Consider the following 56499-nt stretch of genomic DNA (forward strand, 5'->3'; position numbering starts at 1 on the left):
CAGTCGGAGGCCGCGGCCGCCCGCGCGGCTGCCGAGGAGGCCGACGCACAGGCGGCGCGGGCCACCCGGGCCGCCTCCGCCGCCCAGAGCCTCGCCGCCACGGCCGCGACCGCGGCGCGGGCGGCACGGGATGCCGCCGACTCCGCCGCGAACCACGCGGACAAGGCAGCCGACGCCGCGGACGAAGCCGCCAAGTACGCAGGCCAAGCCGTCGACTACGCCAACCGCGCCACCCAGTACGCCGCCGACGCGAAGGAGGCGGCCGACGCGGCGGTGAAGGCCGTCGCGGACGCGCAGGCGGTGGAGCAGCAGGCACGCGAGGCGGAGCAGGCCAAGATAGACCAGCACACCGAGCAGGGTATGGACGAGGCCCGCCGCCTCGCCGCCATCGAGCAGCAAGACGTCGAAGCCGCCCGCAACCAGCTCACGCAGAGTCAGGCACAGGACTCGGCCACCCGCGACCTCATCGCCCAGGCGGAGAACGCCCTCACGGCAGGGGACGAGGCGGCCGCGGTCGTCGCCGGCCGCACCGCCTGCGTCAACCTGCTGGCCTCCCACGGAACCTGGACCCGGGAGGCCGCCGAGTACGCCCTCGCCAACGACGACCAGGCCGTTCTGGCCTGGATCGACACCGACCGGATCCTGGCCCAGAACCAGGACGACCGCGAGACCGTCCTCTACCTCGCCCAGATCTCCACCGTCGACGTCGCGGAAGCGGCGCAGCAGGCCCTCCAGTCCACCGACACCGGCGCCCCCACCGCCTTCCTCACCACCGGCATGGTCGAGGCGGCGAAGGACGACAACCTGGTCGCCCTCTTCCGCATCCTCGGGAAGAACCCCGGGGCGGCGGTCCGGAAGGCCGCCGAGGACGCCCTCGCCGCCGGCTCCGCCAAAGCCGTCCACGACTTCTTCGCCACCGCCTACGGGAAGGCGCAGCAGGAGGACGACAAGGTCGCCGTCCTCTCCGTCCTCTCCTCCGCCGGGCCCTACACGAAGATGGCGGCGGAAGTGGCGGCGGAGGGCCCGGACTGGATGCGCCGGGACTTCCTGACCACCATCCACCCCCGCATGGTGCAACTCGACGCCGACGCCGCCGCCCACATCGGCGCCATCCGCGCCTCCCTCGCCCACGCCGCCAAGGTCGCGCAGGACGCGCAGACGGACGCCGCGGAGGCGTCCAGGGCGGCGGCGGAGGCGAGGGATGCGGCGGACGAGGCGACCTGGTGGGCCGACGCCGCCGAGAAGTCCGCCACCCAGGCCGCCGAGTACGCCGAGGAGGCCGACGCGAACGCGGACGCGGCGGAGCAGTCCGCGAAGGACGCGGACGCATCGGCCGCGACGGCGAAGTCCGCAGCCCTGGCCGCGCGCAGCGCCGCCCGCCGCGCCAACTACTCCGCCAACCGGGCCACCGCGTCGGCGAGTGCGGCGGTGCAGTCCGCCAACGACGCGCAGGCGTCCGCCACCGCCGCCCGCGCATCCGCGACTCAGGCCGGCAAGGACGCGAAGGCCGCGGCGCAGGCCGCCTCCGAGGCACGCCAGGTCGCCGCCGCGAAGCGCAAGGCCGAGCAGGAGGCGGCTGCGAAGGCGGCCGCCGAGGCGGCGCGGAAGGCCAAGGAGGGCGGTGTCGACCCCGCCGACACCTCCGACAACGACAAGGTGGACCATCCCGGCACGTTCCTCGGCGGAACCAAGGACGACTGGCGGGACGTGGCCAACGTCCTCTCCGCCGTCTCCAGCATCAGCGGCGGGGTCGCCGCCGCGTCACTCCTCGTCCCCCCGCCGCTGGGTGAGGCGATCTCGGGAATCGCCGGCTCCATCTCCCTTGTCACCGGCGTCGCCAGCGCCGTCATCACCGGATTCACCGACGGCTGGACGTCGAAGGCCTTCCTCACCTCCGCCGCCGGAGTCGCCGTCGGTGTCCTCACCGGCGGTGTCCCCTTCACCAAGTTCGGCGGGGTGTCCGGCATCATCGATTGGGGCGCAGAAGGCCTGCGGTCCGCCCCCATCATCGCCGCACGCCTGGAGCAGGAAGTGATATCACCGGCCATCGGCGTCTTCACCACGAGTTGGGACAAGGCCACGGACACGGTCGGCAGCGCCGTCAGTGACACCTGGCATGCTCTGACCCCCTGGTAATGAGCGGGTGATACGATCCGGGACGGAATACGGATGATTCGACAGCACCCTTCGTGTTCCGTTCCGGAAGGGCCACTGACCATGTTCCTGTCCTTGCCCACCTTTGCCTGGGTCGCGATAGCAGCCGCCATCACCCCGATACACGTCGCCTTGATGCGCTGGACGATGCCGACACCGAAGGGGAAGAAAAGCGTCTCCTTCATCCCGCCCGTCCTCGGCGTCACCATGGTCATGTACGCAGTGGCGAAAAACTACTCCTTCTCCGTCACGCTGTATCTGTACAGCTCCATTCTGCTCATGTTCGTCATCATGATCGTCCCGGTGAAGAAATGGGTCGCCGCCGACATTCTGAAACAAGAGCAGAACCCGGACATCAAAGTGAAGGTTCACGCGCCGTCTCTGGTGTGGATCACCTTTTCGATGATCATCACCATGGGAGTCGTGGTCGCCGTCTGGCTGTCCAACACCTGACCCGACCGGTGGTTCGGCGGACGCGTCGGGGCACCCACCACCGCCACGGGGACGCGTCGGCCGACTCGGGAGCGGGCGTGACGGCGGCTCCCAGGACCCGGTCGTGGTCCTCGGAGCCGCCTTCGTCGTACGGGGGGTGCCAAGGTCCACGCAACCGAGTCGGCCGGCGGAGGATCCGGCGGAGACGGTGCGGGCGCCCGGGCGGCATCCCCTTCCCGACCGGGGGCGAGGTGCGGCGGGACCGAGGAGACCGGCCGCCGACGACCCTGCCCGCGTCGGCGCGCACCTCGCCGGAACACCCCGCTCCCGCGCCCGCCCTTCGCACGCCTTCGCCCCGCCGAGTCGGCACGGCGGGGCGAAGGGACCGGCGGCGTCTGCGGGCAGGAGTGCCCTCGGTGTGTCGTGGCCGCCGGAGCGGCTCGCGCCGACGGTCAGTCGGTGGTGTAGACGTGCATGCCGGGCACGGTCAGCGTCCCGCCGAACTGGGCGGCCTGGACGACCTTCACGTGGGTGAAGTAGATCAGCGGGATGTTCAGCGGCGGCGGGTTGTCCGGGCTGAACGTGATGGGTATCAGGCCGAAGAGGTTGCCGGAGATGCTCTGGGTGTACATCACCGTGGAGCCCTGCCGGATGGTGGACGTCGAGCCCCCGGAAGCCTGCACGTGGTAGGTCTTGCCGGACTGCTTGTCCTTGACCGTCTGGTGCAGGTCGCCGATGTCGGTGCCGTCGTTGATGACGTACTTCAGGACCTTCTTCGTCGTCCCGCCCGCCGTCCGCACCTCGACGATGCCCTGGTAGTCGGCGCCCTTCAGCAGGAGCGAGCTGGCGTCGAGGTACCACGGGTCGTCGGCGACGAGGATCTCGTTGTCCACGCCGCTGAGGGCGTCGGTCGCCGCCTCGCAGTCGGCCGGGACCGGGGTGGAACTCGCCGACGGGCTCGGGGACGCGGCGACCGCGGGCGCCTCGGTGGCGCTCGGGGCCGGCTCCGCCGCCTTCGGGGCGGTGCCCCGGGCGGCGTCCCGCGCCGCGTCGGTCGCTGTGCCGCCGGCGGTCTTCCCGGTCGCACCGGTGCTGCCGCCTCCGTCCCCGGTACCGGAGGTGGCGGTGTCCGTGGCGCCTCCCGACCCGGTCGTGGCGGAGGCGGTCGGCGTCGGAGTCGCGGTGGGCTCCGGGCTCGACGGCTCGGTGCCGCTGCCACTGCCACTGCCACTGCCACTGCCACCGGTGAAGATCCCGGCTATCGCGTCACCGAGAGCCTCCAGCAGGCCCTTGTCGGTCTCGGACGGCGACGGGGCGGGCGTCGGCGCGACGGTGGCGGTCTCCGCCGTCTTCGCGGTGTCCGTGCCCGCCGTATTCGCGGTGTCCGTGCCCGTCCCGGTGGAGCCGGTGCCGGATCCCTCGGAGGCAGGAGACGCCGAGGACGTCGCGGTCGGCGTGGGCTGGGCGGCCTTGTCGTCGGAACCTGAATCCGGCGAAGAGGACCCGCCCGAACCGGAGTCCGGCGACGGTGTCTGCTCCTGTGCGGAGTCCTGCGTGCCCTGGCCCGCCTCCGCACCGGAAGTGCCCGCCGAGGCGGAGGGCTCCGGAGTGGTGGACGCGTCCTGTCCGCTGCCGTCCACGGCCGCCACACAGTCCTGGTACTCGTCGGCCAGCTTCGAGGACTGCGCCGAGGAGGGGTTGTTGTCGGCCACGGCCAGCGAGGCGGTGAAGCCCAGCCCCATCAGGACGGCGGTCGGCATCGCGACCGAGGCGATGGCCCGCCCGGCCGGCATGTGGAACCTGGTGAACAGCGGCTTCTTGGGTGCCGCATGGCGCGGCCCGGTTCTCACACGGAACGCTTCCGCGTCCGCCTCGTGAGTCACCTCGTCAGCCGGCACTGTGCCTCCCGTTCGCCCCGTTGCCCGGGCTCGTTCCTGACAGATCGTTCGGTGCGTTCCCCTCGTCCGCCGGCTGCGGGACCGCGGCGTCCGGAGCGGCAGACTCCGTGGCCGCGTCACCCCCGTTCGCGGTGGCCTCCTGCGCGGGGACCTCGCCCGCCGGGACCTCGCCCGCGGGGACCTCGCCCGCGGGGGCGGCGGTCTCCTGCGGTGCCGGGGCGGCCTCCGCCGTCGCGGCGGCGGTCGCTGCGGACTCCTCCGCGGGCGGCGCACCCGGTACCCAGGCGACGGCCATCGCGCCGCCGACGAGGGCGAACAGGAAGCCGACCACGAAACCGCCGAAGTTGGACACGGGGATGGACACCAGCGCCAGCAGGATCGCCGCGACGCCCGCGAAGACGCGGATGTGCATCTGGACCCAGAGGCTGATGCCGAGGACGACCAGCAGCACGCCGATGATGAGTGAGCCCGCGCCGGCGGTGGTGGACATCGCCAGCGTCAGGTGACCGAACTGCAGGTGCGCGTAAGGGAAGTACATGATCGGCACGCCACCGAACATGACGAACAGTCCGGCCCAGAACGGCCGCGTGCCCCGCCAGGCGCGGAACTGCAGCCTCCAGCGATTGGGCTGGCTGAGTGCGGCAGGAGTCTCGGCGCTCATGGAAAACAGCTCCCTGGTGCGGCGTTGCTGTGGTGAGGGGTGGTTCTGCGGTGGTGGTGTGGGGGGATGCAGGCACGCGGAGAGAACGCGGGCGGGGGGCGCCTGAGCCTCCCCCCGCCCGTCACCGAGTGCCTAGTAGCACTCGTGGGTGCCCGCCTGGAGCTTCATCCTCAGACCCGGCAGCTTGAAGGTTCCGGCGGTGGTCGCCCACGCCGTCTGCTCCACGCCGTTCAGGTCCGCCGAGGTCGCCTGCTGGGCGAAGCCGTACGGGTTGGCCTGCTTCTGGCTCACCTCGCCCGCCTTCATCTTGGGACCCTTGTTCAGGTCCTGGCCGGCCACACCGATGTCGATGCCGTGGAACGTGGCATCGGCGGCGAGGTCCTCGACGTCGATGTACAGGTTCTCGGCGTGGACCTGCTTGGTCTCGTCGTCGCTGTTGCCCGCCGTCAGCTGCAGGCTCACCGAGCCCAGCAGCGGGATGTTGGGCGTGACGACCGACTGGCACATGTTCTTGATACGGGCGGTGTTGAACGCCGACACCGCGACGGGGTGGAGCGCCTTCTCACCGGTGAGGGTGTACCCCTGGTCGATGGCCCCGTACTGGGAGAAGCCCTCGCCGTGCAGCGTGTCGGCGCTCACCTTGAACGACTGGCCCGACACGCTGAACGACGCGGCCAGCGCGCCCTGAGCCAGGGCGACGCCTATCGCTGCCGTCGCGGCGACGCTGGGCACCATGACCACAGCGAACCGCTTCCATCTGGTCCCGCCACGCACCTGGGACTCCATATTTCCTCCTTCTCGGACGTACATCTCCTGCCTTCGGCTCGCCCCTCGACGGCGGCTCGGCCGGGCAGGGATGGGAGAAGTGCTACGTCCTCGGGAAGGAGAGCGCCCGTAGTCGAAGGCGCACAACGCACCCGAATCACCGGCGATCACCCCCGAGCGACAACCACTGGTCGCGCCTGACACGCATCACGCACAACCTTGCGGACAGGCTTCGCCTGGGTCGGCGAAGACCCCCCTGCCCTAGAGCCGGCACCACTGTCGCAGGCTCTGCTCGGTGGGGACCCAGGAACTCCCGTGGCCCGACCGGCTGTCGGGTGGTGGGAACGGACCGAGCGTGGCCGATCGTGGTGCATTCCGGCCGCCCGCACAAGGGGGTTCGTTACTCGCTAGTAACGGCTGGATCACCGGCGGACGGCCGGCCGATCCCGGGTGGCGACGCACGGTGCCACTTCAGCGGAGGACAAAACTATTGATCGCTGGACATAACCAGACAGAAAAACGACTGCGGCTTACTCGCAGTAACAGCGGTCGCGATTACCAAGATTTGGCAAAGCGCGACCGCGTTGAAGGCATCTCGCCGATTTCCTCCACTCGGGCACCACGTGCCCGAGTGGTCAACGGCCGGTCGAAAACAGGTCTCTCGCCCCGCTCAGAACAGGTCTTCCGCCCCGCTCAGAACAGCGCTCGCGCCAGTGCCCGCCGAGCCGCCGTCACGCGCGGGTCCTCGGATCCCACGACCTCGAACAGCTCCAGGAGCCGCAGGCGCACGGCGTCCCGGTCGTCGCCCGCCGTGCGCTGCACGGCCTCGATCAGCCGCCCGAAGGCGTCCTCGACGTGCCCGCCGACCAGGTCCAGGTCGGCGGCGGTGATCTGCGCCTGCACGTCGGCCGGCTTCTCGGCGGCCTCCTGGCGCACCTGCTGCGGGTCGACACCCTGGACCCGCTGGAGCAACTCGGCCTGGGCGAGACCGAGTCGGGCCTCGGGGTGGGTCGGGTCCTCTGCGAGCACGTTCTTGTAGGCCTGGACGGCACCGCCCAGGTCACCGGCGTCCAGGGCCTCGGCGGCGGCGTTCAGCACCGCCTCGTGCGGGCCGGCCGGGGCGGCCTGCGGGGTGGGAGCGCCCGGCTCGGCGTCCGGGTCGACGGTCAGACCCGTCAGCCCGAAGCGCTGCTCGCCCACCTGGATCAGCTGGTCGAGGGTCTGCCGGATCTCCGCCTCGCCCGCGACCCCCTGGAAGAGCGGCAGCGCCTGGCCGGCGACCACCGCGAAGACGGCCGGGATGCCCTGGATCCCGAACTGCTGCATCAGCATCTGGTTGGCGTCGACGTCGACCTTGGCAAGCAGGAACCGCCCGTTGTACTCGACGGCGAGCCGCTCCAGGACGGGGCTCAGCTGCTTGCAGGGCTGGCACCATTCGGCCCAGAAGTCGATGACGACGGGCACTTCGGTGGAGCGCTGGAGAACCTCGCGCTCGAAGCCGGCCTCGTCGACGTCGATGACGAGATCGGCGGGCGACACCGCGCCGACCCCGCCCTGCCGGGCCGCTTCGGCGCGCGCCTGCTCCGCCTTGGCCTTGGCTTCCTGGGCCGCCTTCACCGCGGCGAGGTCGACGGCGCCGCTCATGGACATGTTCCGTGGCTGCATGTGTCTATCCTCCCCCGTCCGCGCGTGTGCGAGAAAACGATGCGGGCGAGCCGTCCCCGACCCGCGTGCGCCGTCGGCGCCGGGTCCCCACCCGCGCCCCTGTGGTCGCCGCTCGTACGGGGTCCACCGCACGCTTTCGCTACGACTCGTAGCGTAATACACCGCGGGGGTGCGCGACACCTTGCCGCGGTGATCTCCCTCACCCACGGACACCCGCGAAGCGCCGGTTATGGTCATGGCATGCAGAGCCGCACGTCCGCCGCACGGCGTACCGGGCGTCCCCGCAGCGCCACCGCGGACGCCGCCATCCTGGCCGCGACGCGGGCGGCGCTGGTGGAGCTGGGCTGGTCCAAACTCACCCTGGGAGACGTGGCGGCGCGCGCCGGGGTGGCGAAGACCACCCTCTACCGGCGCTGGTCGGGCAAGAACGAACTCGTGGTCGACGCGGTCGCGGAGCTCTTCGACGAACTCCAACTACCCGACCGCGGCAGCCTGGCAGCCGACATCGAAGGCGTCGTCCTGCAGTTCGCGGGGATCCTGGCCCGCCCGGAGGCCAAGAGTGGCCTGATGGCCGTGGTGGCCGAGTCCACCCGGGACGACGCCCTGCGCACGCGCATCCGCGAGTCGATCGTCGACCGCCAGAAGCGACTGGTCCTGGCCGGCCGCGCCCGCGCCCAGCGGCGTGGGGAACTGCCGCCCGAGTCCGACCCGGTGGAGGCGGCGCGCACCGCCGACCTGATCTTCGACGTGGTCGCCGGCGCAGTGGTCCACCGCGCCCTGGTGAGCGACGCCGTCGTCGACGTGCCGTGGGCCCGCGACCTCACCCTGCTCCTCCTGAACGGTCTTGCCGCCTCCGCGACACACTGACATCCGCTCCTCACGGACGTACGGCACCGCGGCGCACGCACACCGCCGGCTCGTTGCGGACACCCGGGTGAGGTCGCGTGCCGGACGACTGCGCGGAGAGGCGCACGGACCCGCCTTGACCGTGAAACGCCCAGCAGGTCATGTCCGATCTGCGCACGTCACTGAAGAAGTGCCCGAAGGGATCCAGGACCCTCGGCCTCACCTACGAGGACGTGAAGCGCCTCAAGGACCCCTCGCTCGGCGACGAGGCTGTCGGCTGTCGGATCACGACCGTCGTCGGCAAGGCGCCGCCCCTGACGGCAGAAGGGAGCTGCCGTCAGGTCACGGGCCGCGAAACTCGACGTCGAAGCTCGCGGAGCACTCCTCCGCAAGCCCCGGCATCGCCGCCCTCCCCTGAGGGGCGGGCGGCACATACCTCACGACCCCGCCCTGCGGCGGGGACCGTGAGGTGCACCGGGCGGGGCGGCCGAGGTCAGAAGCCCGCCGGCTCCGTGTACACGCCCCACTCGTCGCGCAGCACTCCGCAGATCTCGCCGAGCGTGGCCTCCGCGCGGACGGCGTCGACCATGGGCTCGATCATGTTGCCGCCCTCCCGGGCGGCAACCAGCATCGCGTCCAGGGCGGCCCGCACCCGGGCGTCGTCCCGCCGCGCCTTGCGCTCGGCGAGCACCCGCACCTGCTCCCGCTCCACCTCGTGGCTGACCCGGAGGATCTCCAGGTCCCCGGTGACCGAACCGGTGTGGACGTTGACGCCGACGACCCTCTTGTCGCCCTTCTCCAGGGACTGCTGGTAGCGGAAGGCGGATTCGGCGATCTCGCCGGTGAACCAGCCGTCCTCGATGCCGCGCAGGATCCCGGAGGTGATCGGCCCGATGGGGTGCTGCCCGTCGGGATGGGCCCGCAGCCCCCTCTCCTTGATCCGGTCGAAGATCTTCTCGGCGTCGGCCTCGATGCGGTCCGTCAGCTGCTCGATGTACCAGGAACCGCCGAGCGGGTCGGCGACGTTGCCGACACCGGTCTCCTCCATCAGTACCTGCTGGGTGCGCAGGGCGATCTCGGCGGCCTGCTCGCTGGGCAGCGCCAGGGTCTCGTCGAGGGCGTTGGTGTGCAGGGAGTTGGTGCCGCCGAGCACCGCGGCGAGCGCCTCGACGGCCGTGCGCACCACGTTGTTGTACGGCTGCTGGGCGGTCAGCGAGACGCCGGCGGTCTGGGTGTGGAAACGCAGCCACTGCGCCTTGTCGCTCTTCGCACCGTAGACGTCCCGCATCCAGCGCGCCCAGATCCTGCGGGCCGCGCGGAACTTGGCGATCTCCTCGAAGAAGTCCACGTGCGCGTCGAAGAAGAAGGACAGGCCGGGCGCGAAGACGTCCACGTCCAGGCCGCGGCTGAGGCCCAGCTCCACGTACCCGAAACCGTCGGCCAGGGTGTACGCCAGTTCCTGCGCGGCCGTCGCACCGGCCTCGCGGATGTGGTAGCCGGAGACGGACAGCGGCTTGTAGGCGGGGATGCCGGCGCTGGTGTACTCCATCAGGTCGCCGATGAGCCGCAGGTGCGGCTCCGGCTGGAAGAGCCACTCCTTCTGCGCGATGTACTCCTTGAAGATGTCGGTCTGGAGGGTCCCGTTGAGCACCCCCGGATCGACGCCCTGCCGCTCGGCGGCGACGAGGTACATGCAGAAGACGGGCACGGCGGGCCCGCTGATGGTCATGGAGGTGGTGACGTCCCCGAGCGGGATGTCCCGGAACAGCACCTCCATGTCGGCGGCGGAGTCGATGGCGACGCCGCAGTGCCCGACCTCGCCGAGCGAGCGGGGGTCGTCGGAGTCACGGCCCATGAGCGTCGGCATGTCGAAGGCGACGGAGAGGCCGCCACCGCCGTTGCCGAGGATCATCTTGTAGCGCTCGTTGGTCTGCTCGGCGTTGCCGAACCCGGCGAACTGGCGGATGGTCCACGTACGCCCCCGGTAGCCGGTCGGATACAGACCGCGGGTGAAGGGGTACTCCCCGGGCCAGCCGATCCGGTCGAAGCCCTCGTACGTGTCCCCGGGCCGGGGCCCGTACACCGGCTCCACGGGGTCGCCGGAGAGCGTGGTGAAGTCAGCGTCGCGCTTGCGTGCGGCGTCGTACCGGGCCTGCCAGCGGCGGCGGCCCTCCTCGATGGCGTCAGCGTCCATACCGACAAATTTACTTGGACGTCCTAGTAAATGTCGACGGTTAACGGCGGTTAATCGGGAGACCTGCTCCGAACGGGCGAGGGGACCGCCGTGCGCACTTCACGCACGGCGGTGCGGCGGCTACGCCTCGGCGCCCACAGGGCCACCCTGCGTGACCGTCGCCTCCAGCTCGTGGCTGACCCGGCGCTCCACGAAGAAGGCGGCGGTCGGGATCGTCCCGGCCAGCAGCACCCACAGCTGCTTCTTCACCGGCCACTTCGCCTTGGATCCGAGATCGAAGGCGAAGATCAGGTAGACGACGTAGAGCCAGCCGTGCGCGATGCCGACGACGCTCGTGAACCCGTCGGCGCCGTCCACGTCCAGGAGGTACTTGGCGATGACGCCCAGCGTGAGCAGGACGAGTAGCACACCGGTCACGTAGGCCATGACGCGGTAGCGCGTCAGCACGCTCTTCTTCATGCGTACGAGCGTAACCGGGCGTTCCGGGAGATCTTGCCGGGGGTCGGTCCGGGACCGACCCCCGGGGAGCGGCCCGCCGCCGGGGAAGGAACGGGATCCCGGTCCGGGCAGGCCCCGGGACGGCGGTTCCGGGGTCAGTCCTCGTCGAAGTCGTTCGCCGCGACCCGGAGGGGGCGCAGCAGGGCGAAGATCTCCGAACACTCCTCGGCGTCGTAGGCGCCCAGGCCGAAGTCCATCGCCATCAGGTCCCGGGTGGCGGCCTCGACCACCTCGCGCCCCTGGTCGGTGATGGAGGCGAGGGTGCCGCGGCCGTCATTGGGGTTGGGGCGCTTGCCCACCAGGCCCGACCTCACCAGGCGGTCGACGGTGTTCGTCACGGAGGTGGGGTGCACCATGAGACGCTCGCCGATCTTGGACATCGGCAGCTCCCCCTCCTTGGAGAAGGTGAGCAGCACCAGGGCCTCGTAGCGCGCGAACGTCAGCCCGTAGGGCTTCACCACCGCGTCGACCTCGGCGAGCAGGATCTGGTGCGCCCGCATGATCGAGGTGATCGCGGCCATGGACGGCACATTTCCCCAGCGCTGCTTCCAGAGCTCGTCTGCGCGGGCGATGGGGTCGAAGGGGAGACTGAGCGGCTTCGGCACGCCCTCGACCTTACCGGCCGGTCACATGCTGGTCAGCCCCGTCTCGCCTTTCGGTCGCCGGGGTCCAGGATCCGCCGGGTACCTGCTCGCCCGGGCCGGTACCCGGTGGGGCAGGACCTCCGGGACCACCGGGCGCACCCCGGGCCACCGGCTCCCTTCGCGGTGCACCGGGCCGCGCAAGGATGTCACCGGCGGCCGGCCCTGCGCAGATGGTGCCGCACCGCCCGCTGGGCGACGGGCCCCAGCTCCTCCAACGCCGCGACGAGTGCCCCCAGCTGCTCCAGGGCGTCGAGGGCCGCGCCCGCGCCGGCGACGTCCACCTGCTCGTACAGCTCGATCCCGACGAACGACGCGGACACCGCGCGGGCCAGCCCCGCCGGATCGGCGAACTCCGCGAACGGCGTGCCCTCCAGCACGCGCCGCAGCACCTTCTCGATCTCGGCGATCCACAGATCGAGCCCCGCCGCGGTGGCCGGGCCCAGCGCCGCGTGCGTCGGCGCGCCGGCCAGCAGCTGGCCGAGGAGGGAGACGTGCCCGCCTGCGCGTTCCCGCTCGTGGATCTCCCGTCCGAGGGAGAGGAGTTCGGACAGCGAGGAGACCGCCGCGAGCCGCGGCCGGTACGCCGCCACCGCCTTCTCCGCTCCGTACCGGCAGGCAGCGGCGAGGAGTTCGTCCACCGAGCCGAAGTGATAGAAGACAAGTGCCTGATTGACCCCGGCGGCCGCCGCCACCGTGCGCGCCGACGTCTTCGCGATCCCCTGCTCGGTGAGCGTGCGCAGCGCGCCCTCCAGCAACTTGGCCTTGGTCTCCCGGGACTTCGCCGTCTCGGGCCTCACGCGCGCGACTCCTCCCGCACGGGGCGCAGCCCCGCGCGCACGCCGCGGCGCCGTACGTCGGCGTAGGACGCGGTGAAGGAGCCCTCGTATCCGAACAGCGGCCCGAAACGGCGGTTGACGACCCGCACCCGGACCCGGAAGCGGCCGGTGATGTCGTCGTACGACTCCCGCACCTCGGCCGTCGCGCCGATCAGCTCGGGCACCCGCACGTCCACCCTGCCCTCCCGGAAGCGGTGTTCGCCCGAGCGGATCAGCAGCGAGCCGTCGGGGTCGGCCCGGAGGTACAGGTCGCTGGCGAGGTGCTGATGGGTGCCGAGATAGTCGACGATGCGGTCGCCCCGGGGGCCGAGCACCATCTGGGCGTCGAACCGGCGGGCACGGCCGGGCAGTTGGAAGGTACGCACGAAGGTCACCGTCTCACGCCCGAAGGAGTCGGCGTACGGCACGTTCTCGATGGTGAAGGGAACGTGACGCCCGGTCCGCGGGACGAGGATGTTGCGGGTGGCGCCCAGGGCGAGGAACGGCTTCACGAAGGCGGGCCCGTGCCAGATCCGGTCCATCACGCCCCGGCCCGTGCACGCCTCGCCGCTTGCCAGGCCGACGGAGAAGCGGCGCTGCAACTGCGGGTGGAGGCGGTCGAAGCCGTCTCCCAGCACGGTCCGGAAGATCGAGTTCATCGCGGCGCCTCCAAGGTGCGCAGCAGCCGCGGCGCCTGCACGCGGGTCGGCGGACGGCGCAGGCAGCGGCGTGCGGCCGGGGTGCAGGGCAGGGGGGAGGCGAGGAGCGCGGCGCACAGGGCGGCCGCCAGCAGCAGCGGGCACAGGTAGGCCGTGGACGCCGCGAACGGGCCGAGCAGGTGCAGCGCGGAGCCCATGGCCAGACCGGCGCAGCAGCCGGCGACGACGAGGGCGCGCACCAGCAGTTCCAGAAGCCAGTTCAGCCGGGCCCGCTCGGGGGTGATCCCGCGCTCCAGCCACAGCCGCAGCCGGTCGAACGACCAGGCGGTGGCCCAGCCCATCAGGGGGCGGAACAGCCACCGGTCGGTGTGGGCGCCGAAGCGGCCCCAGCGGGGGCGGTAGTCGTAGCCGCTGAGGAAGCGGATGCCGTCGCCGTCGGGGACGTAGCGCCAGTAGCCGCTGCCCTCGGCGAGCAGCGAGAGCGGGTGTGCGCAGGCGAACCGCAGGGCGGAGGTGCGGGTGCCGTCCGGGCGCTCCTTCTCACCGGCCGACACCCCGGTGCCGGTGATGGTCAGCAGGGGCAGCACGCGGGTGGCGTAGCGGAAGCGCTGCGGTTCGCCCGCCGCGCGCGGAAGGTGGTCGATCTCGGTGAAGCGCAGGTCCCAGCGTTGGTGCCGGTCCGGTTCCTGCGTGTGCGACCACAGGTCGTCGAGGTCGGCACGGATCCGTGCCTCGATGTAGAGCCCCATGTGTTCCCCCGGGTGAGCCCAGTGTTTGAGCGAACGCTCAAATCATCGGCACGACGGTACAGGGATTTGAGCGATCGCTCAAACAAGGGCGACGGAAGAACCCCGGCCCGTGTGGGACCGGGGTTCTCGGGAGTCGGTCGGCTGCCGGATCCGCCGGGGGACCCGGCGCGCGGATCCGGCGGAGGGCGGCGGCGCTGCCCGGAACAGGGGCGGTGTGGCGCCTATCCGTCGAGGTGGCGCTCGACCGTCTCCACCTTGGACGTCAGGCCGTCCGTCACTCCGGGGCGGATGTCGGCCTTGAGGACGAGCGACACCCGCGGGGCTCGCTCCTCCACGGCGGCGACGGCCCGCCGGACGACGTCCATGACCTCGCCCCACTCCCCCTCGATCGAGGTGAACATGGCGTCCGTGCGGTTCGGCAGACCCGACTCGCGCACGACGCGCACCGCGTCGGCGACGTACTCGCCCACGTCCTCGCCGACCCCCAGCGGCGTGACGGAGAATGCGACGATCATGCGCTGACGGCCCCTTCCTCCCGGCGGGCGCGGGAGGCGATCACCGCGTCCTCGGCCTCACGCCTGAGCCTGCGCTCGGCGAAGAACCCGCCGGTGGGCAGGACCGAGAGGACGAAGTAGAGGGCGGCGGTCCGCAGACCCCACCGGGCGCGGTTCCAGGCGTCGGCCCAGAAGATCACGTAGAGGACGAACAGGACGCCGTGGACCGCCCCCATGACCGGCACCGCGTTGAAGTCGGTGGTCCGCTTCAGCACCGAGCAGACGAGCAGGATGAGGAAGGAGACCGCCTCGGGGGCCGAGACCAGGCGGAGGCGGCGGAGGGCGGAGGCTGTCTTGATGTCCACGGATCACCTTCGGTGGGAGGTTCGTCGTCAGCGGTCCGCCGGTTTGTGAACGGACGCACAAGCGTGCGTCCATTGTGACAAACGGTGCGCCCCGGGGTGTGCTCAGGGTCCGCTCGGGGTGCATTCAGGGTCCGCTCGGGGTCGGCCTCCGCCTCCCGGCCCTGTCCCCCGCCGCCGACCGGCGGCTACCTTCACACCGTGGCGATGTTCCGACTACAGGGCAGCAAGGTGCTCGCCGTCGACATGACCGGGGATGCCGTCAAGGCGAAGAACGGCTCGATGGTCGCGTACGACGGGCAGATGGCCTTCAAGAAACTGACGGGTGGCGGTGAGGGCCTGAGGGGGATGGTGACCCGGCGGCTCACCGGCGAGCAGATGACGCTGATGGAGGTGAGAGGGCAGGGGACCTGCTGGTTCGCGGACCGTGCGTCGGAGATCAACCTCGTGAACCTGCGCGGCGAGAGGCTGCACGTGGAGTCGAGCAACCTGCTGGCGACCGACAGCGGGCTGAGGACGGGTACGACCTTCACCGGGCTCCGCGGCGCCTCCCAGGGCAACGGCCTCTTCACGACGACCGTCGAGGGGCACGGCCAGGCGGCGATCATGTCGGACGGGCCGGCGGTGGTGCTGAAGGTGAGCGGGCAGTACCCGCTGACCGTCGACCCGGGCGCCTACGTCGCCCACCAGGGAGACCTGCGGCAGTCCTTCCAGTCCGGCGTGACCTTCCGCACACTCCTGGGGGAGGGCGGCGGCGAGGCGTTCCAGATCCGGTTCGAGGGGGAGGGCCTGGTGTACGTCCAACCGAGCGAGCGGAACACGATCGCGGGGGACCTCTGACATGGCCTTCCGTGAGATCAACTCGAAGATGGTGGAGGCGGCGGTCGTCCCCGGGCAGCGCCTGTTCAGTCAGCGCGGCGCGATGCTCGCGTACCGGGGCGAGGTGTCCTTCACCCCCAGCATCCAGGGCGGTCAGGGCGGGGTCATGTCGATGATCGGGCGCCGGGTCGCCGGGGAGGCGGCGCCGCTGATGACCGTGGAGGGCAGCGGCACCGTGCTCTTCGGGCACGGCGGCCATCACGTGCAGGTCATCCACCTCGCGGGCGACACGCTGTACGTGGAGGCCGACCGCCTGCTCGCCTTCGAGGGCACGCTCCGGCAGGGCACGATGTTCCTGGGCGCGCAGGGCGGCGTCATGGGCATGGTCCGGGGGCAGGTCACCGGCCAGGGGCTGTTCACCACCACCCTCGACGGTCACGGCGCGGTCGCCGTGATGGCGCACGGCGGCGTCCTGGAGATCCCGATCACCCCTCAGCGGCCGGTCCACGTCGACCCGCAGGCCTACGTCGCCCACCACGGCGACGTGCGCAACAAGCTCTCCACCGCCCTCGGCTGGCGGGACCTGGTGGGCCGCGGCTCCGGCGAGGCCTTCCAGCTGGAGCTCAGCGGCAGCGGCACGGTGTACGTCCAGGCGTCGGAGGAGAAGCTGTGAGCACCCCCTACGGACCCTCCGGCAGCGGCCCCCGGGTCCTCGACCCCGCGAGCCTGCCGGCCGACGACAGCGTGAACGCGTACACCTTCTGCGTGGAGCTCAGGGGGAACCAGTGGTTCCTGCAGAAGGGGAAGATGATCGCCTACTACGGCGCGATCGAGTTCAACGGCGTCGGCCACGGCCGGCTGGACCGCCTCGTCCGCACGTCCTTCCATTCGCCTCTGCACGCGAGCGACTGGGTGGTGGCCGAGGGCTCGGGCAAGATGCTGCTGGCCGACCGGGCCTTCGACGTGAACTCCTACGACTTGGACGAGGGCAACCTGACCATTCGCTCGGGCAATCTCCTCGCTTTTCAGCCAAGTCTCGCGCTCAAGCAGTCGATCGTCCCGGGTTTTCTCACACTGATCGGAACCGGAAAGTTCGTGGCCGCGTCCAACGGGCCGGTGGTGTTCATGGAGCCACCGATCCGGGTGGATCCGCAGGCGCTCGTCGGCTGGGCCGACTGCCCCTCGCCCTGCCATCACTACGACCACGGCTACCTGACGGGCGTGATGGGCGGTCTACGTGCGATGACGGGCCTCGGCGGAGCCTCCGGCGAGGAGCACCAGTTCGAGTTCGTCGGCGCCGGGACGGTACTGCTGCAGTCGACCGAGACCCTGATGGCCGAGCAGGCCACGGGTGCGGTCCCGCGGCAGGCCGGGGTACCCGGCGCAGAAGGGGCGCACAGTACACAAGGACCGCAGCCGGGGGTACCGCGCCTTCCCGGACAGCTGGGAGACCTCCAGCGTCGCTTCGGGCTGTGAGCGGTAGTCTGCGGAGTGTGACGTCGAACGCATGCGCACTGTCACAGCCCCCCGATTAGTTCGCTTTTCAACTTCTTAGGTAGACTTCATTGATGGAGACCGAGACGGCCACGCGCTGGCTGACCGATGCGGAGCAGTGTGCCTGGCGCACCCACCTGGAGGTCAACAGACTGTTGACGTACCAGCTCGAAAAGGACCTGCAGCCGTTCGGCCTGACAATGAACGACTACGAGATCCTGGTGAACCTGTCCGAGTCGGAGGATCTGCGGATGCGAATGAGCGATCTCGCCTCCGCCACCCTCCAGTCCAAGAGCCGGCTCTCGCACCAGATCACCCGTATGGAGAACGCCGACCTGGTGCGCCGCGAGAACTGCGAGTCCGACCGCCGCGGGCTCTACGCGGTGCTCACCGAGCACGGCATGGAGACCATGCAGAAGGTCGCACCGCACCACGTGGCCTCCGTGCGCCGGCACTTCATCGATCTCCTCTCCCCGGACTCCCTGGCAGAGCTCGACAAGGCCCTGAAGCCCATCGCGGACCACCTGCGGGCCCAGCGCGGCCGGCCCTGACCGGGCGGGACCGCGCCCCCGGCCGGCGCCGTGTCCGGGAGGGGCGCCATGACCGGCGCCCCTCCCGGACACGGCACGGGCCGCGGCCACGATCCCGGTCGCGGCTCCCGTCCGCCGGGGCACCAGGCGTACCCGGCTCCGGGGCGCCGCACGCCCGGCCCGGCGACGGCACCCCGAAGACGCGGGTGAACAAGCCCGGGGCACCGCCCCCGGGCTCCCGCGTCCGGCACCGCCCGCGTTCGGCGGGCGCTCCCCCGCCCCCGAGCGCCGCTGCCCGCGGCCACCGAGGTGGTCGCGGGCGGGCCCGGAACGGGCGGTCGCGGGTCAGGACTCCGTCAGACCCGCCACCAGTTCGTCCGCCGCACGGTAGGGGTCGAGGTCACCGGTGACGATCCGCTCGGCCAGCGTGCTGAGGCGGCGGTCGCCGTGCAGGTCGCCGATGCGCTCCCGCAGCGCCGTGACGGCGATGGTCTCCACCTCGCGGGCGGCGCGGGACAGCCGCCGCTCGGCCAGGACCCCCCGCTCCTCCATCCAGGCGCGGTGCTTCTCCAGCGCCTCCACCACCTCGTCGATGCCCTCGCCGCGGGCCGCCACCGTCTTCACGATCGGCGGGCGCCAGTCCCCCGGGCCGCGGGACTCCCCGAGGCCCAGCATGTGGTTCAGCTCGCGGGCGGTGGCGTCGGCGCCGTCCCGGTCGGCCTTGTTGACGACGTACACGTCGCCGATCTCCAGGATGCCCGCCTTGGCCGCCTGGATGCCGTCGCCCATTCCGGGGGCGAGCAGCACCATGCTCGTGTCCGCCTGGGAGGCGATCTCCACCTCCGACTGGCCCACACCGACCGTCTCCACCAGGATCACGTCGCACCCGGCCGCGTCCAGGACGCGGATCGCCTGCGGGGCGGCCCAGGCGAGACCGCCCAGGTGACCGCGGGTGGCCATGGAACGGATGTAGACGCCCGGATCCGAGGCGTGCTCCGACATGCGGACCCGGTCACCGAGCAGCGCGCCGCCCGAGAACGGCGACGACGGGTCGACGGCGAGGACGCCGACCCGCTTGCCCTGCTTGCGGTACGCCGTCACCAGTGCGGAGGTCGACGTCGACTTGCCGACCCCGGGCGAACCGGTCAGGCCGACCACGTACGCATGGCCCGTCAGCGGGGCCAGCACCGACATGACCTCCCTGAGCTGCGGGGACGCCCCCTCCACCAGGGAGATGAGCCGGGCCACGGCCCGTGGCCGGCCTTCCCTGGCCTGGGCCACCAGCATGGAGACGTCCTGCATCACAGCTCCGTTCCGAGTAGTTGTGAACCGGGGTTCAGGCCTTGGGGACCCGCACGATCAGCGCGTCGCCCTGCCCACCGCCACCGCACAGCGCGGCGGCGCCGACACCGCCGCCCCGGCGCTTCAGCTCCAGCGCCAGGTGCAGCACGAGGCGGGCACCGGACATCCCGATGGGGTGGCCCAGGGCGATGGCGCCGCCGTTGACGTTCACCTTTTCCGTGGACACGCCCAGGTCCTTCATTGACTGCACGGCGACCGCGGCGAAGGCCTCGTTGATCTCGACCAGGTCGAGGTCCTCGACGCCCAGGCCCTCCTTCTTCAGGGCGTGCTGGATCGCGTTCGACGGCTGCGACTGCAAAGAGTTGTCCGGGCCGGCCACGTTGCCGTGGGCTCCGATCTCGGCGATCCAGTCCAGGCCCAGCTCCTCCGCCTTGGCCTTGCTCATCACCACCACGGCCGCGGCGCCGTCGGAGATCTGCGAACTGGAGCCCGCCGTGATCGTGCCGTCCTTGGCGAAGGCCGGGCGCAGCCTGCCCAGCGACTCCGCGGTGGTGTCGCCGCGAATGCCCTCGTCCTTGCTGAACAGGACCGGGTCGCCCTTGCGCTGCGGGATCTCGATCGGGGTGATCTCGGCCTCGAAGACGCCGTTCTTCTGCGCGGCGGCGGCCCGCTGGTGGGACAGGGCGGCGATCTCGTCCTGCTCGGCGCGGCCGAGGCCGAGGCGCGCGTTGTGCTTCTCCGTCGACTCGCCCATCGCGATGCCCTCGAAGGAGTCGGTCAGGCCGTCGTGGGCCATCGCGTCGAGCATCTGAACGGCGCCGTACTTGAAGCCCTCCCGGGACTTCGGCAGCAGGTGCGGGGCGTTGGTCATGGACTCCTGACCGCCGGCCACGACGATGTCGAACTCACCGGCCCGGATCAGCTGGTCGGCCAGCGCGATCGCGTCCAGGCCGGACAGGCACACCTTGTTGACGGTCAGCGCGGGCACGCTCATCGGGATGCCGGCCTTGACCGCGGCCTGGCGGGCAGGGATCTGGCCCACGCCGGCCTGGAGCACCTGGCCCATGATCACGTACTGCACCTGGTCGCCGCCGATGCCCGCACGATCCAGGGCGGCCTTGATCGCGAAGCCGCCGAGGTCGGCTCCGGAGAAGGACTTGAGAGAGCCCAGCAGCCGTCCCATGGGCGTGCGTGCGCCCGCGACGATCACCGAACTGTTCGTTGCAGTTGCCATGAGCTGCGATCCCCTTACCGGCCTGCACGGCCGAGGAGTGAACGAGGGTTTACTTCGAATGTACTGAGTGGCACTCCGTGCCGTCACCGGCCCGTCGGTGTGATCGCGCGCACGTTGCGTAACCATGCCGGGAGCGCTGCACTAGCAGCATGCTGACGCGAATCGACCACATCGGGATCGCCTGCCACGACCTCGACGCCACCGTCGAGTTCTACCGGGCCACCTACGGCTTCGAGGTGTTCCACACCGAGGTCAACGAGGAGCAGGGCGTGCGCGAGGCCATGCTCAAGATCAACGAGACCTCCGACGGCGGCGCCTCCTACCTCCAGCTCCTGGAACCCACCCGCGAGGACTCCACCGTCGCGAAGTGGCTCGCCAAGAACGGCGAGGGCGTGCACCACATCGCCTTCGGTACGGCGGATGTCGACGGCGACGCAGCCGCCGTCCGCGACAAGGGCGTACGCCTTCTGTACGACGAGCCCCGACGCGGCTCGATGGGATCGCGGATCACCTTCCTGCACCCCAAGGACTGCCACGGCGTCCTCACCGAACTGGTCACTTCGGCACCCGTTGAGTCGCCTGAGCACTGACCTCCGTACATATGGGCCGGTAGGGTTGGGTGCGGTCGCCGCCCAACCCGGCAGTGGCCGCATTCCGGGGTCCAGGTTTCGGGGAGGGAGCGCCGGGGCAGCAGCCCGTGCTCCGTCGCCGATCTGTCACCATTTCCCCGGGGGCCCCGTTCGGCGGATGGACGGAGCTCGTTGGAGAGACTTGCGACCAGGGGACGGATGGGACCGCGCAGTGCGGGGCTACGAGAGCCAGGAGCGGGAGCCGGCGGCTGACGTCGACCACCTCACTCGGTTCGAAGCCGAGATGAAGCGGCTGAAGACCGAGCGGGAAAAGGCGATCCAGCACGCCGAGGACCTCGGCTACCAGGTCGAGGTGCTGCGTGCCAAGCTGCACGAGGCACGGCGCACCATCATGTCCCGGCCTGCGTTCGACGGGTCGGACCTCGGCCACCAGGCGGAGCAGTTGCTCCGCAACGCGCAGATGCAGGCCGACCAGTTGCGCGCGGACGCCGAGCGCGAACTGAGCCAGGCACGGGCACAGACCCAGCGGATCCTCCAGGAACACGCCGAGCAGGCGGCCCGGCTCCAGGCCGAGCTGCACCAGGAGGCGGTCACCCGCCGCCAGCAGCTGGACCAGGAGCTCGCCGAGCGCCGGGCGACCGTCGAGTCGCACGTCAACGAGAACGTGGCGTGGGCGGAGCAGCTGCGCGCCCGCACCGAGCAGCAGGCCCGCCGCCTGCTGGAGCAGTCCCGCGCCGACGTCGACCAGGCGATGTCCGCCGCCCGCACGGAGGCCGAACGCCTGACCTCCGAGGCCCGCCGGCGCCTGGAGAGCGAGGCGGAGGCCGCACGCGCGGAGGCCGAGCAGTTGCTGCGGCGGGCCCGCGCGGACGCCGAACGGCTGCTGAACGCCGCCTCCGCACAGGCCCAGGAGGCCACCGACCACGCCGAGCAGGTGCGCAGCACCAGCGCCAGCGAGTCGGAGGAGGCCCGCCGCCGCGCCCAGGAGCTGAGCCGGGCCGCCGAGCAGCGCATGGCCGAGGCCGAGGAGGCGCTGCGCAAGGCGCAGTCCGAGGCCGACAAGGTCCTCACCGAGGCCAAGGACTCCGCCGCCAGGACCCTCGCGGGCGCCGAGACGGCCAACGAGACCCGCACACGCACGGCGAAGGAGCAGGTCGCCCGGCTGGTCGGCGAGGCCACCAAGGAGGCCGAGGCAGCCAGGACCGAAGCCGAACAGGTCGTCGCCGACGCGCGGGCCGAGGCCGAGAAGATCGTCGCCGAGGCCGCGGAGAAGGCCCGCACGATCACCGCCGAGGAGTCCGCCACCCAGCTGTCGAAGGCGGCCAGGACGGCGGAGGACGTCCTCAACAAGGCGTCCGAGGAGGCCCGGCGCACCACCCGGGCCGCCGCCGAGGAGGGCGAGCGGATCCGCACCGAGGCCGAGGCCGAGGCGGACCGGCTGCGGGCCGAGGCGCACGACATCGCCGAGCAGCTCAAGGGCGCGGCGAAGGACGACACCAAGGAGTACCGCGCCAAGACGGTCGAGCTCCAGGAGGAGGCCCGCAGGCTGCGCGGCGAGGCCGAGCAGCTGCGCGCCGACGCGGTCGCCGAGGGCGAGAAGATCCGCGCCGAGGCCCGCAAGGAGGCCGTCGCGCAGATCGAGGAGGCGGCCCGGTCCGCCGAGGAACTGCTGTCGAAGGCGAAGGCCGACGCCGACGAACTGCGGCAGACCGCGACCGCGGACAGCGAGAAGGTCCGCACCGAGGCCATCGAGCGGGCGACCTCGCTGCGCCGGCAGGCCGAGGAGACCCTGGAGCGCACCCGCAAGGAGGCCGAGCGGCAGCGGGCCGAGGCCGCCGAGGAGGCCGACGGGGTCAGGGCCGACGCCGAGCGGGCCGCGCAGGAGCTGCGCGAGGAGGCCGAGCGTGCCGTCACCGCCCGGCAGTCCGAGGCCGAGCAGGAGCTGACCCGGCTGGCCGCCGAGGCCGAGCAGCGGCTCGCCGACGCCGAGCAGGCGCTGACGGAGGCCCGCGAGGAAGCCGCGCGCATCCGCCGCGAGGCCGCCGACGAGGCCGAGCGGCTGCGCACGGAGTCGGCGGAGCGCATCCGCACACTCCGGCAGCAGGCCGAGGAGGAGGCCGAGCGGCTGCGCACCGAGGCCGCCTCGGACGCCGCCGCGTCCCGTGCCGAGGGCGAGTCCGTCGCGCTGCGGCTCACCACGGAGGCCGCGACCGAGGCGGAGAGGCTGAAGTCGGAGGCGCAGGAGAGCGCCGACCGGATGCGGGCCGAGGCGCAGGCCGCCGCGGAGCGGCTCGCCGCAGAGGCGTCCGAGACGCTGGCCGCCGCGCAGGAGGAGGCCACCCGGCGCCGCCGCGAGGCGGAGGAACTCCTCGGCGCCGCCCGGCAGGAGGCCGACCAGGAGCGCGAGCGGGCCCGCGAGCAGAGCGAGGACCTGCTGGCCAGCGCCCGCAAGCGGGTCGAGGAGGCGCAGGCCGAGTCGGTCCGGCTGGTGGAGGAGGCCGACCGGCGCGCCGACGAGATGGTCTCCGCGGCCGAGCAGCACGCGCAGCAGGTCCGCGACTCCGTGGCCGGACTGCACGAGCAGGCACAGGAGGAGATCGCCGGACTGCGCTCGGCCGCCGAGGTGGTGGCGGAGCGCACCCGCCGGGAGGCCGAGGAGGAGGCGGACCGGGTCCGCACCGACGCCTACGCCGAGCGGGAGCGGGCGAGCGAGGACGCGGGGCGGGTGCGCCGCGAGGCGCAGGAGGAGGCGGAGGCCGCCAAGGCCCTCGCCGAGCGCACGACGGTGGAAGCCCTCGCGGAGGCCGAGCGCCTGCGTGCGGACGCCTCCGAGCACGCGCAGCGGCTGCGGACGGAGGCCTCGGACACCCTGGCGCAGGCCGACCAGGACGCGGCCCGCACCCGCGCGGACGCCCGCGGGGACGCCAACCGCATCCGCTCCGACGCCGCGGCACAGGCCGACACCCTCATCACCGAGGCCCGCAACGAGGCCGAGCGCCTCACCACCGAGACCGTCGACGAGACCGACCGCCTGCGCGCCGAGACCGTCGCCCAGGCCGACCGCGTCCGCACGGAGGCGCTGGAGGAGGCCGACCGGCTGCGGACGGAGGCCTCGGACACACGCGCGCAGGCCGACCGGGACGCGGCCCGCACCCGCGCGGACGCCCGCGGGGACGCCAACCGCATCCGCTCCGACGCCGCGGCACAGGCCGACACCCTCATCACCGAGGCCCGCAACGAGGCCGAGCGCCTCACCACCGAGACCGTCGACGAGACCGACCGCCTGCGCGCCGAGACCGTCGCCCAGGCCGAGCAGCTCGTCGCGGACGCCACCGACGACGCGGAGCGGCTGCGCGCCGAGGCCGCCGAGACGGTCGGCTCCGCCCGGCAGCACGCCGAGCGTGTCCGCACCGAGGCGGAGCGGGTCAGGACGGACGCGGCGCAGGAGGCCGAGCGGGTGGTCTCGGCTGCCCGCGCGGAGGCCGAGCACATCCTGGACGAGGTCCGCAAGGACGCCAACAAGCGGCGCAGCGAGGCGGCCGAGCAGGTCGACACGCTCATCACGGAGACCACCGCGGAGGTCGACAAGCTGCTGGCGGAGGCCCAGGAGCAGGCGCTGAAGACGACCGCGGACGCGGAATCGCAGGCGGACACGATGGTCGGCGCGGCCCGCAAGGAGGCCGACCGGATCGTCTCCGAGGCGACCGTCGAGGGCAACGCACGGGTGGAGAAGTCCCGCACGGACGCGGACGAGTTGCTCGTCGGCGCCCGCCGGGACGCCACGCAGATAAGGGAGCGCGCGGAGGAGCTGCGCGACCGCCTCACCTCCGAGATCGAGAAGCTGCACGAGCGGGCCCGCCGCGAGTCCGCCGAGACGATGAAGTCGGCCGGCGACCGCTGCGACGCGCTGATCAAGGCGGCCGAGGAGCAGTTGGCCAAGGCGCAGGCGAAGTCCAAGGAGATCGTCTCGGAGGCCAATTCGGAGGCGGGCAAGGTCCGCATCGCCGCCGTGAAGAAGGCCGAGGGCCTGCTGAAGGAGGCCGAGCAGAAGAAGGCGCGGCTCGTCAAGGAGGCCGAGGAGCTGAAGGCCGAGGCGATCCGCGAGGCCCGTCTCACGGTCGAGGAGGGCAAGCGCGAGCTGGAGGTCCTGGTGCGCCGCCGCGAGGACATCCAGGCCGAGATCTCCCGTGTCCAGGACGTGCTGGAGGCGTTGGAGTCCTTCGAGGCGCCGGGTGCGGGCAAGGACGGCGGTGTCAAGGCCGGCGCCACCGTCGGAGCCCCTCGTTCGGGTGGCAAGTCGTCAGACGGCTAGCCAACCACACTGGTTCGGGTGTGTTCTGAGGCCTTTGTCCTACTCTTTGGCAAGCCGTGTGCCGCTTAGCCACTCAAAAGGGGTGTCATTCTCCAGATCAAACACGCATCCGCTCGATGACACACCGCTTCGGCGCCTAGGATTCCACCTATCACCTCACCGGTCTCTTTCGACAGGAACCCCATGAGCGACACTTCCCCCTACGGCTTCGAGCTTGTGCGGCGTGGGTACGACCGCGCTCAGGTGGACGAACGGATCTCCAAGCTCGTCTCCGACCGTGACAGCGCTCTCGCCCGCATCACCGCTCTGGAAAAGCGCATCGAGGAGCTGCACCTCGAGACGCAGAACGCGCAGGCGGCGGTCACCGACGCCGAGCCGTCCTACGCCGGCCTCGGCGCTCGCGTCGAGAAGATTCTGCGCCTGGCCGAGGAAGAGGCCAAGGATCTGCGCGAGGAGGCGCGCCGCGCGGCCGAGCAGCACCGCGAGCTCGCCGAGTCGGCGGCCCAGCAGGTGCGCAACGACGCCGAGTCGTTCGCCGCGGACCGCAAGGCCAAGGCCGAGGACGAGGGCGTCCGCATCGTCGAGAAGGCCAAGAGCGACGCCTCCCAGTTGCGCGCCGAGGCGCAGAAGGACGCGCAGTCCAAGCGGGAGGAGGCCGACGCGCTCTTCGAGGAGACCCGCGCCAAGGCCGCCCAGGCCGCCGCCGACTTCGAGACGAACCTGGCCAAGCGCCGCGAGCAGTCCGAGCGCGACCTCGCCTCCCGGCAGGCCAAGGCCGAGAAGCGCCTCGCCGAGATCGAGCACCGCGCGGAGCAGCTGCGGCTCGAGGCCGAGAAGCTGCGCACCGACGCCGAGCGCCGGGCCCGCCAGACGGTGGAGACGGCCCAGCGCCAGGCCGAGGACATCGTGGCCGACGCCAACGCCAAGGCCGACCGTATCCGCTCGGAATCCGAGCGCGAGCTGGCCGCCCTGACGAACCGCCGCGACTCCATCAACGCCCAGCTGACGAACGTCCGCGAGATGCTCGCCACGCTCACGGGCGCCGCGGTGGCCGCCGCGGGCGCGCCGGCCACGGACGAAGAGCCGGTCTCCCGCGGGGTTCCGGCGCAGCAGTCCCGGTAGGTCCGGAAGTCCGGATGCCCGTCATGCCGGGCATCCGGCGCGCACCGAACCTCCGGTGCATCACCGGGGTGTTTCGGACGAACAACGCACGAAGCCCTCTGCCCACCGGTGGCAGAGGGCTTCGGTGCGTTCTAGCGTGGCCTGCATGATCGAGCTGGAGGGGCTGACCAAGCGGTACGGCGAGAAACTCGCGGTCGACGACCTCACCTTCACCGTCAGACCGGGCGTCGTCACGGGCTTCCTGGGCCCCAACGGCGCGGGCAAGTCCACGACGATGCGGATGATGCTGGGGCTGGACCGGCCCACCGCCGGCGACGTGCGGATCGACGGCAGGCACTACGACCGTCTGACGGACCCGCTGAAGTACATCGGGGCCCTGCTGGACGCCAAGGCGGTGCACGGAGGGCGCAGCGCCTACAACCATCTGCTGTGCCTCGCGCAGAGCAACGGCATTCCGGCCCGCCGGGTGCACGAGGTGCTGGACGCCGTCGGACTCACCGCGGTCGCCCGGAAGAAGGCCAAGGGGTTCTCGTACGGCATGGGGCAGCGGCTCGGCATCGCCGCCGCGCTCCTGGGCGACCCGCAGATCCTGATGTTCGACGAGCCGGTCAACGGCCTCGACCCCGAGGGCATCCACTGGATCCGTCATCTGATGAAGTCGCTCGCCGCGCAGGGCCGTACCGTCTTCGTCTCCTCGCACCTGATGAGCGAGATGGCCCTCACCGCCGACCACCTCATCGTCATCGGCCAGGGCAGGCTGCTGGCCGACACCTCCATGGCCGGGTTCATCGCCCAGAACTCGCGGTCCTACGTGCGTGTCCGCACCCCGCAGCGCGAGCGGCTGCTGGACGTGCTGCACGAGGCCGGTCTCACGGTCGTCGAGAGCGGCAGCGGGGTGCTGGAGATCGACGGGGGCAAGCCCGAGCAGATCGGTGAGCTGGCGGCCCAGCACCACATCGTGCTGCACGAGCTGAGCCCGCAGCAGGCCTCCCTGGAAGAGGCGTTCATGCAGCTGACCGCGGGGTCGGTCGAATACCACGCGCACACCGACGCCCCGGCCCGGCCGTGGGGCGCCGACTGGCAGAAGGGGGACTGAGCCGTGGCGGCGACCCAGGTCATCCGTTCCGAGTGGACCAAGATCCGGTCGGTGGCGTCCACGGTGTGGACGCTGTCGCTGGCCGTCGTGGTGACGCTGGCCCTGAGCATGCTGATCTCGGCGCTGTCGGCGAACGAGTTCGACAAGCTGAGCGCGCAGGACCGGTCCGACTTCGACCCGACCTTCATCAGCTTCGCCGGGATGAGCCTCGGCCAGCTCGCGATGATCGTGTTCGGAGTGCTCGTCGTCTCGAACGAGTACAGCTCGGGCATGATCCGCACCTCCCTGGCCGCCGTCCCCCAGCGCGGCACCTTCCTGTTCAGCAAGGTGGCGGTGGCCACGGGCCTCGCCCTCGTCGTCGGCATGGCGACCAGTTTCGCCGCGTTCTTCCTCGGCCAGGCCATGCTCGGGGAGCACCGGGCGCACCTGGGCGACACCGGGGTGCTGCGCGCGGTCGTCGGCGGCGGCCTCTACATGACGCTGATCGCGGTGTTCTCCATGGGCGTGGCCGCGATGCTGCGCTCCCCCATGCTCAGTCTCGGCATCCTCATGCCGTTCTTCTTCCTGATCTCCAACATCCTGGGCAACGTCGACGCCACCAAGAAGGTCGGCCGCTTCCTGCCCGACCAGGCCGGCAGCCGGATCATGCAGGTGGTCACCCCCGGCGGCGACGACACCCCCTACGGTCCGTGGGGCGGGCTGGGCATCATGGCGCTGTGGGTGATCGCAGCGCTCGGCGGCGGCTACGCGCTGCTGAAGCGGCGGGACGCGTGAGACGGCCGGGATCGGCCGGATCACGTTTTTACCTCCTCTTGGGTGGAACCGTCAGCCTCTGGATATCCTCCTAACCCTTACGGGGGCGTGTGCCCCGCTGTCCTGATCCTTCCGATGGGTGCGGAGCATGATCGAAGCAGTCGGCCTGACCAAGCGCTACGGCGACAAGACCGCTGTGTACAACCTGTCCTTCCAGGTGCGGCCCGGTGCGGTCACCGGCTTCCTGGGCCCCAACGGCTCGGGCAAGTCGACGACCATGCGGATGATCCTGGGCCTCGACAATCCGACCGCGGGGACGGTGACGATCGGCGGCCATCCCTACCGGCGGCTGCCGAACGCCGCCCGCCAGGTCGGGGCCCTGCTGGACGCCAAGGCCGTGCACGGCGGCCGGTCCGCGCGCAACCACCTGCTGAGCCTGGCGCAGCTCTCGGGCATCCCGGCCCGCCGGGTGGACGAGGTGCTCGGCGTGGTCGGCCTGCAGGATGTGGCGAAGAAGCGGTCCAAGGGCTTCTCCCTCGGCATGGGGCAGCGCCTGGGCATCGCCGCCGCACTGCTCGGCGACCCTCAGGTGCTGCTGTTCGACGAGCCGGTCAACGGCCTCGACCCCGAGGGCATCCTCTGGGTGCGGAACCTGATGAAGGCGCTGGCGGCGGAGGGGCGTACCGTCTTCGTCTCCTCGCACCTGATGAGCGAGATGGCCCTCACCGCCGACCATCTGATCGTCATCGGCCGCGGGCAGCTGCTGGCGGACATGAGCATCACGGACTTCATCTCCGCCAACTCCGCGGACTTCGCGCGCGTGCGCACGCCGGACAGCGAGCCGCAGCTGCGGGAGAAGCTGTCGTCCGCGCTGACCGAGGCGGGCGGCCGGGTGCTGCCGGAGCAGGACGGCGCGCTGCGCATCACGGGTCTGCCGCTGCCCCGCATCTCCGACATCGCGCACGACGCCGGCGTCCGGCTGTGGGAGCTGTCCCCGCACCAGGCCTCGCTGGAGGAGGCGTACATGCGGATGACGCAGGGCGCCGTCGACTACCGCTCGACGATCGACGAGAAGGCCGGTCTCCAGCAGCCGCTGCCGCCCGGCGTCCAGCCGCCGATGCCGGTTCCGGGTCAGGGCCAGCCCGACTGGTACGCGCCGCCGCCGCCGCAGGGCGGCGGGCAGCCGTTCACCGGGCCGCAGGGCCCCTACGGCGCTCCGGCCGGCGCGCCCGCGGTGCAGCCGAACCCGTACGCGCAGCAGGCCCCGGCGGCCCCGCAGCAGCCGGCCGGGCCCGCTCCGGCGGTCCCGCCGGCGGGAACCGCCCCCGCCCCCCAGGGCGAAGCCGCCCCGCAGCCCGACGCCGAACCGAAGCCCGAGGACGCCCGATGAGCACGCCCCAGTCCCCCATGCCGCAGGCCGCGCCGCCGAACTGGCAGGCGGCGGCCGGATCGTCGCACCCCGGCTACACCTCGCCGATCCCCGTGGTGCGCACGCACCTCGGGCACGCCCTCGCCTCCGAGTGGACGAAGATCCGTTCGGTGCGCTCCACGATGTGGACGCTGGGGGTGTTCGTGCTGCTGGTCGTCGGGATCGGGCTGCTGGCCGGCGCGGCGATCGCCGCCAACGCCTCCGACGGCGATCTGAACGGCGAGAACCCGCTGTCGTTCGGCTTCTTCGGGCTGCTGCTGGGCAGCATGTGCATCATCACGCTCGGCGTGCTGACCACGGCCTCGGAGTACGGCACCGGCATGATCCGGACCACGATGGTGGCCTGCCCGTCGCGCGGGCGGGTGCTCGCCGCGAAGGCGATCGTGTTCTTCGTGGTGGCCTTCGTGGTGACGCTGGTGTCCGCGTCGCTCGTCGCCGTCGCCCAGGTGGGCATGCTCGACGGCGCCCGGGAGCCGTCCGGCGCGGAGTGGTTCAAGGGCACGGTCGGGGTGTCCCTGTACATCGCGCTGCTGGGGCTGCTCTCGCTCGTCGTCGGCTCGATCATCCGGCACTCCGCCGGCGCCATCACCATCATGATCGGCCTGGTACTGGCGCCGCTGGTGATCGCGCTGTTCATGTTCTCGGAGTCGCTGTCGGACCTGCGCCAGGCGCTGTTCGAGTACTCGATCCCGAACCAGCTGAGCGTCTTCTACTCCAACTCGCTCACCCAGTCCGGCCCGTCCGGCTGGGACCCGCTGTGGATCGCCCTCGGGGTGACGGCGGTGGCCTTCGCCGGTGCCTACGCGCTGCTGCAGAAGCGGGACGTCTGAGGGAGTACGCCCTAGAACCTGGGGGCCTGACGGGACCGCTGCACCCGCGTGGTGCGGCGGTCCCGTGCGTTCCAGCACGCCTTGTGCCAGTGCCGGCGGTCGTCGACGCCGGCGTGCTCGGGCCAGGCCACGACGTGCGGGACGCCGTCCGGAATCATCTGGTCGCAGCCGGGGCACCGGTAGGACTTGCCCTGGGCGCTCGCGCCGGCCACGTGCCGCACGCTCCATTCCTCGCCCTGCCACTGCACGGACGACTGCCAGCCCCCGTAACGGCCGGAGCGGTCCTCCTCGGCGCTCCGGCCCGATCCGTCGGAGCCCTTGGGACGGTTGCGGCGCGGGGACACGGAACACCTCACGGAACTGAGCGGGGAGCAGGGGTCGTATCCAGCGTACGCGGCCCGGCACCGGGTACGCGTAGGGGACCAAACCTCACAAGTCCCCCTCCGGGTCCGTCCGTTCCCGGAGCATTCTCCAGACAATCGGCAAATTACTCCGTCAGGCCGTGTCCTCGGCACGTGTCGGACGGTTATGCCGGGTGGGGGAGCTCCGTGTCGGAGCCAGGAAGCAGGAAAAGCACATGCGTGTGGGAAGTTTCGTGTTGGCGGCCCAGTTCCCCGGCCAGGGCCACGGGGAGGCGCTGCACCGCGCGGTCCGCTCCGCCGAGGTCGCCGAGGAGGCCGGGCTGGACGCGGTCTGGCTGGCCGAGCACCATTTCGTGCCGTACGGCACCTGCCCGTCGGCGATCACCCTGGCCGCCCTGCTGCTGGGCCGGACCCGGCGCATCCGGGTCGGCACGGCGGTGTCCGTACTGCCTGCGCAGCATCCGGTCGCGGTCGGCGAGCAGGCGGCCCTGCTGCATCTGACGAGCGGCGGACGGTTCTCGCTCGGCGTCGGACGCGGCGGGCCGTGGGTGGACCTGGAGGTGTTCGGTACGGGCCTGTCCGCGTACGAGGAGGGGTTCGCCGAATCACTCGATCTGCTGATGCGCTGGCTCGGTGAACCGTCGGTGGGGGCCGACGGCGAGCGGTTCCGCTTCCGGGAGGTCCCCGTCGTGCCGCGCCCGTCGGAGTCGCTGACGGACACCGCGGGTCCGGAGCTGGTCCTGGCGTGCACGTCCCCGGCGAGTGTGCGGCTGGCCGCGGAACGGGGGCTGCCGATGCTGCTCGGGATGCACGTCGGGGACGAGGAGAAGGCGGAGATGCTCGCCCTGTGGTGCCAGTGCTCGCGTGAGGCCGGGCGCACGGAGGAGGACATCCGCGCGGCGGCGCACGTCTCCGCGGGTGTCTGCCAGATCGCAGACCGGCGTACGGACGCCGTGGAGACTTTGACGAAGGCAATGCCGGGTTGGCTGAAACAGGGGCTCAACGCGCATGTCACGGTCGACGGCCGCGCCCGGCAGATGCGCGACCCGCTGGCGTACACCGAGTTGCTCTGCGGGTTGCACCCGGTGGGCACCCCGCGGCTGTGCGCCGATCGCCTGGCGGCGACGAGCGAACGCACCGGCATCTCCCGCTTCGCCCTCCTGGTGGAGGGCTCGGGAGACCTCGCGGCGACGGAGGAGAACGTGCGGCGCCTGGGCGCCGAGGTCCTGCCGCACCTGAGTTGAACACCCCCCGCCGCGCGGGGAGCTTGCCGCTCCAGTACTGATTGCACCTCCCGCGTATGGAGCGGCAAGCATGCGGCTCGCTGCTCAGCAGTCCCGGAGTTCCGGAGACTGGTTGAGCAGCTGGCTGCGGACCGAGGTGAAGCGTGCCAGTGTCCCGTCGACCGAACCGTCCAGCGGGAACACCGCCACGCGGTGGCAGTTCTGGAAAGCCAGCCGCACACCGAAGTGCCGCTGGAGCGCACCGCGGATCGCGTCACTCGCGAGCGCGCGCAACAACTGACCGCGCGCCTGCTCGTCCGGCGGGGGCGTCTGGTTGTCGGCGAACTCACCGCCGTCCACCTTCAGCTGTGCCACCAGGGAGCTGATCATCTCCCACGCATAGGGCAGGGAGGTCCGGACGCAGTCGACGAAGTCAGCTTCGTCGACCTCGCCTCGCTCGGCCTGTTCGAGTAGGGCCGGTGAGACGTCGAGCGACATGGGTTCTCCTCTCGCACCCCCGCACAGCAGGGGTTGCCGGACAGGGAAAGGGAGTTCGCCATGCGCAGACACCGGACACGCTGAGTGCATGCATCGCGACCTCCCGTTCCTACGGTAGGCAACAGACCGTGACGGCACCAGGAGAATGCCGACAAAGAGACTTCCTGTTGTGCATACAATCGGCCATGCCGGAACGCGCGCTTTCCAGGATCAACGGGACGGCCCACAGAACCTCCGCCCGAGGCGGTGGCGGGCGGCGAGCGGGAGAAATCGCGTGACGGCGGGCCCTTCGAGTAGCGTTGCCGACCATGCGTCTCGTCATCGCCCGGTGCTCCGTCGACTACGCGGGCCGGCTCACCGCCCACCTCCCCTCCGCCCCCCGTCTGATCCTGGTGAAGGCGGACGGCAGCGTCTCCGTCCACGCGGACGACCGGGCCTACAAGCCCCTGAACTGGATGTCGCCGCCGTGCACGCTCAAGGAGGGCTCCGGCGAGGAGGCGGACGTCTGGACCGTCGTCAACAAGGCGGGCGAGAAGCTCATCATCACGATGGAGGAGATCCTCCACGACTCCAGCCACGAACTCGGCGTCGACCCCGGCCTGATCAAGGACGGCGTGGAGGCGCACCTCCAGGAACTGCTCGCCGACCGCATCGAGACGCTCGGCGAGGGCTACACCCTGATCCGCCGCGAATACATGACCGCGATCGGCCCGGTCGACATCCTGTGCCGGGACGCCGAGGGGCGGACCGTCGCCGTGGAGATCAAGCGGCGCGGTGAGATCGACGGCGTGGAGCAGCTCACCCGCTACCTGGAGCTGCTCAACCGCGACCCTCATCTGGCACCGGTGCGGGGCGTCTTCGCCGCGCAGGAGATCAAGCCGCAGGCCCGCGTCCTGGCCACCGACCGCGGCATCGGCTGCCAGGTCCTGGACTACGACGCGCTGCGGGGCATCGAGGACGACAAACTGCGCCTGTTCTGAGCCGGCGGTTCGTCCCGCCCTCCCGCGGTGCGGTACGGAGTCCCCCGGAGCACAGGGCCGGGTCCGCGGAGGCGGACCCGGCCTTCTCGTGCTCCGCGGGGGTGTCAGATCACCGGCTCGGAGTTGCTCGGGCTCCCCGCCTCACCGGTCTGCGGGGCGCTCGCCGAGTCGGCCGGCTGTGCCGGGGAGGAGGAGGCGGGCAGGCCGCTCGCGGTGTCCGTGGTGTCCGGGGCGCTGCTCGGGGAGGCGGTCGGGCTCGCCCCGCTCGCCGTCGGCGAGGGCGACGCGCTCGTCCCGGTCGAGGCCGTCGGCGACGTCGACGCCCCCGTCGGGGACGGCGTGGTGGACGGGCTGTTCGTCGCCGACCCCGACGTCGACGGGGACGGCGACGGCGACGGCGAGGCGGAGGAGCCGCCGCCGGCTCCCGGCGTCCCGCTGGGCCGGGCCGCCGGCTTGCCGGTGCTGCTGGGCGTCGGGTCGTCGGACGTGCCCGGCGTGCCGTCGGGGCCCGGGTCGGCGGAGCGGGCGGTGGCGGAGCCGGTGTCACCGTCCTCGCCGTCGTCCTGCGGGATGTCGGCGCCGAGGCTGCCGCCGTCCAGGCCCTGGCTGGCCGACGGGTTGACGCCGACCTGCTCGGAGGGGGTGGTCGCGTCGTTGCTGGAGGTCGCGCCGAGCGTCACCACCGTGCCGAGTACGGCGACGAGCAGGGCGCCCGCACCGGCGGCCACGAGGTTGCGCCGGGCCAGCCCACGGATGCCGCCCCCGTCCCTGGGCCTCGGGAAGGAGCCGGGGACCTGGTGCGTGACCAGGGTGGGGGCGTCGGTCCTCGGACGCGGCAGGGCCACGGGAACGCCGCCGGGCGGTGAGGCCGACTCGTCGCGCCGGGCGTCGGGCACCTCCTCGCCGGCCGTCGGGCCGGCCGTGCCCCCGGCCGGCAGGCCGGGCAGGTCGCCCGCCCGATCGGCGACCAGGGCGAGGGCGCGGCGGCCGGAGACGGTGCCGCGCTTGTCGGAGAGGGCGCGGCGCAGGCCGATGGAGGCCTCCAGTTCGGCGCGGGCCCGGTCGAGCTGTCCACCGCAGAGCGCGAGGATGCCCAGCTCGTGGTGGAAGTAGGCCTGTTCGGCGACCTCGCCGGCGAGCCGGGAGGCCTCGGCGCCGGAGCGCAACGCGCGCTCCCAGGCACCCCAGTGCAGTCCGGCGGCGAAGGCGGGCGCGGCGGTGCGGGCCAGCCGTACGGCGAGGCTCTGCCGCTCCCCGTCCTCCCCGGTGTCCTCGCTCGACGGGGTGGTGAGCGGCACCAGGACACTCAGCGCGGCGAGTACGGCGTCGGCCTCGGCGCACACCCGCTCGGGGGTGACCGAGGGGTGCCCGGTCCACCAGGCGTAGTGCCGGGCCGCGTTGCCGGCGCGTACCTCGACGTCGTCGGCGTAGTCGGCGGCCTCCAGCTGGGTCAGCACACCGGCGGCGAGCCGGTAGCGGGGCCCGACGGGTGAGACCAGTCCGCAGTCGGCGAGTTCGCCGAGGGCGGCGTCGGCGTGGGTGTCGCCGATCAGCGCGGGCAGGTGCGCCTGGTGGGGCAGCTCGCCGCCGAGGGCGACGGCGATCCGCAGGGTGGCGCGGGCGGAGGAGCTCAGCCGGGAGGCGAGCAGCGGCGCGGGGGCGGCGGCCTCCCCGAGGGAGGGCAGGGGTATGTCCTCGTCGCCGGCGGCCAGGACGGGCTCGTCGGTGGGCGGGTCGTCCTCGAAGACGCCGAACTCGTCGACGGCGGCGGCTCCCGCGCGCAGCCGGTCGCGCTGCCGCAGCAGGGCTCCGGCCTGGACGAAGCGCAGCGGCAGTCCCTCGGACTCGAACCACAGGTCGCCCGCCCAGTTGGACTCGTCCTCGGTGAGGACGCGGTCGAGGGAGCGCTCGATGAGTTCGATGCCGCCGGCGCGGTCGAGGCCGCCGAGGGTGACCTCCTCCACGTCGCAGTCGGCCGACGGGGCGGGGACGTCGGGGGTCGCGGAGATCAGGAAGGCGCACTCGGGGGTGGCGTCCAGCAACTCCTCCAGCGCGCTGCCGCCCAGCTCGATGTCGTCGACGACGACGACCGCCCCGATCTCGCTCACACAGGCGAGCAGTTCGTCCCGGTCCGGACGGTACCGGGGCGCGCGGTGCACGGCGTGGAAGAGGTCGTGCAGCAGCTCGCTCGCGGTGCGGTGGAAGCCGCTGAGGCGGACGACGCCGTCGGGGGCGAGGTCGGCGCAGTCCTCGGCGACGAGTTCGAGGAGGCTGGTGCGGCCGGAGCCGCCCGGGCCGGTGAGGCGGACCGAACGTCCCCGCGCGAGCAGCCGCACCAGCTGCTCCCGCTCGTCCTGGCGGCCGATCAGCCCGAGCACGGGCCGGGTGGGACCGGCCGGCGCCGGCGGCCTGGCGGCCCGGGCGGACTCGGTTCGCTGCGCCGGTGTGAGCTTCTCGGGGCGGCCGGACCGCTCGCTCCCGTACTCCCGGCCGGGACCGGCCGGCACGGCGCTCCGCTGCGGGGACTGCTCTATCTCGCTGCCGTCGACGGGGTTGACGGTGAGCTGGAAGTCGCCGGAGACGAGCTGCACCGTGCGGGCCGGTACGGGTGTCGTGTGGGGAGCGAAGTCGGGTGCGAGGGGGTCCCTGGCCGGGCGCGGGCGCGACGAGTGGCCTGCCCCGGTCTCGAGGTCGCCGGACCGGGAGGCGTCCCGGGCGTCATGGCCGTGCTCCTCGGGTCCCCGGTTGTTCGGGTCCATAGGTCTCAAGCCCCCAAAAGCGTCGTGTGGCGGTAGCCCCTCCCGGCCTTGCTGCACACTGCGCTGTCGCTTCTGGTCCGGTGCCCGTTCGAGGGTTACGGGCGGCGGGCAGTCGAACCGTAAACCTTCGCTCAGTATCCACGACAGCCCGGGGTACCGCGCCGTCCGGGACATCACGGTCTCGTGAGGATTGGGCGCGTGGCACGTTTCGCCGGAAGCCGGCCGGAGTGCGCCGTCACACGCGGGGGAGGGACTCCACGGCGAGGCCGCCTTCGATCGCCAGGATGCGGTGCAGCCGGGTCGCCACCAGCAGCCGCTGCATCTGCGGGGGCACGCCGCGCAGCACGAGGCGCCGTCCGCAGCGGCCGGCCCGCCGGTGGACGCCCATGATCACCCCGAGTCCGGTGGCGTCCCAGGAGTCCAGTTCGGACAGGTCCAGCACCAGGTCGCCGACTCCGTCGTCGACGGCCGAGTGCAGGACCGTACGGGCGTCCGCCGCGCTGCGGACGTCGAGGCGGCCCCCGACGACCAGCTCGGCGTGGTCGCCCCTGATGTGCATATGCGCTCCCCGAGAGTGCGTGGCGTACTCCATGACGGTGGCTGTGCAACGTCTGACTGCATCGACGGCAGTCGGGTTGCTGCCTGTGAGCGAACCGATACCGAATTCACCCCGAAGGGTGATCTGCGGTGGCGGGTGCCCGTTCGGTCCCCGGTCAGGACCCGGTGCCGCGGCGGATCAGTACGTGTAGAAGCCCTGCCCGCTCTTGCGTCCGATGTCACCGGCGTCAACCATCCGGCGCATCAGCTCGGGCGGGGCGAACTTCTCGTCCTGGGTCTCGGTGTAGATGTTGCCGGTGGCGTGCAGCAGGATGTCGACGCCCGTGAGGTCGGCGGTGGACAGCGGCCCCATGGCGTGGCCGAAGCCCAGCTTGCAGGCGAGGTCGATGTCCTCGGCGGTCGCGACGCCCGACTCGTACAGCTTGGTGGCCTCGACGACGAGGGCGGAGATGAGACGGGTCGTCACGAAGCCCGCGACGTCTCGGTTGACGACGATGCAGGTCTTGCCGACGGACTCGGCGAACTCGCGGGCGGCGGCGAGGGTTTCGTCACTGGTCTTGTGGCCGCGGACGAGCTCGACGAGCTGCATCATCGGCACCGGCGAGAAGAAGTGCACGCCGACGACCCGCTCGGGACGCCCGGTGACCGCCGCGATCTTGGTGATGGGGATGGCGGAGGTGTTGGAGGCGAGGACGGCGTCGTCCTTCACGAGCTTGTCGAGCGCGCGGAAGATCTCGTGCTTGACGTCGAGCCTCTCGAAGACGGCCTCGACGACGACGTCCGCGTCGGCCGCGGCCTCCAGATCCGTGGTGGCGGTGATGCGGCCGAGGGCCGCCTCGGCGTCCTCCGCCGCCAGCCTGCCCTTGTTCACGAACTTGTCGTACGACGCCTTGATGCCGTCGGTGCCGCGCCGCAGCGCCTCGTCGGTGACATCGCGCAGGACGACGTCCCAGCCCGCCTGCGCGGACACCTGGGCGATGCCGGAACCCATGAGACCGGCGCCGATGACGGCGAGCTTCCGTGCCACTTCCACTCCCCTGCTGGACGACTGCTGAACGAAGGAGGGAGCGCGCCGACCCGCGGTCGCTCTGCGCTCTCGGGCGGACCCTAGCGGCCGTGAGGGGCCCTGCGGCGACGTTAGTAACGCGTTTCACGTCTCAGCGGGTGAGATGCCGGTCACGTCAACTCCCGCCGTACGGACTCACGGAGCGGCGGGGCCTTCCGGACGGCCGCGTCCACGCTGCGGGCGGGCGCCCGTGCCGGCCGTGGCGGACTCGGGGCGCCGCACGGGGCCGTGCCCGGCCCGCAGGGGGCCCCTTGAGGGTCGGTCAGGTCCGCCGGAGTGCGTGACGCGACGACAGTCCGGGCGAACCGGGTCGAACGGGGCGGTGGTCGAGCAGGGTTGGCGGGTGCCGCGCGGAGCCCCCTGAGCCGGAGCGCCCTTGAGCCGGAGCACCCCTGGGCCAGTGCCTGCCCCTTCCGGGCCGTGCGCCTCCCACCGGGGGCAGGCGCGGCCGACGGCCCGCCCGGGCGGGGACGCCTCGGGGAGCAGGGGCGTCCGGCGGCGGACTCCGATGACGCCGGCCGGCCGGGCGGGGCCGGTCCGTCCGGCCGAAGGCGGACGAGTCCGGCAGGCACCCGCATCCTTCGATCGTCGCCCTTCCGGCGGACGCGAACCGATCATCATCTTTGAGACCTTAGTCCCTGAACATCCCCACATGTCCACAACCTGGGCAGACCTGAGGGCAGGTCGGTGCTTGCCGCGGCGCGTTCCCGGACCCCGGGACCCCGCCCCCTCGCAGCGGCCCCCTTCCCCGATCGACAAGGAACGTGCATGAGCCCGAGCAGATGTCGCGCCCGCCGCACCCACGCCGGCGGACGCAGGGCCCGGCCGGCCGTCGGCACCGCCGTCGCCGCCGCGGTCGGACTGGCCGCCACGGCCCTCGCAGCCTCCCCCGCCCACCCCCAGGGCACCGGGGAGCCGCGGCCCCCGGCCGCTCACACGATCGAACTCCCCGGCCCCGGAGACTCCCGGCGCACGCTGCCGCGCACCGGCACCGACGCCTTCTCCCTGATCGGCGTCACCTGGAAGGACCACACCCAGCCCTTCGACGGCACCGCGCAGATCCGCACGCGCAGCACCGCGACGGGCGAGTGGAGCGGCTGGCGCGATCTCGATTTCGACACCGCGGCACCGGAGGGCCCCGAGGGCCTCGCCCCCGACGTCCGCGGCGCCTCGGATCCGCGGTGGGTGGGCCCCTCCGACGCCGTCGAGGCCCGCGTCACGGCCGCCGGCGGGGAGGCGACCCTGCCCGACGGACTGCGCCTGGACCTGGTGGACCCCGGCACCATGCCCGCCGCACCCACCGCACCCACCGCACCCGGTGTGCCGACGGGGTCCGCCGACGGCACCGACCCCGCGCCGAAGGCCCCGGCCGTCGTCGCACGGTCCGGCTGGGGCGCGGACGAGTCCCTGGTGAAGCACGCGCCCCAGTACATCGACAAGGTGCGGGCCGTCTTCGTCCACCACACCGCCGGCAGCAACGACTACACCTGCGCAGGGTCCGCGGCCGTCATCCGCGCGATCTTCGTGTACCACGTCCAGCAACTGGGCTGGAACGACATCGGCTACAACTTCGTGGTCGACAAGTGCGGCACCGTCTTCGAGGGCCGGGCGGGCGGTACGGGCAAGCGGGTGCGCGGGGCCCACACCTACGGCTTCAACGGGGTCTCTTCCGGTGTCTCCCTGCTCGGCGACTACGAGAACGGCGGCATCCCGACGGCCGCCGCCCAGGAGGCCATCGCCGGCCTCGCCGCCTGGAAACTGGGCCTGGACGGCGTCGACCCGCAGGCACAGGTGACGCTCACCGCAGGAGGCGACACCGGCGTCTACGACACCGGGGAGCGCGGCACGTTCCACACCGTCTCCGGCCACCGCGACGGCTACGCGACGCTCTGTCCCGGCCAGGCCCTCTACGACGCACTGCCGGGTATCCGCGCGGCGGCGGGCGCGTCGCCGTACGCCGCCAAGAGCGCGCTCGGCACGACCGAGGCTCAGGCCACCGCCCTGCGCGCCCGTCCGGGCATGGTCAGGTAGAACCGGTGCAGGGACTCCTCGGCCCCGCCCGTCGTGAAGAGGTTGAGCACCTTGCCGAGGGGGTTCCACACCCGCCCGTCGGGCATCCGCACCCCGACCGCCTGCCCGAAGTGGGCGCGCTGGTCGGGGTCCAGGTCCACCCAGACCGCTCCCGCCCGCCGCACGAGGACCTCGCCCAGGTACGCGCCGAGCCCGAGCAGGGTTCCGGCGACCCGCTCGCGATCGGCGCCGCCCTTGCGCAGACCGTCGACGAGGAAGTCGGCGACGCGCAGGCTGTGCACGGAGTAGTCCAGCGGCAGCCGGTTCCGGGCCGTGACGTGGGCGACGAAACCGGCTGCACGGGCCCGCATCTCCCCGGCGCGCGGCAGGCGCCCGTCCGCTGCACCCATGGGTCCCCCTTCGGTCGGCTGCGGGAGAACTGGGGACGCTCCCCCTTGACCAAGCGGACCGGGCCTCCGCAACGTCACGCACCCCGGAAGCGCCGTTCGCCACAGGGGTGCTCGGTGGCGGTCGCGCACCCTTCGGGGGTGTCCGTTCGTCCGCCCGTGCGCCGGCACCGGGTCGACGGGGCGCCCGCCGTGACGCACCCGGTGTCCGGGACACAGCGCCCCAGCGCACCTTCGCCTCGGGCGATTTCGGCCGCCGGTCCGGTCCCGGTGCACGCCCCGCGGGGAACCGGTCGCCTCGGGACGCCGCCCCTCACGCAGACGGTTCGCCCGGAACGCCCTCCCGGTCGCAGCGCGGGGGTTCGCTGTCGTATGACGACGCCGGCCTCCCGGGGCCGTGCCGCCTCCCCGGCGACGCGTGCCTGTCGCGCCCCGTCCCCGGTCCTGACTCCCGCACCCCGACGAAGGGTTCCCTGGTGCTGCCCCACACCTCCGTCCTGTCCGTTCGCACCCGCAGGACGCTCGTCGCGGCGGCGGCCGGCGGCGTGCTCCTCCTGACCTCCGGCTGCGGGCCGTACGGGGGCGACGGGGAGGCCGACCCGGTGGCGGCCGGGTCCGGCGGCGCCACGGCCGCGTCGAGCGCGCCGGCGAGTGCCACGGCGAGCGCGTCCGGCTCCGCTTCGGCGTCCGTCTCCACCTCCGCGAACGCCTCCGCCTCGGCATCCGCCGGGCCGCGTGGCAGCGCCGCACCGAGCGCGAGCGCCCCGGGCTCCACGGGCAACGGGGGGACGGGCGGCGGCGCGTCCGGGAGCACGGCGACGTCGTCCGGCTCCGGCTCCGGCTCCGGCTCCGGCTCCGGCTCCGGCTCCGGCTCCGGCTCCGGCTCCGGCTCCGGCTCCGGCTCCGGCTCCGGCTCCGGGAGCGTGACATCGCCGGCATCGGGCGGCACCGCCGTCGCCCCCGGATTCCCCGTCCCGGTCCAGGTCGGTGACGCCACGCAGCTCATCACCGTCAGGGCCGCCGGTTCCCGTGCCACCGTCACGGCCTGGGCCAAGGGCCCCTCCGGCTGGAAGGCACAGTTCGGCACGGGTGCCGGGCGCGTCGGCTCCCGCGGCGTCACCGACGGTGCGACCCGGCAGCAGGGGACGTACACCACGCCGTCCGGAACGTACACCCTCACCGAGGGATTCGGTGTCGAGGCGGGCGGTACGCGGATGCCGTACCACGTGGTCACCTCGGACGACTGGTGGGTGCAGGACCCGGAGTCGAGGTTCTACAACTCCATGCACGGTGAGGCGGGCGCCGACTTCCCGCTCACCGAGGCCGGCGACCGCGGCAGCGAGCACCTGATCAACTACACCACGCAGTACGCCAGGGCCCTGGTCATCGACTTCAACCGGTGGCCCGCCGTCCCAGGCCGCGGTGCCGGGATCTTCCTGCACGTCAACGGCAGCGGTGCGACGGCCGGTTGTGTGTCGGTGCCGCGCGTGACGATGGACCGGATCATGTCCTGGATCAGGCCCGGCGCGCATCCGCGCATCGCCATCGGCTGACGCGGGCGCCCCTCCGGCGGCCGGCCGGGTCCCGTGTGCCCGCCGTGACGGTGGGCACACGGACGCGCCGGACCGCCCTCGGCCTCACTACGCTGAACCCATGGTCAATCTGACGCGCATCTACACCCGGACCGGCGACAAGGGCACCACCGCCCTCGGCGACATGAGCCGCGTGCCCAAGACCGACCTGCGGATCGCCGCGTACGCCGACGCGAACGAGGCGAACGCGGTGATCGGAACCGCGCTGGCCCTCGGCGGGCTCGGCGAGGAGGTCTCCGCCGTCCTCACCCGGGTCCAGAACGACCTGTTCGACGTGGGCGCCGACCTGTCCACCCCGGTGGTGGAGAACCCGGAGTTCCCGCCGCTGCGGGTGGAGCAGTTCTACGTCGACCGGCTGGAGGCGGACTGCGACCGCTTCAACGAGCAGTTGGAGAAGCTGCGCTCCTTCATCCTGCCCGGCGGCACCCCCGGCGCGGCCCTGCTGCACCAGGCCTGCACGGTCGTGCGCCGGGCCGAGCGGTCCACCTGGGCCGCGCTGGAGGTCCACGGCGAGACCATGAACCCGCTGACGGCGACGTACCTCAACCGCCTGTCGGACCTGCTGTTCATCCTGGCCCGGATCGCCAACAAGGCCGCCGGGGACGTGCTGTGGGTGCCGGGCGGGGAGCGCTGAGCCGTTCCGCCGCCCTGACGAGGGCCTGCTTCGGCCGGGTGACGCGGGTCGGCGCGATCAGCCCGTGGACCACCACGCTCCGCTCCGCCACGGCCTGGACGGAGCGCAGGGGCGAGACGCCCCCGTCGCGGACGTGCCCCGTCTCGCCGTGGAACAGCGCGCCCGAGACCGCCGCCGGCACCGTGCGCAGCCACGGCGGCCCTCGTGCCGGGCACGGGGCACACCCCGGTACGGCGGACCGGGCGCGCGGCGGGAGCGGCGGTGCCGGCTGCCTCGGGGAGGGGCTGTCGAGTGCGGGAGGGGGAGCCGGGCGTCCGGACACGGCCGTGGCGACCGTGAAGGCGCACGTCAGCCGGTCACCGGGGAGGCCGGGGCTGCGCAGCGGGCGCAAGCTGCCGTATTCGCACTGGAGTTGGGGATCCGGAACCATCACAGGAGCAGTGGTCCAGACCTATTGACCTATGGTCCAGACCTTTCTATTCTCGCGGCACCGTGGGCGTGAAGGCTCAGTCATGCCCCTGACACCCCCGAGGAGGCGCACATGCGCTTCAGACACCGGGCCGCGGCCGGATTCGCGACCCTGTTGCTGCCCCTGGCCGGCCTCGTCGGCCTCGCGAGCAACGCCGAGGCCGCCACGAACGCCACCGCCACCTACACCAAGACCCAGGACTGGGGCACCGGTTTCGGCGCGCAGTGGACGGTCAAGAACACCGGCACCTCCACCATCAGCTCGTGGACGGTCGAGTGGGACTTCCCCTCCGGCACCTCCGTGACCTCCGCCTGGGACGCCGACGTCACCTCCTCCGGCACCCACTGGACCGCCAGGAACAAGTCCTACAACGGCTCCATCGCCCCCGGCGCCTCCGTCAGCTTCGGCTTCAACGGCGCCGGCAGCGGCTCCCCGTCCCACTGCACGCTCAACGGCGGAAGCTGTGACGGCACCACCCTCCCCGGCGACACCGCGCCCTCCGCCCCCGGCACGCCGACCGCCTCCGACATCACCGACACCTCGGTGAAGCTCGGCTGGAGTGCCGCCACCGACGACCACGGCATCAAGGACTACGACGTCCTGCGCGACGGCACCAAGGTCGCCACGGTGACGACGACCTCGTACACCGACTCCGGCCTCACCGCCGGCACGGACTACTCCTACACCGTCCAGGCCCGTGACACCGCCGACCAGACCGGCCCGGTCAGCGGCTCGGTCGCCGTCCACACCACCGGCGGCGGCACCACTCCCCCGCCCAGCGGCGACACCGTCAAGCTCGGCTACTTCACCGAGTGGGGCATCTACGGCCGCAACTACAACGTCAAGAACCTCGTGACGTCCGGCTCGGCCGCGAAGATCACGCACATCAACTACGCCTTCGGCAACGTCACCAACGGCAAGTGCGCCATCGGCGACTCCTACGCCGACTACGACAAGGCCTTCACCGCCGACCAGTCCGTCAGCGGCGTCGCCGACACCTGGGACCAGCCGCTGCGCGGCAACTTCAACCAGCTGCGCGAACTGAAGGCCGAGTACCCCCACCTCAAGGTGCTGTGGTCGTTCGGCGGCTGGACCTGGTCCGGCGGCTTCGGCGCCGCCGCCCAGAACCCGGCGGCCTTCGCCCAGTCCTGCTACGACCTGGTCGAGGACCCGCGCTGGGCCGACGTCTTCGACGGCATCGACATCGACTGGGAGTACCCCAACGCCTGCGGGCTGAGCTGTGACACCAGCGGGAACGCCGCATTCAGGAACCTGATGGCCGCCCTGCGGGCCAAGTTCGGCTCGAACAACCTGGTCACCGCCGCGGTCACCGCCGACGGCTCGGCCGGCGGCAAGATCGAGGCCGCGGACTACGCGGGTGCCGCCCAGTACGTCGACTGGTACAACGTGATGACGTACGACTTCTTCGGCGCCTGGGACGCCAAGGGCCCGACCGCCCCGCACTCCCCGCTCACCGCGTACTCCGGCATCCCGAAGGCGGGCTTCACCACCGCCGACGCGATGGCCAAGTACAAGGCGATCGGCGTGCCCGCGAAGAAGCTCCTCATCGGCATCGGCTTCTACGGGCGCGGCTGGACCGGCGTCACCCAGGACGCGCCGGGCGGCACCGCCACCGGCCCCGCTGCCGGCACGTACGAGCAGGGCATCGAGGACTACAAGGTCCTCAAGTCCTCCTGCCCGGTCACCGGCACCGTCGCCGGGACGGCGTACGCGCACTGCGGCGGCAACTGGTGGTCCTACGACACCCCCGCCACCATCGCCACGAAGATGACCTGGGCCAGGAACCAGGGCCTGGGCGGTGCGTTCTTCTGGGAGTTCAGCGGTGACACCGGCAACGGTGAGCTCGTGAACGCGATCAGCAACGGTCTGTCGTAGGACAGACGGCGCCAGAACACGCTCCCCCCGGGCGTCCACGTCCGGGGGGAGCCCTGCCGGACCGGCACACCGTGACGGCGAAGGGCCCGGTGCGGACATCCCCTCCTCCACCCCGCGGGGCGGCACGGACGGGACGCTCGCGCCGGGCCCGTCGCGGGTCCTACGCCACGTTCACCCGCTGACCGGGCGGGGCCGCCTCCAGCCACGCGAGGAAACCGGTCAGCGCGTCCTCGCTCATGGCCAGCTCCAGGCGGGTGCCCCGGTGCCGGCAGGCCAGGATCACCGCGTCCGAGAGCAGCGCGAGCTCCTCCTCGCCCTCGGGCAGGCGGCGTCCGGCCACCTCGATCGAGGAACGCTCCAGGATCCGCCGCGGCCGGGGCGCGTAGGAGAAGACCCGGAACCACGCCACACGGTCGCCGCTGTAGCGGGCCACGCCGTAGCTCCAGCCCTTGCCGCCGGCGTCGGGATGCTCGGGGACGTCCCAGCGCAGGGAACAGTCGAAGGTGCCGCCGGAACGCTGGATGAGTCTGCGGCGCAGGCCGAAGACGAACAGTCCCAGCACCACGAGGGCGACGACGATTCCGCACACGGTCAGAGCGAGGACCATCGACTACCGACCTCCTCGTCTCTCGGGTTCAGCCTGCGGAACAGGTAATGGAACGGAAAAAACATCCAGATCTGCCTCAGCCGCGGCCGGCTCCGGATCGCTCCGGTGCCGGCCGCGGCTGATGTGGGTCATCCTGCGCGCGCTCGGTTCAGCGCGCCGCCGCCGCACGCAGTCGTACGTCCGCGCGGCGCTCGGCGGCGGCATCGCCCTCCGCCTTCGCGCGCTCGAGCTCGCGCTCGACGCGCTGGACGTCGATCTCGTCCGACAGCTCGGCGATCTCGGCCAGCAGCGACAGCTTGTTGTCGGCGAACGACACGAAACCGCCGTGCACCGCGGCGACGACCGTTCCGCCGTCGCTCGTCCGGATGGTCACCGGGCCCGACTCCAGCACACCGAGCAGCGGCTGGTGACCGGGCATGACGCCGATGTCGCCGGACGTGGTGCGCGCGACGACCAGGGTGGCCTCGCCGGACCAGACCTCTCGGTCGGCCGCGACCAGCGCGACGTGCAGCTCAGCAGCCAAGGGTGGCTCCTCGGGTCACCACCCGGCGGGAGTGCCGGGTGTGGGTTACAAGTCTAGTAGGCGTGGGAGAGGGGGCGGGACGCGCCCGCCCCCTCACACCGGTCGCACGGGCACCCGGCGTCAGGAGACGCCGAGCTCCTTCGCGTTCTGCTTCAGGTCCTCAAGACCACCGCACATGAAGAACGCCTGCTCCGGGAAGTGGTCGAACTCGCCGTCGCAGATCGCGTTGAACGCGGCGATCGACTCGTCCAGCGGCACGTCCGAACCGTCCACGCCGGTGAACTGCTTGGCGACGTGGGTGTTCTGGGACAGGAAGCGCTCCACGCGACGGGCACGGTGGACGACGAGCTTGTCCTCCTCGCCGAGCTCGTCGATACCGAGGATCGCGATGATGTCCTGGAGGTCCTTGTACTTCTGCAGGATGTTCTTGACGCGCATGGCCGCGCCGTAGTGGTCCTGCGAGATGTAACGCGGGTCCAGGATCCGGGACGTGGAGTCCAGCGGGTCCACGGCCGGGTAGATGCCCTTCTCGGAGATCGGACGGGAGAGGACCGTCGTCGCGTCCAGGTGGGCGAAGGTGGTGGCCGGGGCCGGGTCGGTCAGGTCGTCCGCGGGGACGTAGATCGCCTGCATCGAGGTGATCGAGTGACCGCGGGTCGACGTGATGCGCTCCTGGAGGAGACCCATCTCGTCGGCCAGGTTCGGCTGGTAACCCACCGCGGACGGCATACGGCCGAGCAGCGTGGAGACCTCGGAACCGGCCTGCGTGAAGCGGAAGATGTTGTCGATGAAGAACAGCACGTCCTGCTTCTGGACGTCACGGAAGTACTCGGCCATGGTCAGGCCGGCCAGCGCGACGCGCAGACGGGTGCCCGGGGGCTCGTCCATCTGACCGAAGACCAGCGCGGTCTTGTCGATGACGCCCGAGTCCGACATCTCCTCGATGAGGTCGTTGCCCTCACGGGTGCGCTCACCGACACCGGCGAACACGGAGACACCGTCGTGGTTGTTGGCGACGCGGTAGATCATCTCCTGGATGAGCACCGTCTTGCCGACGCCGGCACCACCGAACAGACCGATCTTTCCACCCTTGACGTACGGGGTGAGAAGGTCGATGACCTTGACGCCGGTCTCGAACATCTCGGTCTTCGACTCGAGCTCGTCGAAGTTCGGGGCCTTGCGGTGGATGGACCAGCGCTCGCCCTCGTAGGACTCGTCGACGTTCAGCACCTCACCGAGGGTGTTGAACACCTTGCCCTTGGTGAAGTCGCCGACCGGGACGGTGATGCCCGTGCCCGTGTCGGTGACCGAGGCCTGGCGGACCAGGCCGTCGGTCGGCTGCATGGAGATCGTGCGGACCAGGCCGTCACCCAGGTGCTGGGCGACCTCCAGGGTCAGCGTCTTCTTCTCGCCCGCGTTGGCCGGGTCGGCCACGTCGACGTGAAGGGCGTTGTAGATGTCCGGCATCGCGTCGACGGGGAACTCCACGTCGACGACCGGGCCGATGACCCGCGCGACGCGGCCAGTGGCCACGCCAGCAGGAGCGGTCGGCTCAACAGTGGTGGTCATTAGTTGTCACTCCCCGCGGTCGCGTCGGCCAGGGCGCTCGCGCCACCGACGATCTCGCTGATTTCCTGGGTGATTTCGGCCTGGCGGGCCGCGTTGGCAAGCCGGGAGAGGGTCTCGATGAGCTCTCCGGCGTTGTCGGTGGCCGACTTCATCGCGCGCCGCGTGGCGGCGTGCTTGGAGGCGGCCGACTGGAGCAGCGCGTTGTAGATGCGGCTCTCCACGTAGCGCGGCAGCAGGGCGTCGAGGACGTCCTCCGCCGAGGGCTCGAAGTCGTACAGCGGAAGGATCTCGCCCCGGGGGGCTGCTTCCCTGGCGACCTCTTCGAGGCTGAGCGGCAGGAGGCGGTCGCCGAGCGCCGTCTGCGTCATCATCGAGACGAACTCGGTGAAGACGATGTGGAGCTCGTCCACGCCCCCGGCGGCCGTGTCCTTCTCGATGGCCTCGATGAGCGGTGCCGCGACCTTCTTGGCGTCCGCGTACGTCGGCTCGTCCGTGAAGCCCGTCCACGACTCCGCGACCTTGCGCTCACGGAAGTGGTAGTGGGCCAGACCGCGCCGGCCGACGATGTACGTGTCGACCTGCTTGCCCTCGCGCTCCAGGCGCTGGGTCAGCTGCTCCGCCGCCTTGATGGCGTTGGAGTTGAAGGCACCGGCGAGACCACGGTCGCTCGTCAGCAGCAGCACCGCGGACCGGGTGACCTTGTCGGCCTGCGTGGTCAGCGGGTGCTGGGTGTTCGAGCCGGTACCCACCGCCGTGACCGCGCGGGTGAGCTCGGTCGCGTACGGCGTGGAGGCCGCCACCTTGCGCTGCGCCTTGACGACGCGCGAGGCGGCGATCATCTCCATCGCCTTGGTGATCTTCTTGGTCGCGGTGACGGATCGGATGCGACGCTTGTAGACCCGGAGCTGAGCTCCCATGAGTCAGGTCCCTTCCTTACGTCACTTGGCGGCGGCCGGGGCGTCCTCGCCGAGAAGCCTGCCGTCCGAGGTCTCGAACTGCTTCTTGAAGTCGGCGATCGCGTCGGCGACGGCGGTGAGGGTGTCGTCCGACATCTTGCCGCCCTCCTTGATGGAGGTCATGAGGCCCTGCTCCTTGCGGTGCAGGTACTCCAGGAGCTCCTTCTCGAAGCGGCGGATGTCGGCGACGGGGACATCGTCCATCTTGCCGGTGGTGCCGGCCCACACGGAGACGACCTGGTCCTCGGTGGACATCGGCTGGTACTGGTCCTGCTTCAGCAGCTCGACCATGCGCTGACCGCGCTCCAGCTGCGACTTCGAAGCGGCGTCCAGGTCGGAACCGAAGGCGGCGAACGCCTCCAGCTCACGGAACTGGGCCAGGTCCACGCGGAGACGGCCCGAGACCTGCTTCATCGCCTTGTGCTGGGCGGAACCACCGACGCGGGAGACGGAGATACCGACGTTCAGCGCGGGGCGCTGACCGGCGTTGAACAGGTCCGACTCCAGGAAGCACTGGCCGTCGGTGATGGAGATGACGTTGGTCGGGATGAACGCCGAGACGTCGTTGGCCTTGGTCTCGACGATCGGCAGACCGGTCATCGAACCGGCACCCATCTCGTCGGAGAGCTTGGCGCAGCGCTCCAGCAGACGGGAGTGCAGGTAGAAGACGTCACCCGGGTAGGCCTCACGGCCCGGCGGGCGGCGCAGCAGCAGCGACACGGCGCGGTAGGCGTCGGCCTGCTTCGACAGGTCGTCGAAGATGATCAGGACGTGCTTGCCCTCGTACATCCACTGCTGACCGATGGCCGAGCCGGTGTACGGGGCGAGGTACTTGAAGCCGGCCGGGTCGGACGCCGGGGCGGCGACGATGGTCGTGTACTCCAGCGCGCCGTTCTCCTCCAGAGCGCGGCGGACCGACGCGATGGTGGAGCCCTTCTGGCCGACGGCGACGTAGATGCAGCGGACCTGCTTGTTCGGGTCGCCGGTACGCCAGTTGTCACGCTGGTTGATGATCGTGTCGACGGCCAGGGCGGTCTTGCCGGTCTGGCGGTCACCGATGACCAGCTGACGCTGGCCACGGCCGATCGGGGTCATCGCGTCGACGGCCTTGTAGCCGGTCTCCATCGGCTCGTGCACCGACTTGCGCTGCATGACCGTGGGAGCCTGCAGTTCAAGGGCGCGACGGCCGCTGGTCTCGATCTCGCCGAGGCCGTCGATCGGGTTGCCGAGCGGGTCGACGACGCGGCCGAGGTAGCCCTCGCCGACGGCCACGGAGAGAACCTCGCCGGTGCGGGTGACCGGCTGCCCCTCCTCGATGCCGCTGAACTCACCGAGGACGATCGCACCGATCTCGCGCTCCTCGAGGTTGAGGGCGAGGCCGAGGGTGCCGTCCTCGAACTTCAGCAGTTCGTTGGCCATGGCCGAGGGGAGACCCTCGACCTTCGCGATGCCGTCGCCGGCAAGGGTGACCGTACCGACCTCCTCGCGCGAGGCCGCGTCCGGCTTGTACGACTGGACGAAGGTCTCCAGTGCGTCCCGGATCTCCTCCGGCCGGATCGTGAGCTCCGCCATCTGGGTTCCCTGCTCTCCTTGTTGGGCCCGAAGTTTCACTTGGGGGGTATGGGGGACACCCCCCATCAGGAGGTGAATCCTCTGCACGGCCCAACCAGGGCCGTAAGTACGTACTGCGTGTTCAGTTGCCGTGCCTCACGCGAAGCGGTCAGCTCGCCATCCGGCGCTCGGCGTCCGCGATGCGGTCCGCGAGGGAGCCGTTGATGACCTCGTCGCCGACCTGCACGCGGATCCCGCCGAGGACCTCCGGGTCCACGTCGAGGTTGAGGTGCATCCGGCGGCCGTAGAGCTTCGCCAGGGCCGCGCCCAGACGCTGCTTCTGCGTGTCGCTCAGCGGCACCGCCGAGGTGACGACGGCGACCATGCGGTCCCGGCGCTCGGCCGCCAGCTTCGACAGGGACTCGAGTCCTGCCTCCAGGCTACGTCCCCGCGGCGCGGTCACGAGGCGCGTGACCAGACGCTCGGTGGTCGGCTTGGCCTTGCCGCCGAGAAGGGTGCGCAGCAGCTCCTTCTTGGCCGCGGTGCCGGCCTTGCGGTCGGTGAGGGCGGCGCGCAGCTCGGTGGAGGAGGAGACGATCCGGCCGAACCGGAACAGCTCGTCCTCGACATCGTCGAGCGTGCCCCTCTTCTGCGCGGCGGTGAAGTCGGCGGTGCTCGCCAGCTCCTCCAGCGCGTCCACCAGGTCGCGGGACTGCGACCAGCGGGAGCGGACCATTCCGGCCACCAGATCGGCGGTCGGACCGCCGACCTGGGTGCCGAGCAGGCGCTGGACCAGCTCGGCCTTGGCCTCGCCGGCCTGCGCCGGGTCGGTCAGGACCCGGCGCAGCGACACCTCGCGGTCGAGCAGCGCGGTGACGGCCGCCAGCTCGTCGGCGAGCTGCGCCGCGTCGGCTGCCGTGTTGTCCGTGAGGGCGTCGAGACGCTCACGGGCGGCTGCCAGTGCCTCGCGGCTCGCTCCGTTCATCGCGCGGCCTCGGCCTTCGTCGCCTTGTCCTCGATCTCGTCGAGGAAGCGGTCGATGACGCGGCTCTGGCGGGCGTGGTCCTCAAGGGACTCACCGACGAGCTTGCCGGCCAGGTCGGTGGCGAGCTTGCCGACGTCCTGACGCAGCGAGGACGCCGCGGCCTTGCGGTCGGCCTCGATCTGGGCGTGACCGGCGGCGACGATCTCCTCGCGCTGCCGCTGGCCCTCGGCCCGCATCTCGGCGATGAGCGTGGCACCCTGCTCCTGCGCCTCCTGGCGCAGACGCGCGGCCTCGTGCCGGGCCTCGGCGAGCTGAGCCTTGTACTGCTCAAGCACGCTCTGGGCCTCGACCTTCATGGCCTCGGCCTCTTCGATACCGCCTTCGATCGCCGCTCGGCGCTCCTCCAGAACCTTGTTGATGTTCGGAAGCAGCTTCTTCCAGAAGAAGAAGAACACGATGGCGAAGGCGATGGTGCCGACGAGCAGCTCGGGGCCCGGAGGAATGAGCGGGTTCTGCTCTTCCTCGGCCGCCAGCTGTACCAGGTTGGCGATCACATCAGTGCCTTTCGTCGATGCGTGTCAGTAAGAAAGTGGACTACTTACCGAACACGAACGGCATGACGATGCCGATGAGGGCGAGCGCCTCGCAGAAGGCGAAGCCGAGGATCTGGTTGGCGCGGATCAGGCCGGCGGCCTCAGGCTGGCGGGCGAGGGCCTGGGTGCCGTTGCCGAAGATGATGCCGACGCCGATGCCGGGGCCGATGGCCGCGAGGCCGTAACCGACGGAGCCAATGGAACCGGAGACAGCGGCGAGGGTCTCAGTGGCAGCCATGCTGATTCTTCCTTTTCTTTACGGACCGGTGGGGGTTGGCCACCGGACGATTCGGGGGGTGAGGGCTCAGTGGTGCTCGGCGAGAGCGCCCTGAATGTAGGAGCAGGCCAGCAGGACGAAGACGTACGCCTGGACGGCCTGGACGAAGAGTTCGAAGACGATCATGGCGGTCGTCATCACGAAGGAGACACCGGCGGCCGGGATCATCCAGCTGTTCAGCAGGTACCAGGAGGCGACGGTGAACATCACCAGCATCAGGTGACCGGCGAACATGTTGGCGAACAGTCGCACCGCGTGCGTGAACGGGCGGACGATCAGGTTCGAGAAGAACTCGATGACCATCACCAGCGGCAGCACCGCGCCGAGCGACTTGTCGTAGCCCGTGACGTTCTTGAAGAAGCCGACGAAGCCGTGCCGCTTGAAGGTCAGGGAGACCCACGTGAGGTAGACGATCACCGCGAGGACCATCGGGTAGGCGATGATCGACGAGACCGGGAACTGGGCCAGCGGGATCACGGACCAGACGTTCATGATCCAGATGAAGAAGAACAGCGAGACCATGAACGGGACGTACTTCTCGCCCTCCCGCTTGCCGAGGGTCTCGTAGACGATGCCGCGGCGCACGAAGTCGTAACCGGCCTCGCCGACCATCTGCAGCTTGCCCGGCACGACCTTGGCCTTGCCGAACGCGGCCCAGAAGAAGGCGACGACGAGAGCGGTGGTGACGAGCGCGAGCAGCATCACCTTGTTGAATTCATACCCGCCGACCGTGAACAGCGGCTGGAACAGGAACGAGTGCAGGCCCGGAGCCGGGAAGCCACACCCGTTGTCGGACATGATCCGGCAACTCCAGTCGAAGGCGAGCTGGGTCTGGTCAGCACTCACCGCGGGCTCCTTCGGCGTGACGCATGGGTACGGCAACCTCGTTGTGTCGGCGCGGCACACGGCCGCGGATCGGCACCGGACTGGTGTAACGGATGTGGGGGCGGCTGGAGGGCATCGAGCCTCGCGTTCGAGCAGGCGTCAGTTCGGATGCCCGCGCCCGCGATGCCGCAGTTGGCACCGGACGATAGCAGGAGATCTCACAGGCACTTATCCCGCCCCTACCCCTCACGACGACGGCCCCGACTTCTCGGACTTGTCACTCTTGGCGGAGTCCGGGTCGACGTAGAAGAGCTTTGCCTTCATGTGCGCCCGGGCCTGCGCGGCCATCCACACCACGGTCGCGACGACCAGCGAGACCGCGAATGCCTTGGCGTTGAAGAGTGAGGTGTCCTTGAAGACGGCGACGAAGATCAGGAGCAGCAGGAGTTGGGCGACATAGAGCAACAGCCCCATGGCCTGGAACAGCTGCGGGAGCGTTTTTGCCGTCCACTGCAGAACGTAGAGGCCGATCCCCATGAAAAGGATCGCGAGCAGTGCGCCGACGGCGGCTCCCAACGCACCCTTGCCTCCGGCCACCGCACCGCTGACGGCGACGGCGACCACACCGGCAGCGGCCGTGGGTACGGCGCACTGCAGAAGGTTCCGGGCGTCATTGGACGGCATGGCGGCAACTCCGCTTTCACAGGGGGCAGGGTGTCGTCATGGACGAGCGTAGTCCCGGTCGGAGTGGTGGAGACCTCACGGCCCAGGGGCCGTCGCACCACGGTCCCTCGGCTCTGTCCGGGTTCTCGTGAACGGTATCACAAACTATTTGATGCAGTCTTTACCTGCTGGGTGTGCTCGGTGTCACACATGAGAGTGAAGCTGCGCGTCTGTGCAGAAACAGCGCCTGTTTGTCTGATATTGGGGGCCTTTGCTCCCCCACGAGTTGGCAATGCTCTCGTCAGATTCTTACCTTGCCGTCAGCGTGACGTTCCCGCTTTACCCCGGTCCAGGACACGCGATCGGGCGCCGAGAGCGGTCGCTCCGTTGACCGTGCCCGTTCCGGCCGCGACCGGAGCCCGGTTCTCCTCCCCGGCCGGGGCGTCGGCGGACACGGCGGCGCCGGCCGGTTCGGCCGCCCTGCGGCGCCGCCGGTACCGCGGCGGCACGAAACGCTCCGCCCAGCGCGGTGCGCGCGGCCTGAAGCGCGGCAGCAGGAGCAGCAGCAGTCCGATGGCGCTGAGGACGACGATGCCGAGCACGATCCACATCGAGGCGGAACTCACCGAGTAACCCAGCGCGCCGAAGGCGATCAGCGCCGACCAGAAGTACATGATCAGTACCGCGCGGCTGTGCGAGTGGCCGATCTCCAGCAGGCGGTGGTGCAGGTGCCCCCGGTCCGCCGCGAACGGCGACTGACCGCGCCAGGTGCGCCGGACGATCGCCAGGATCAGGTCGGCCGCCGGGATGGCGATGATGGTGAGCGGCATCACCAGCGGGATGTAGACCGGCACCATCTGGTGCACGGAGTTCCGCTCGGACCCGGAGAACAGCTTCATCACGTCCGGATCGATCTGGCCGGTGACCGAGATGGCTCCGGCGGCCAGCACGAGCCCGATGAGCATCGAGCCCGAGTCGCCCATGAAGATGCGCGCGGGATGCATGTTGTGCGGCAGGAAGCCCAGGCACATGCCCATCAGGACCGCGGCGAACAGCGTCGCCGGGGCGGCTTCCTCGATGTTGTAGCCGTACCAGATGCGGTAGGCGTACATGAAGAACGCCGCCGCCGCGATGCACACCATTCCGGCCGCGAGGCCGTCGAGACCGTCCACGAAGTTCACCGCGTTGATCGTGATGACGACCAGCGCGACCGTCAGCAGTGTGCCCTGCCACTGCGTCAGCGCGACGGTGCCCACACCCGGGATGGGCAGCCACAGGATCGTCAGACCCTGCACCACCATCACGCCGGCGGCGATCATCTGCCCGCCCAGCTTGATCAGCGCGTCGATCTCGAACTTGTCGTCCAGGACCCCGATCAGCCAGATCAACGCGGCACCCGACAGCAGGGCGCGGGGTTCGTTGGACTTCTCGAAGACCTCGTTGAGGTTGGTGAGGTGGTCGGCGACCAGCAGGCCCGCGCACAGGCCGAAGAACATCGCGATCCCGCCGAGCCGCGGAGTGGGTTCCCGGTGCACGTCACGCGCCCGGATCTCCGGCATCGCTCCGGCCACGATCGCGAACTTCCGTACCGGCCCTGTCAGCAGATACGTCACCGCGGCCGTGACGCAGAGCGTCAGCAGGTATTCACGCACGGGCTTCCCCACAGGTCTCGCTGGCCATATCAGCCCCACACCCTAGCGACTGCGCGCACAGGGGACGCATATGGTGAGGGACTTCCGGGTAGCGACGATGGTTGCACGGGAGCCTGTGCACGCTCGGCGGGCCCCGCGCGCCGGGGTCCGCCCGCCTCCGCTCACCCGGGATACGGCGGGAAACGCTCCGCCAGCCCGCGCGCCGCCGCGCGGGCCTGCCAGCTGTCGATCTCGCCGCGCAGCACGCCCGCGAGCAGCGCGGCGACCGAGGTCATCTCCTCCTCCCCCATGCCCTGGGTGGTCAGTGCCGCGGTGCCCAGGCGCAGTCCGCGCGCGGTGCCGTGCGGCAGCGCGCAGCAGTCCATGACCAGGCCGGCTGCGGCGAGCAGTCCGCGGGCGGTGCGACCGTCCGGGCCGAGAGGTGCCGGGTCGGCGGTGATCAGATGGGTGTCGGTGCCGCCGGTGGTGACGACCAGTCCCTCGGCCGCCAGAGCGGCGGCGAGGACCTTCGCGTTGGCGACCACCCGATGGGCGTACGTGGCGAACGCCCAAGTCGCCGCCTCGCCGAAGGCGACGGCCTTGGCGGCGATCGTGTGCATCTGGGCGCCACCCTGGGTGAAGGGGAACACGGCCCGGTCGACCCGCTCGGCCAGTTCCTCGCCGCACAGGATCATCCCGCCGCGCGGACCGCGCAGCACCTTGTGCGTCGTGGCGCAGACGATGTCGGCGTACGGCACCGGGTTCGGTGCCGCTCCCCCGGCCACCAGTCCGATGGGGTGCGCGGCGTCCGCGATGAGATACGCCCCGCTCTCGTCGGCGACCTCGCGGAAGAAGGCGTGGTCGATGTGGCGGGGGTAGGCGATGGATCCGCAGACGATCGCCTTGGGGCGGTGGGTGCGGGCGAGGGTGCGGACCTGGTCGTGGTCGATGAGCCCGGTCTCCGCGTCGACCCCGTAGCCGACGAAGTCGAACCAGCGGCCGGAGAAGTTGGCGGGCGACCCGTGGGTGAGGTGCCCGCCGTACGGCAGCCCGAGGGCGAGGACGGTGTCGCCGGGGCACAGCAGTGCGGCGTACGCGGCGAGCACGGCGGAGGACCCCGAGTGCGGCTGGACGTTGGCGTGGGCGGCCCCGAACAGGGCCTTCGCCCGGTCGACGGCGAGGCGCTCGGCGACGTCGACGATCTCGCAGCCGCCGTGGTGGCGGGCGCCCGGGTACCCCTCGGCGTACTTGTTGGCGAGCGGCGAGCCGAGCGCCGCGAGCACGGCCGGTGACGTGAAGTTCTCCGCGGCGATCAGCTGGAGCGTCGTCGACTGACGCCGGCGCTCGCCGAGCAGGATGTCGGCGAGTTCGGGGTCCTGCCCGCGCAGGACGTCGGCCTCGGCGCCGGGGGTGCGGGTGACCGACATGGTGGGCTCCGGGCGTGCGTCGACGGTGACGTACGTCCAATGTAGGCCCGGGGTCCGTGGGGTGCGCGGTGCCTGCGTCCGCCCGGGTGCG

The 56499-nt window shown here is 71.3% G+C and carries 52 protein-coding genes; 20 read left to right on the plus strand and 32 right to left on the minus strand.

The annotated features are described in order from the left end of the window. The coding region (locus I3F54_RS24655) for an ALF repeat-containing protein (RefSeq protein WP_275676758.1) at positions 1 to 2136 on the plus strand (2136 nt) is incomplete at its 5' end. A gap of 81 nt (positions 2137 to 2217) precedes the next feature. Further along, positions 2218 to 2607: a hypothetical protein gene (locus tag I3F54_RS24660; RefSeq protein WP_240121100.1), complete on the plus strand. Its 390-nt coding sequence runs from the start codon at positions 2218 to 2220 to the stop codon at positions 2605 to 2607. Between the two features lie 431 nt (positions 2608 to 3038). Here I3F54_RS24660 and I3F54_RS24665 read toward each other — a convergent pair whose 3' ends face one another. The 4 genes from I3F54_RS24665 to I3F54_RS24680 all read right to left on the minus strand — a co-directional run bounded on the left by I3F54_RS24665 (position 3039) and on the right by I3F54_RS24680 (position 7575). After that, positions 3039 to 4484, minus strand: a complete 1446-nt coding sequence (locus I3F54_RS24665) for a hypothetical protein (protein WP_240121101.1) — start codon at positions 4482 to 4484, stop codon at positions 3039 to 3041. Continuing rightward, positions 4474 to 5145, minus strand: a complete 672-nt coding sequence (locus tag I3F54_RS24670) for a DUF6114 domain-containing protein (RefSeq protein ID WP_240121102.1) — start codon at positions 5143 to 5145, stop codon at positions 4474 to 4476. The genes I3F54_RS24665 and I3F54_RS24670 overlap by 11 nt, the downstream gene beginning before the upstream one ends. A 132-nt stretch (positions 5146 to 5277) precedes the next feature. Further along, a complete protein-coding gene (locus I3F54_RS24675) occupies positions 5278 to 5931 on the minus strand; it encodes a DUF6230 family protein (protein WP_240121103.1) in 654 nt (217 codons plus the stop codon). Between the two features lie 672 nt (positions 5932 to 6603). Continuing rightward, positions 6604 to 7575 carry a tetratricopeptide repeat protein gene (locus tag I3F54_RS24680; protein ID WP_240121104.1) on the minus strand — a complete coding sequence of 324 codons (972 nt, stop codon included), beginning with the start codon at positions 7573 to 7575 and terminating at the stop codon, positions 6604 to 6606. Between the two features lie 240 nt (positions 7576 to 7815). Between I3F54_RS24680 and I3F54_RS24685 the strand changes: the two genes are divergently transcribed. Continuing rightward, positions 7816 to 8442: a TetR/AcrR family transcriptional regulator gene (locus I3F54_RS24685; protein WP_240121105.1), complete on the plus strand. Its 627-nt coding sequence runs from the start codon at positions 7816 to 7818 to the stop codon at positions 8440 to 8442. A gap of 472 nt (positions 8443 to 8914) precedes the next feature. On the opposite strand, the gene I3F54_RS24690 is transcribed toward I3F54_RS24685, so the two are convergent. The 8 genes from I3F54_RS24690 to I3F54_RS24725 all read right to left on the minus strand — a co-directional run bounded on the left by I3F54_RS24690 (position 8915) and on the right by I3F54_RS24725 (position 14839). Next, a complete protein-coding gene (locus I3F54_RS24690) occupies positions 8915 to 10615 on the minus strand; it encodes a methylmalonyl-CoA mutase (protein ID WP_240121106.1) in 1701 nt (566 codons plus the stop codon). A 120-nt stretch (positions 10616 to 10735) separates the two neighbouring features. Next, positions 10736 to 11074, minus strand: a complete 339-nt coding sequence (locus I3F54_RS24695; protein WP_240121107.1) for a DUF3817 domain-containing protein — start codon at positions 11072 to 11074, stop codon at positions 10736 to 10738. 134 nt (positions 11075 to 11208) lie between these two features. Next, positions 11209 to 11718 (minus strand): MarR family winged helix-turn-helix transcriptional regulator, encoded by a 510-nt coding sequence (locus I3F54_RS24700; protein ID WP_240121108.1) that lies wholly within the window; start codon positions 11716 to 11718, stop codon positions 11209 to 11211. Positions 11719 to 11903: 185 nt separating this feature from the next. Then, positions 11904 to 12554 (minus strand): TetR/AcrR family transcriptional regulator, encoded by a 651-nt coding sequence (locus I3F54_RS24705; protein ID WP_240121109.1) that lies wholly within the window; start codon positions 12552 to 12554, stop codon positions 11904 to 11906. Further along, complete coding sequence (locus I3F54_RS24710; RefSeq protein ID WP_240121110.1) at positions 12551 to 13231, minus strand: DUF4166 domain-containing protein; 681 nt, start codon at positions 13229 to 13231, stop codon at positions 12551 to 12553. The genes I3F54_RS24705 and I3F54_RS24710 overlap by 4 nt, the downstream gene beginning before the upstream one ends. Further along, on the minus strand, positions 13228 to 13980 hold the full coding sequence (locus I3F54_RS24715; protein ID WP_240121111.1) for a hypothetical protein: 753 nt from the start codon (positions 13978 to 13980) through the stop codon (positions 13228 to 13230). The genes I3F54_RS24710 and I3F54_RS24715 overlap by 4 nt, the downstream gene beginning before the upstream one ends. A 221-nt stretch (positions 13981 to 14201) precedes the next feature. Beyond that, positions 14202 to 14495 carry an MTH1187 family thiamine-binding protein gene (locus I3F54_RS24720; protein WP_240121112.1) on the minus strand — a complete coding sequence of 98 codons (294 nt, stop codon included), beginning with the start codon at positions 14493 to 14495 and terminating at the stop codon, positions 14202 to 14204. Further along, positions 14492 to 14839: a DUF3817 domain-containing protein gene (locus tag I3F54_RS24725; RefSeq protein ID WP_240121113.1), complete on the minus strand. Its 348-nt coding sequence runs from the start codon at positions 14837 to 14839 to the stop codon at positions 14492 to 14494. Before I3F54_RS24725 ends, I3F54_RS24720 begins: the two co-directional genes overlap by 4 nt. 204 nt (positions 14840 to 15043) lie before the next feature. Here I3F54_RS24725 and I3F54_RS24730 point away from each other — a divergent pair, with 204 nt between their 5' ends. The 4 genes from I3F54_RS24730 (at position 15044) to I3F54_RS24745 (ending at position 17700) form a co-directional block, all read left to right on the plus strand. Beyond that, positions 15044 to 15676 (plus strand): AIM24 family protein, encoded by a 633-nt coding sequence (locus tag I3F54_RS24730; RefSeq protein ID WP_240121158.1) that lies wholly within the window; start codon positions 15044 to 15046, stop codon positions 15674 to 15676. A gap of 1 nt (position 15677) precedes the next feature. Further along, on the plus strand, positions 15678 to 16328 hold the full coding sequence (locus I3F54_RS24735; protein WP_240121114.1) for an AIM24 family protein: 651 nt from the start codon (positions 15678 to 15680) through the stop codon (positions 16326 to 16328). Continuing rightward, complete coding sequence (locus I3F54_RS24740; RefSeq protein ID WP_240121115.1) at positions 16325 to 17131, plus strand: AIM24 family protein; 807 nt, start codon at positions 16325 to 16327, stop codon at positions 17129 to 17131. The genes I3F54_RS24735 and I3F54_RS24740 overlap by 4 nt, the downstream gene beginning before the upstream one ends. Positions 17132 to 17223: 92 nt before the next feature. Then, positions 17224 to 17700 carry a MarR family winged helix-turn-helix transcriptional regulator gene (locus I3F54_RS24745; protein WP_205385910.1) on the plus strand — a complete coding sequence of 159 codons (477 nt, stop codon included), beginning with the start codon at positions 17224 to 17226 and terminating at the stop codon, positions 17698 to 17700. A 324-nt stretch (positions 17701 to 18024) separates the two neighbouring features. Here the strand turns inward: I3F54_RS24745 and meaB are convergent, their stop codons facing one another. Continuing rightward, entirely contained in the window at positions 18025 to 18981 is a 957-nt protein-coding gene (gene meaB, locus I3F54_RS24750; protein ID WP_240121116.1) for a methylmalonyl Co-A mutase-associated GTPase MeaB, read from the minus strand. A 34-nt stretch (positions 18982 to 19015) separates the two neighbouring features. Further along, positions 19016 to 20215: an acetyl-CoA C-acetyltransferase gene (locus I3F54_RS24755; protein ID WP_240121117.1), complete on the minus strand. Its 1200-nt coding sequence runs from the start codon at positions 20213 to 20215 to the stop codon at positions 19016 to 19018. A gap of 149 nt (positions 20216 to 20364) precedes the next feature. Between I3F54_RS24755 and mce the strand changes: the two genes are divergently transcribed. From mce to I3F54_RS24790, 7 genes are all read left to right on the plus strand, one after another. Then, positions 20365 to 20805 (plus strand): methylmalonyl-CoA epimerase, encoded by a 441-nt coding sequence (mce, locus tag I3F54_RS24760; RefSeq protein WP_240121118.1) that lies wholly within the window; start codon positions 20365 to 20367, stop codon positions 20803 to 20805. Positions 20806 to 21016: 211 nt separating this feature from the next. Continuing rightward, complete coding sequence (gene scy, locus I3F54_RS24765; RefSeq protein WP_240121119.1) at positions 21017 to 25117, plus strand: polarized growth protein Scy; 4101 nt, start codon at positions 21017 to 21019, stop codon at positions 25115 to 25117. A gap of 183 nt (positions 25118 to 25300) precedes the next feature. Next, positions 25301 to 26239: a cellulose-binding protein gene (locus tag I3F54_RS24770; protein ID WP_240121120.1), complete on the plus strand. Its 939-nt coding sequence runs from the start codon at positions 25301 to 25303 to the stop codon at positions 26237 to 26239. Positions 26240 to 26384: 145 nt separating this feature from the next. Next, the gene (locus tag I3F54_RS24775; protein ID WP_240121121.1) at positions 26385 to 27335 is read left to right on the plus strand and encodes an ABC transporter ATP-binding protein; all 951 of its coding nucleotides are present in this window, start codon (positions 26385 to 26387) and stop codon (positions 27333 to 27335) included. A gap of 3 nt (positions 27336 to 27338) precedes the next feature. Next, the gene (locus I3F54_RS24780; RefSeq protein ID WP_240121122.1) at positions 27339 to 28109 is read left to right on the plus strand and encodes an ABC transporter permease; all 771 of its coding nucleotides are present in this window, start codon (positions 27339 to 27341) and stop codon (positions 28107 to 28109) included. A gap of 127 nt (positions 28110 to 28236) precedes the next feature. Further along, on the plus strand, positions 28237 to 29478 hold the full coding sequence (locus I3F54_RS24785; RefSeq protein WP_240121123.1) for an ABC transporter ATP-binding protein: 1242 nt from the start codon (positions 28237 to 28239) through the stop codon (positions 29476 to 29478). Next, on the plus strand, positions 29475 to 30347 hold the full coding sequence (locus I3F54_RS24790; RefSeq protein WP_240121124.1) for an ABC transporter permease subunit: 873 nt from the start codon (positions 29475 to 29477) through the stop codon (positions 30345 to 30347). Before I3F54_RS24785 ends, I3F54_RS24790 begins: the two co-directional genes overlap by 4 nt. A gap of 11 nt (positions 30348 to 30358) precedes the next feature. On the opposite strand, the gene I3F54_RS24795 is transcribed toward I3F54_RS24790, so the two are convergent. Beyond that, positions 30359 to 30691 (minus strand): ATP/GTP-binding protein, encoded by a 333-nt coding sequence (locus I3F54_RS24795; RefSeq protein ID WP_240121125.1) that lies wholly within the window; start codon positions 30689 to 30691, stop codon positions 30359 to 30361. Positions 30692 to 30924: 233 nt separating this feature from the next. On the opposite strand from I3F54_RS24795, the gene I3F54_RS24800 reads away from it, so the two are divergent. Then, positions 30925 to 31953: an LLM class flavin-dependent oxidoreductase gene (locus tag I3F54_RS24800; protein ID WP_240121126.1), complete on the plus strand. Its 1029-nt coding sequence runs from the start codon at positions 30925 to 30927 to the stop codon at positions 31951 to 31953. Between the two features lie 84 nt (positions 31954 to 32037). Here the strand turns inward: I3F54_RS24800 and I3F54_RS24805 are convergent, their stop codons facing one another. Then, a complete protein-coding gene (locus tag I3F54_RS24805; protein WP_240121127.1) occupies positions 32038 to 32430 on the minus strand; it encodes an SCO5389 family protein in 393 nt (130 codons plus the stop codon). Positions 32431 to 32738: 308 nt separating this feature from the next. Here I3F54_RS24805 and nucS point away from each other — a divergent pair, with 308 nt between their 5' ends. Further along, positions 32739 to 33410: an endonuclease NucS gene (nucS, locus tag I3F54_RS24810; protein WP_240121128.1), complete on the plus strand. Its 672-nt coding sequence runs from the start codon at positions 32739 to 32741 to the stop codon at positions 33408 to 33410. Between the two features lie 104 nt (positions 33411 to 33514). Here nucS and I3F54_RS24815 read toward each other — a convergent pair whose 3' ends face one another. The 3 genes from I3F54_RS24815 to I3F54_RS24825 form a co-directional block, all read right to left on the minus strand. Then, positions 33515 to 36169, minus strand: coding sequence for an ATP-binding protein (locus I3F54_RS24815; RefSeq protein WP_240121159.1), 2655 nt, complete (start codon positions 36167 to 36169; stop codon positions 33515 to 33517). Between the two features lie 235 nt (positions 36170 to 36404). Continuing rightward, positions 36405 to 36728, minus strand: coding sequence for an STAS domain-containing protein (locus tag I3F54_RS24820; RefSeq protein WP_205385895.1), 324 nt, complete (start codon positions 36726 to 36728; stop codon positions 36405 to 36407). 177 nt (positions 36729 to 36905) lie between these two features. Further along, positions 36906 to 37754 (minus strand): 3-hydroxyacyl-CoA dehydrogenase family protein, encoded by an 849-nt coding sequence (locus I3F54_RS24825; protein WP_240121129.1) that lies wholly within the window; start codon positions 37752 to 37754, stop codon positions 36906 to 36908. 807 nt (positions 37755 to 38561) lie between these two features. On the opposite strand from I3F54_RS24825, the gene I3F54_RS24830 reads away from it, so the two are divergent. After that, positions 38562 to 39824, plus strand: coding sequence for a peptidoglycan recognition protein (locus I3F54_RS24830; RefSeq protein ID WP_240121130.1), 1263 nt, complete (start codon positions 38562 to 38564; stop codon positions 39822 to 39824). On the opposite strand, the gene I3F54_RS24835 is transcribed toward I3F54_RS24830, so the two are convergent. Then, positions 39782 to 40213 carry a hypothetical protein gene (locus I3F54_RS24835; RefSeq protein ID WP_240121131.1) on the minus strand — a complete coding sequence of 144 codons (432 nt, stop codon included), beginning with the start codon at positions 40211 to 40213 and terminating at the stop codon, positions 39782 to 39784. The two genes, I3F54_RS24830 and I3F54_RS24835, sit on opposite strands and share 43 nt — an antisense overlap. 473 nt (positions 40214 to 40686) lie before the next feature. Between I3F54_RS24835 and I3F54_RS24840 the strand changes: the two genes are divergently transcribed. The 3 genes from I3F54_RS24840 to I3F54_RS24850 all read left to right on the plus strand — a co-directional run bounded on the left by I3F54_RS24840 (position 40687) and on the right by I3F54_RS24850 (position 44801). After that, positions 40687 to 41763: a L,D-transpeptidase family protein gene (locus I3F54_RS24840; RefSeq protein WP_240121132.1), complete on the plus strand. Its 1077-nt coding sequence runs from the start codon at positions 40687 to 40689 to the stop codon at positions 41761 to 41763. A 100-nt stretch (positions 41764 to 41863) separates the two neighbouring features. Continuing rightward, a complete protein-coding gene (locus tag I3F54_RS24845; protein ID WP_240121133.1) occupies positions 41864 to 42436 on the plus strand; it encodes a cob(I)yrinic acid a,c-diamide adenosyltransferase in 573 nt (190 codons plus the stop codon). 541 nt (positions 42437 to 42977) lie between these two features. Beyond that, positions 42978 to 44801: a glycoside hydrolase family 18 chitinase gene (locus I3F54_RS24850; RefSeq protein WP_240121134.1), complete on the plus strand. Its 1824-nt coding sequence runs from the start codon at positions 42978 to 42980 to the stop codon at positions 44799 to 44801. Positions 44802 to 44961: 160 nt separating this feature from the next. On the opposite strand, the gene I3F54_RS24855 is transcribed toward I3F54_RS24850, so the two are convergent. The 12 genes from I3F54_RS24855 to glyA all read right to left on the minus strand — a co-directional run bounded on the left by I3F54_RS24855 (position 44962) and on the right by glyA (position 56408). Beyond that, the gene (locus I3F54_RS24855; RefSeq protein ID WP_240121135.1) at positions 44962 to 45408 is read right to left on the minus strand and encodes a DUF2550 domain-containing protein; all 447 of its coding nucleotides are present in this window, start codon (positions 45406 to 45408) and stop codon (positions 44962 to 44964) included. Positions 45409 to 45556: 148 nt separating this feature from the next. Beyond that, complete coding sequence (locus tag I3F54_RS24860) at positions 45557 to 45931, minus strand: F0F1 ATP synthase subunit epsilon (RefSeq protein ID WP_037680582.1); 375 nt, start codon at positions 45929 to 45931, stop codon at positions 45557 to 45559. Positions 45932 to 46051: 120 nt separating this feature from the next. Further along, positions 46052 to 47500 (minus strand): F0F1 ATP synthase subunit beta, encoded by a 1449-nt coding sequence (gene atpD, locus I3F54_RS24865; RefSeq protein WP_240121136.1) that lies wholly within the window; start codon positions 47498 to 47500, stop codon positions 46052 to 46054. Continuing rightward, positions 47500 to 48417: a F0F1 ATP synthase subunit gamma gene (locus I3F54_RS24870; protein WP_240121137.1), complete on the minus strand. Its 918-nt coding sequence runs from the start codon at positions 48415 to 48417 to the stop codon at positions 47500 to 47502. Before I3F54_RS24870 ends, atpD begins: the two co-directional genes overlap by 1 nt. Before the next feature lie 21 nt (positions 48418 to 48438). After that, a complete protein-coding gene (gene atpA / locus I3F54_RS24875; RefSeq protein ID WP_240121138.1) occupies positions 48439 to 50028 on the minus strand; it encodes a F0F1 ATP synthase subunit alpha in 1590 nt (529 codons plus the stop codon). 148 nt (positions 50029 to 50176) lie between these two features. Beyond that, a complete protein-coding gene (locus I3F54_RS24880) occupies positions 50177 to 50992 on the minus strand; it encodes a F0F1 ATP synthase subunit delta (RefSeq protein WP_240121139.1) in 816 nt (271 codons plus the stop codon). Beyond that, on the minus strand, positions 50989 to 51546 hold the full coding sequence (locus I3F54_RS24885) for a F0F1 ATP synthase subunit B (protein WP_240121140.1): 558 nt from the start codon (positions 51544 to 51546) through the stop codon (positions 50989 to 50991). Before I3F54_RS24885 ends, I3F54_RS24880 begins: the two co-directional genes overlap by 4 nt. 40 nt (positions 51547 to 51586) lie before the next feature. After that, positions 51587 to 51823: an ATP synthase F0 subunit C gene (atpE, locus tag I3F54_RS24890; protein WP_240121141.1), complete on the minus strand. Its 237-nt coding sequence runs from the start codon at positions 51821 to 51823 to the stop codon at positions 51587 to 51589. A gap of 66 nt (positions 51824 to 51889) precedes the next feature. Continuing rightward, on the minus strand, positions 51890 to 52660 hold the full coding sequence (atpB, locus tag I3F54_RS24895; protein ID WP_240121160.1) for a F0F1 ATP synthase subunit A: 771 nt from the start codon (positions 52658 to 52660) through the stop codon (positions 51890 to 51892). Positions 52661 to 52933: 273 nt separating this feature from the next. After that, positions 52934 to 53371 carry a hypothetical protein gene (locus I3F54_RS24900; RefSeq protein ID WP_240121142.1) on the minus strand — a complete coding sequence of 146 codons (438 nt, stop codon included), beginning with the start codon at positions 53369 to 53371 and terminating at the stop codon, positions 52934 to 52936. 299 nt (positions 53372 to 53670) lie between these two features. After that, on the minus strand, positions 53671 to 55002 hold the full coding sequence (locus I3F54_RS24905; RefSeq protein ID WP_240121143.1) for an MraY family glycosyltransferase: 1332 nt from the start codon (positions 55000 to 55002) through the stop codon (positions 53671 to 53673). A gap of 161 nt (positions 55003 to 55163) precedes the next feature. Next, positions 55164 to 56408 carry a serine hydroxymethyltransferase gene (glyA, locus tag I3F54_RS24910; RefSeq protein ID WP_240121144.1) on the minus strand — a complete coding sequence of 415 codons (1245 nt, stop codon included), beginning with the start codon at positions 56406 to 56408 and terminating at the stop codon, positions 55164 to 55166. Between the last annotated feature and the right edge of the window lie 91 nt (positions 56409 to 56499).

Origin of the sequence: Streptomyces sp. MUM 2J (assembly GCF_022414535.1) — a bacterium.
GTDB lineage: Bacteria > Actinomycetota > Actinomycetes > Streptomycetales > Streptomycetaceae > Streptomyces.

What these genes read in the sequence shown, in the direction of transcription:
- I3F54_RS24660 (WP_240121100.1), top strand. Translation starts at nt 2,218, where the DNA reads ATGTTCCTGTCCTTGCCCACCTTTGCCTGGGTCGCGATAGCAGCCGCC.
- I3F54_RS24670 (WP_240121102.1), bottom strand. Translation starts at nt 5,145, where the DNA reads ATGAGCGCCGAGACTCCTGCCGCACTCAGCCAGCCCAATCGCTGGAGG.
- I3F54_RS24675 (WP_240121103.1), bottom strand. Translation starts at nt 5,931, where the DNA reads ATGGAGTCCCAGGTGCGTGGCGGGACCAGATGGAAGCGGTTCGCTGTG.
- I3F54_RS24680 (WP_240121104.1), bottom strand. Translation starts at nt 7,575, where the DNA reads ATGCAGCCACGGAACATGTCCATGAGCGGCGCCGTCGACCTCGCCGCG.
- I3F54_RS24685 (WP_240121105.1), top strand. Translation starts at nt 7,816, where the DNA reads ATGCAGAGCCGCACGTCCGCCGCACGGCGTACCGGGCGTCCCCGCAGC.
- I3F54_RS24690 (WP_240121106.1), bottom strand. Translation starts at nt 10,615, where the DNA reads ATGGACGCTGACGCCATCGAGGAGGGCCGCCGCCGCTGGCAGGCCCGG.
- I3F54_RS24695 (WP_240121107.1), bottom strand. Translation starts at nt 11,074, where the DNA reads ATGAAGAAGAGCGTGCTGACGCGCTACCGCGTCATGGCCTACGTGACC.
- I3F54_RS24710 (WP_240121110.1), bottom strand. Translation starts at nt 13,231, where the DNA reads ATGAACTCGATCTTCCGGACCGTGCTGGGAGACGGCTTCGACCGCCTC.
- I3F54_RS24715 (WP_240121111.1), bottom strand. Translation starts at nt 13,980, where the DNA reads ATGGGGCTCTACATCGAGGCACGGATCCGTGCCGACCTCGACGACCTG.
- I3F54_RS24720 (WP_240121112.1), bottom strand. Translation starts at nt 14,495, where the DNA reads ATGATCGTCGCATTCTCCGTCACGCCGCTGGGGGTCGGCGAGGACGTG.
- I3F54_RS24730 (WP_240121158.1), top strand. Translation starts at nt 15,044, where the DNA reads ATGTTCCGACTACAGGGCAGCAAGGTGCTCGCCGTCGACATGACCGGG.
- I3F54_RS24735 (WP_240121114.1), top strand. Translation starts at nt 15,678, where the DNA reads ATGGCCTTCCGTGAGATCAACTCGAAGATGGTGGAGGCGGCGGTCGTC.
- I3F54_RS24745 (WP_205385910.1), top strand. Translation starts at nt 17,224, where the DNA reads ATGGAGACCGAGACGGCCACGCGCTGGCTGACCGATGCGGAGCAGTGT.
- meaB (WP_240121116.1), bottom strand. Translation starts at nt 18,981, where the DNA reads ATGCAGGACGTCTCCATGCTGGTGGCCCAGGCCAGGGAAGGCCGGCCA.
- I3F54_RS24755 (WP_240121117.1), bottom strand. Translation starts at nt 20,215, where the DNA reads ATGGCAACTGCAACGAACAGTTCGGTGATCGTCGCGGGCGCACGCACG.
- mce (WP_240121118.1), top strand. Translation starts at nt 20,365, where the DNA reads ATGCTGACGCGAATCGACCACATCGGGATCGCCTGCCACGACCTCGAC.
- I3F54_RS24770 (WP_240121120.1), top strand. Translation starts at nt 25,301, where the DNA reads ATGAGCGACACTTCCCCCTACGGCTTCGAGCTTGTGCGGCGTGGGTAC.
- I3F54_RS24775 (WP_240121121.1), top strand. Translation starts at nt 26,385, where the DNA reads ATGATCGAGCTGGAGGGGCTGACCAAGCGGTACGGCGAGAAACTCGCG.
- I3F54_RS24785 (WP_240121123.1), top strand. Translation starts at nt 28,237, where the DNA reads ATGATCGAAGCAGTCGGCCTGACCAAGCGCTACGGCGACAAGACCGCT.
- I3F54_RS24790 (WP_240121124.1), top strand. Translation starts at nt 29,475, where the DNA reads ATGAGCACGCCCCAGTCCCCCATGCCGCAGGCCGCGCCGCCGAACTGG.
- I3F54_RS24800 (WP_240121126.1), top strand. Translation starts at nt 30,925, where the DNA reads ATGCGTGTGGGAAGTTTCGTGTTGGCGGCCCAGTTCCCCGGCCAGGGC.
- I3F54_RS24805 (WP_240121127.1), bottom strand. Translation starts at nt 32,430, where the DNA reads ATGTCGCTCGACGTCTCACCGGCCCTACTCGAACAGGCCGAGCGAGGC.
- nucS (WP_240121128.1), top strand. Translation starts at nt 32,739, where the DNA reads ATGCGTCTCGTCATCGCCCGGTGCTCCGTCGACTACGCGGGCCGGCTC.
- I3F54_RS24815 (WP_240121159.1), bottom strand. Translation starts at nt 36,169, where the DNA reads ATGGACCCGAACAACCGGGGACCCGAGGAGCACGGCCATGACGCCCGG.
- I3F54_RS24820 (WP_205385895.1), bottom strand. Translation starts at nt 36,728, where the DNA reads ATGCACATCAGGGGCGACCACGCCGAGCTGGTCGTCGGGGGCCGCCTC.
- I3F54_RS24830 (WP_240121130.1), top strand. Translation starts at nt 38,562, where the DNA reads ATGAGCCCGAGCAGATGTCGCGCCCGCCGCACCCACGCCGGCGGACGC.
- I3F54_RS24835 (WP_240121131.1), bottom strand. Translation starts at nt 40,213, where the DNA reads ATGGGTGCAGCGGACGGGCGCCTGCCGCGCGCCGGGGAGATGCGGGCC.
- I3F54_RS24845 (WP_240121133.1), top strand. Translation starts at nt 41,864, where the DNA reads ATGGTCAATCTGACGCGCATCTACACCCGGACCGGCGACAAGGGCACC.
- I3F54_RS24850 (WP_240121134.1), top strand. Translation starts at nt 42,978, where the DNA reads ATGCGCTTCAGACACCGGGCCGCGGCCGGATTCGCGACCCTGTTGCTG.
- I3F54_RS24855 (WP_240121135.1), bottom strand. Translation starts at nt 45,408, where the DNA reads ATGGTCCTCGCTCTGACCGTGTGCGGAATCGTCGTCGCCCTCGTGGTG.
- atpD (WP_240121136.1), bottom strand. Translation starts at nt 47,500, where the DNA reads ATGACCACCACTGTTGAGCCGACCGCTCCTGCTGGCGTGGCCACTGGC.
- I3F54_RS24870 (WP_240121137.1), bottom strand. Translation starts at nt 48,417, where the DNA reads ATGGGAGCTCAGCTCCGGGTCTACAAGCGTCGCATCCGATCCGTCACC.
- atpA (WP_240121138.1), bottom strand. Translation starts at nt 50,028, where the DNA reads ATGGCGGAGCTCACGATCCGGCCGGAGGAGATCCGGGACGCACTGGAG.
- I3F54_RS24880 (WP_240121139.1), bottom strand. Translation starts at nt 50,992, where the DNA reads ATGAACGGAGCGAGCCGCGAGGCACTGGCAGCCGCCCGTGAGCGTCTC.
- atpE (WP_240121141.1), bottom strand. Translation starts at nt 51,823, where the DNA reads ATGGCTGCCACTGAGACCCTCGCCGCTGTCTCCGGTTCCATTGGCTCC.
- atpB (WP_240121160.1), bottom strand. Translation starts at nt 52,660, where the DNA reads ATGTCCGACAACGGGTGTGGCTTCCCGGCTCCGGGCCTGCACTCGTTC.
- I3F54_RS24900 (WP_240121142.1), bottom strand. Translation starts at nt 53,371, where the DNA reads ATGCCGTCCAATGACGCCCGGAACCTTCTGCAGTGCGCCGTACCCACG.
- glyA (WP_240121144.1), bottom strand. Translation starts at nt 56,408, where the DNA reads ATGTCGGTCACCCGCACCCCCGGCGCCGAGGCCGACGTCCTGCGCGGG.